The organism is Stenotrophomonas sp. B2 (assembly GCF_014947095.1).
Taxonomy (GTDB): domain Bacteria; phylum Pseudomonadota; class Gammaproteobacteria; order Xanthomonadales; family Xanthomonadaceae; genus Stenotrophomonas; species Stenotrophomonas maltophilia_P.
Map to the genome: position 1 here is coordinate 1 of NZ_JADCQA010000018.1, position 46,751 is coordinate 46,751.

Consider the following 46,751-nt stretch of genomic DNA (forward strand, 5'->3'; position numbering starts at 1 on the left):
CCGACAATTTCCGTGCGCGTCAGCCACGGAAGAGAAAGAAGACGATCAAAAGCAACAGCAACAGCCGCGCGCTGTGGGTTGGGGTCGGATCCGTTTTCCAGAGGAAACGGATCCGACCCCTTCGTGTTTTTCCGGCGCAGGCTGCCGAACACCCTCAATCCGAATCCTGCGCGCGCGCTGCTTCGGCCTGGGTTTCTTCCTGTGCCGCCATTTCGCGCGCGATCCACGCATCGATCATGTGCCGCTGGCGCTGTGCCTGCCGCCGCTCCCGCGTGTACTCCTGGTCCAGTACCCGGTACAGCGAGACCATCACCAGCACCATCAGCAGCGCGAATGGCAGTGCCGAGATCGTGATCATGCCCTGCAGCGCGTCGAGGCCGCCGGCCAGCAGCAACGCACCTGCGATCAGCGCGATGCCCACACCCCAGGCCAGCTTGCGCTTGGCGGGCGGGTCGCCTGCCTCGTCGGTGGACATGCTGGCCAGCACCAGCACCGCCGAGTCAGCCGAGGTCACGAAGAAGATCATCAGCAGAACCAGCGCGATGCACGACAGCAGCAATGGCAGCGGCATGCTGTCGAACAGGGTGAACAGTACGGTCTCATAGCCATTGCCCAGCGCCTGTACCAGGTCTGCATGGCCGAAGATCTGCGACCAGATCGCGGTGCCACCGAACACCGAGAACCAGAAGAAGCCCAGCAGCGTCGGCGCCAGTACCACGCCCACCACGAACTCGCGCACGCTGCGGCCACGCGAGATGCGCGCGATGAACGAACCCACGAACGGTGCCCAGGAAATCCACCAGGCCCAGTAGAAGATCGTCCAGTCGGCGACCCACGTACTGGAGGAGAACGGTGACATGCGCAGGCTCATCGTCACCAGCTGGTTCAGGTAGGACCCCAGCGTCGTGGTGAAGGTATTGAAGATCGCGCCGGTCGGCCCGAGCACCAGGACCAGTGCCAGCAGCAGGGCGGCCAGTGCCAGGTTGAAGTTCGACAGCCATTTCACGCCGCGCTCCACGCCGCTGAGGGTGGAGGCCATGTACAACACGAAGGCGACGGCGATGATGGTCAGCTGCAGCGGCACACCGGCATGCACGCCGAACACGCGCTGCATGCCGGCTGCGATCTGGATGGTGCCGAAGCCCAACGTGGTGGCCACACCGATTGCCGTGGCCACCACCGCGGCAATGTTGACAATCCGTCCGATCCAGCCCCGATGATGATGACCGATGATCGGCTGCAGCATGTCGCTGACCAGCCCGCGGCCGTTGCGGTTGAACTGGAACCATGCCATTGCCAGACCGATCAGCGCGTAGATCGCCCACGGATGCAGGCCCCAGTGGAAGAACGCATAGCGCATCGCTGCACGTGCGGCGTCCATGCTTTCCGGTGCCAGTCCTTCCGGCGGCTTGCTGAAGTGGGAGATCGGCTCGGCCGCCCCCCAGAACACCAGGCCGATGCCCATGCCGGCGGCGAACAGCATCGACATCCAGCTGGCCCGCGAGAATTCGGGTTCGGCGTCTTCGCCACCGATGCGCAGGTTGCCGAAGCGGCCGAACGCCAGGTACATCAGGAACACCAGCGCCAGGAACACCACCAGCAGGTACAGCCAGCCGATGCCGCGGATGAGTTCGCCGAGGATGCTCTGCACCACGGCGTTGAAGGGACCGGGTGCTACGCCGGCAAGCAGCACCAGCAACAGGACCAGTGCGATGGAAACACGAAACACCATGAAGGAGCTTCTCCGATCAAAGGGATTGAGGGAGCGAGCAAATGCTTGCAGCGAGGGGCCGGCGGCACTCGAGCGCTAGCCGGGCAGGGGCCGCGATGGCGGCGATGCGTCATCGGTCGCAGCGACACGATGCGCGTGCACGTTACTGAACGCGACGTCATGGTTGCGTTAATTCATCAATGTCGCGTGACGCGCAGCCGCCCCGTGGGCTCGCCCTGTTGCAGGACTTCTATGGTCTAATGCCGGCAAGAAGCGGGGGTACCGCGGCCATCGGCCACGGTTGAGACAGTCCCTTGGAACCTGATCCGGCTCATACCGGCGTAGGGAAGCTTTGCAATGCAACCGAACCCGGACGCGGCCCAAGGGCCGTCCGCGTGCGGGGGCAGTGCGCCGCCGCTTCGTCCCTGACCCTCCTGGACGATGCCCGATGAACGCACAGCTCTCCGCCCTGCAGCAACAGGCCCAGCAACTCTCCGAATCCGTGACCCGGCCGATTCCCGGCTCGCGCAAGATCCATGTCACCGGCTCGCGCCCGGACCTGCGCGTGCCGATGCGCGAGATCACACTGAGCCGCACGCCGACCCTGTTCGGCGGCGAAGAGAACGCGCCGGTCACGGTGTATGACACCTCCGGCCCCTACACCGATCCTGACGTGCGCATCGACCTGTCCGCGGGCTTGCCGGCCCTGCGCCGTGCCTGGGTCGAAGCGCGGGGTGACACCGAACAGCTTGATGGCCTGAGCTCTTCCTTCGGCCGCGATCGCGAGCACGACCCGAAGCTCGATGCGGTGCGCTTCCCGGCCCGCAGCCTGCCGCGCCGCGCCCGTGCGGGTGGCAATGTCACCCAGATGCACTATGCGCGCCGCGGCATCATCACGCCGGAGATGGAATTCGTCGCCATCCGCGAGAACCAGCGCCTGGACGCGATCCGCGATGCAGGCCTGCTGCAGCAGCATCCGGGCGAAGCCTTCGGCGCATCCATCCAGAAGATCATCACCCCGGAGTTCGTCCGCGACGAAATCGCCCGTGGCCGGGCGGTGCTGCCCAACAACATCAACCATCCGGAAAGCGAGCCGATGATCATCGGCCGCAACTTCCTGACCAAGATCAACGCCAACATCGGCAACAGCGCGGTGTCATCCGGCATTGCCGAGGAAGTGGAGAAGCTGGTGTGGGCGATCCGCTGGGGGGGCGATACGGTGATGGACCTGTCCACCGGCAAGCACATCCACGAGACCCGCGAGTGGATCATCCGCAACTCGCCGGTGGCGATCGGCACGGTGCCGATCTATCAGGCCCTGGAGAAGGTCGATGGCCGTGCCGAGGCACTGACCTGGGAGATCTTCCGCGACACGTTGATCGAACAGGCCGAACAGGGCGTGGACTACTTCACCATCCATGCCGGCGTGCTGCTGCGCTACGTGCCGCTGACCGCCAAGCGGGTGACCGGCATCGTCAGTCGCGGCGGCTCGATCATGGCCAAGTGGTGCCTGGCCCATCACAAGGAGAATTTCCTCTACACGCACTTCGAGGACATCTGCGAAATCATGAAGGCCTACGACGTGACCTTCTCGCTGGGCGATGGGCTGCGCCCGGGCTGCATCGCAGACGCCAACGACGCGGCGCAGTTCGGCGAGCTGGAAACGCTTGGCGAGCTGACGAAGATCGCATGGAAGCATGACGTGCAGACGATGATCGAAGGTCCCGGGCACGTGCCGATGCAGCTGATCAAGGAAAACATGGACAAGCAGCTGCGCGAATGTGGTGAGGCTCCGTTCTATACGCTTGGGCCGCTGACCACGGACATCGCGCCCGGCTATGACCACATCACCAGTGCCATCGGCGCAGCGATGATCGGTTGGTTCGGTACCGCGATGCTCTGCTACGTGACGCCGAAGGAACACCTTGGCCTGCCCAACCGCCAGGATGTGCGCGACGGCATCATGGCCTATCGCATCGCCGCACATGCGGCCGACCTGGCCAAGGGGCATCCGGGCGCGCAGGTCCGCGACAACGCATTGAGCAAGGCGCGCTTCGAGTTCCGTTGGGAAGACCAGTTCCACCTCGGGCTGGACCCGGAGAAGGCAAAGGAATTCCATGACGAGACGCTGCCCAAGGACGCGCACAAGCTGGCGCACTTCTGCTCGATGTGCGGGCCGCACTTCTGCTCGATGAAGATCACCCAGGACGTGCGCGAGTACGCCGAGGCCGGAATGAAGGAGAAGTCCGAGCAGTTCCGCGCTGCGGGCGCGGAGGTCTACCAGCAGGGCTGATCGGACTGGCGTCGCCGGGCGTGCCCCGGCGGCGCTGCATCGCGCGCCTCACGCGCATCCCGTTATCCTCCGCCCATCTTTCCGGGGAAGGGACGCCATGCCTGTTGCCGTGACCACCCGCTGGCTGGCCATCGCCCGCCGCCATCCGTCCGCGTGGCTGCTGGGCGCGCAGCTGCTGGCGGTGATGCTGTATCCCGCGCTGGACGACACGGCCGCCGGCCGCGCCGCATTGGGCATGTTTGGAATGGCGGTGCTGGGCCTGGCGTTGTGGGTGGTCCAGCGCAGCCCGTTGGGTACATGGCTGGCACTGCTGCTGGCGATTCCGGCGGTGGTGTTCTCCATCGCCGGCGCGCTGCTGGACCGCGCCGCGCTGGTGACCACCGCGCAGCTGCTGGAGAGCCTGCTCTACTTCTATACGGCCGGCGCCCTGATCGCCTACATGCTGCAGGACCACAAAGTCACCCGCGACGAACTGTTCGCGGCCGGCGCCACCTTCACCTTGCTCGCGTGGGCATTCGCCTTCGCATTTGGGGTGTGCCAACAGTGGTATCCGGGCAGCTTCCAGGGCAGCAGCGAGGGACCTCAGCGAAGCTGGATGGAGCTGCTTTATCTGAGCTTCAGCTTGCTGTCCGGGGTCGGCCTGAGCGATGTCGTGCCGCTGCATCCGGAGGCACGCGCACTGGTCATGCTGGAGCAGTTCTCAGGCGTGATGTACGTGGCTTTGGTGGTTTCGCGGCTGGTCGGATTGACCATGCTGCGGCGTTTCTGAAAATGAATGGAAGATAAAAATTTCGCGCCCGAAAGGGCGCGAATGATGGTGCGAAGTTATGTGAATGCGTCGGCGAGAGAGAGCCTGATGTCGACCACGCGATAGGCGAGGTAACCGGCATAGGCTAGTATTCGCGCGCTCCATTGTTTTTGCGGTATGCGCCGATGCTTTGTGCGGAGTCTGGCTTTTCGCTGTTCCCCGTTGGGGACGGTATCGAAGGCGAACACTGCCCGGAAACTGTCTCTACTGTTTAGCAAAAAATGAACCGCAGCGAAATCCAGCCCACCGAATCTGATCGGATCCGGATTGGCGAATGTGTCGTCACTTTGTCCTCGCGAGAGGTCGAAGTTGCCGGCGCGCGTCGCCCGCGCCGGCTGACGCCGAAGGCGCTGGGCGTGCTGCGTGTGCTGCTGCGGCAACCCGGGCGCGTGGTCACCCGCGAAGAACTGTTCGCCGAGGTGTGGCCCGATACGCTGCCCACCAACGATGTGCTGACGCAGGCGGTCACCCAGCTGCGCAAAGCCTTCGCCAACGACGATGACAACGGCCAGGCGTATATCGAGACGATCGCCAAGACAGGCTACCGCCTGCGCGTGCCGGTGCAGGCCATGCCCGAGCCCGAAGCGGAACTGGCGGTCGATGCCGAAGGCGCGGCTGGCGATTCCAACGCGGTCGTGGAAGTGCACACGCCAGCCCCGGAGGACATGCGACGCCGTCGCTGGCGCTACCTGCGACGTCGATTGTTGCTGGTGCTGGGCCTGTTGATGCTGGCCGCACTGCTGGTGATGACGGTCCTGCTGCTGCGCCGTGCGCCGGCCAGCTCTCCGGTGGAGGCGGCGGTGGAGAACGGCACGCGGGTGATCGGCAGCCCGCAGCGGCCCTATCGGCTGATCACCGCCACCGCAGGCTTCGAAACCTATCCCACGCTGTCGCCGGATGGTTCGCAGGTGGCCTACGAAGGTGCCAGCGAGGATGGCCTGGGCGGCGGTGCGATCAAGGTACAGACGTCCGGCAACGCGCCGGCGCGGCAGCTGCTTGTTCCTCCTGAGGGTGCGGTTGATCGCTTCCCGAACTGGTCGCCGGATGGACGCGACATCGCCTTTGCCCGCTTCTCCGCCGATGGGGGTTGTCAGGTGCTGATCGCCAGTGCGACCGGCGGCGCGTTGCGCCAGGCCACGCGCTGCGATGGCACCGAGCTGCTCAGCTTCGACTGGACACCCGACGGGCGCGGCCTGGTATTCGGCAGCATGGTGGGCCGCTATGCCCACCGCGGTATCCGAGTACTCGATCTGGCCAGCGGACAGTGGCAGCCGCTGCAGTACGCCGTCGATCAGGACGATTTCGATTACGCGCCGCGCTATTCGCCGGACGGCAAATGGCTGGTGTTCGTGCGCAACCCGCAGATGGGCGACCTGTGGCGGGTTCCTGCCGCGGGTGGCACGCCGGAGCAGCTGACCAGCGAGTCGGCCGAGCTGCGCGGATGGGCCTGGCTTGGCGACGGCCGCACCATCGTGTTCGGCCGCCGGGTCGACAGCGAGGTGCGGCTCTATTACCTCGACATCGAGCGGCGCACGCTGCGTGATGCCGGACTGGATGACGCGCAGTGGCCGGCGGTATCGCGGCATGGCGGCATGCTGGCCTTCGTCCATCGCCGTGCACAGTTCGGCGTGTTCAAGGTGCCGATGCAGGGCGGTGAACCGGAGCGCCTGTTTGCGTCCAGCGGCCGCGACGGTCAACCGATGGCAGCACCGGACGGTCGCCAGCTGGTATTCACCTCTGACCGCTCGGGCAGCTTCGCTCTCTGGTGGGCGGACATGCAACGCCCCGATTCGCTGCGGCCGATCGAGGGCCTGCGCCCGGAAGCACGGCAGGCCCCCGATTGGTCGGCCGACAGCCGGCAACTTCTGGTGGTTGGGCGCGATGCACACGGTCGCGCGGTGGTCTACGAGATCGCACCCCGCGACGAGCGTCTGCAACCGCTGCCGGTGCCCGCCGAACAGCCGCTGCAGGCGCTGTATGGCGCCACGCCCGAGCAGCTGCTGGTGGTCGAACGTGATGCCGACCAGCGTACGCGGCTCAGTCTGTTCGATCGCAGCACCCAACCCTGGCGGCGGCTGGCGAGCATCGACGGCGTCTCCCAGGTCCGCTTTGACCGCGCAGGCCGTCGGGTGCTGTTCACCCGCCTGGCGGCGGAGGGGTTGTGGGCGGCGGACGCGGCGCTGTCCCCGGACAGCGTGCGGCAGATCAGCGAGGACAAACCCAGCCGCTGGCGCTACCGCTCGTGGACGGTTGCCGGCCACGACAGCATCGGCTATCTCGGCAGTTCCACCCGCTGCAGCACCATCCTCGTCCGCATCGCCGCCGGGCAGGAGGATGCCGGGCGCTGTCTGGACGCGCAGCGCTTGAGCGCGAGCAACGGACTCAGCGCCAGCGCAGACGGGACGGCCCTGTTTGTCGCTCTGGCAGTCAGTGATGGCGCCGACATCGGCGTGATGCGGCTGCCCGAAAAGGCGCCAGCGCTGTTCCCGGCCTTCTCCAAGATGTTGATGTTCAAGGGAAATGGGCCTTCGTAATTTTTTCGTCGGGATCTCGCCGCGAATTCGTGGCGATCTCGTCGGTCTTTCCTGACGCGGTGCCGCCTGATTGGGCAAAACGGAGGCCTGTACTTGGCAAATCCGTGGTGCACCATGCGTCAACTCTCACTGGCCGATCGTGGCCAATCCGTCTCCCTGGACAAGGCACTCGATGACGTCGTGCCGACCTGCCTGGGCGTGGCCCGGCTCGGCAGCCTGCAGACCGCGGGCAGCAGCTTCACCGTGTGGATGCAGGTGCGCGGCAGCTCCTGGGTGGAGGCCAAGGAGGGGCGCTTCCGCCTGCGCCACGGCGAATGGATCGCGTTCGAGAAGGAATCGCGCCCGCTGGTGCAGGCAGGGCGCAACGGGCTGTGCATCGGCCTGAACCTGAACGTGGAAGCGCTGCGTGTGCTGGCGGAGATGGCCGACTGCGGCCTGTACGCGGGCCGCGGCCGGATGGGCCGCAGTGACGCTCGCGTCGCGCTGCGCCTGTGGCGTGATGCCTTGGCCAGTGGCCACCCGGCGCAGCACCTGCGCCCGCTGCTGCTGCATCTGGCCGGCCTGCAGCGTGGATTGGCCGACAACGTGCAGCGCTGCCCTGGCCGTTCGCGCAGCCGCAAGCGCCAGGTGTTCGGTCGCATGCAGCGCGCCCGCCTCTATCTGGAAGGCAACAGCCACCGCGTCGTACGCATCGGCGAACTGGCCGAGCTGACCAACTTCTCCAGCTGGTATCTCTCCAAGACGTTCCAGAGCCTGTATGAAGAAAGCCCGCAGTCGCTTTCGGCACGGCTGCGCCTGGAGCGCGCCGCCGACCTGCTGCGCGACACCGACATGATGGTGGGAGAGGTCGCCGCGGCCAGTGGTTTCGACAACTGCTGCAGCTTCGCCCGGGCGTTCCGCGCCCGCTACGGGCAGTCCGCTTCGCGCTTCAGGGAAAACGGCGGCTTGCTCCCGCCACAATCCGCAAAGTCTCTGGTTGGTTCGCGCAAATACAGCGCTGCAACGCAATCGTAACGTGCTGGGGTGTTTTAACACGCTGCTAACACGTACCTTGGAGAGATTGATGAACGTTCGTAACCCCGCAGTGCGGTTCGGCCTGCTGCCGGCCGGCATTGCGCTGGCGCTGGCGCCCGCCTTCGCTTCCGCACAGGAAGCACCGGAAGCAAAGGGCACCACCGACCTGGACCGCATTTCGGTCACCGGCTCGCGCATCCGCGGCGCTGCCGTTGAAACCCAGCAGCCGATCGTCACCCTGAGCCGTGAGAACCTGGAAAAGCAGGGCTACACCTCGGTTGCCGACGTCCTGCAGAACCTGACCTCGGCCGGCTCCCCGGCCATCTCCCGTTCGGAGTCGCTGGCTTCGGGCGAAAACGTCGGTGGCTACTACGTCGACATCCGCAACCTGGGCGCGCAGCGCACCCTGGTGCTGATGAACGGCAAGCGCCTGGGCGCGACCACCGCCGGCTACCAGGATCTGAGCCAGATCCCGATGGCCGCCATCGAGCGCATCGAGATCCTGAAGGACGGCGCCTCGGCCATCTACGGTTCGGACGCCATCGCGGCCGTGGTCAACGTGATCACCCGCAAGCGCTTCGACGGCGCTGAAGCCAGCGTCTATGTCGGTCAGTACGGCAAGGGCGACGGCGACACCGAAACCTATTCGTTCACCCTCGGCAGCATGGGCGAGCGCGGCGGTGTCACCATGTCCGCCGAGTACTCCAAGCAGGATCCGGTGTGGGCGAAGGACCGTTGGTTCAGCCGTGACGGCAACGCCGGCCCGAACTACCCGGGTTCGGGCGCCAGCCCGATCAACCAGAAGGGTGGCTTCTGCGACCCGTGCGTCACCCCGAACCTGAAGCAGGGCGAGCCGGGCTATGTCGGCCCGAGCGACCAGCGCTGGTACACCCTGCGTGATGGCGGCAACCCGGCCAACCGCGCCGACTACCGTCTGGAAACCTCCGCTGACGCCGTCAATGCCAACCAGCAGATGATGGTGCAGACCGGTATCGAGCGTAAGTCGCTGTACGTCAACGGCAACTACGACTTCACCGACGCGATCTCGTTCAACGCTGACGTGCTCTACAACGAGCGCAACACCACCCAGCAGATCGCAGGCTATCCGTACCAGTCGGCATCCTTCGACACCCCGCTGTCGGCCGACAGCGCGTTCAACCCGACCGGTGAAGACCTGACCTTCCGCCGCCGTCTGTGGGAAGTGCCGCGCACCACCGAAAGCCAGGTCAAGACCCTGCGCTTCGCCCCGAGCATCAGCGGCTTCTTCGACTTCGCCGGCAAGACCTTCGACTGGGACGTCGGCGCGCTGTGGAACCGCAACGAAACCACCAAGCGTGGTCACGGCGACATGAGCCTGATCGCATCGGAACAGGCGCTGGGCGCTTCGTTCATCGGTGCTGATGGCGTCGCCCGCTGCGGCACCAGCATGTCCGATCCGCTCGCCACCAGCGGCTGCCGTCCGTGGAACCCGCTGCTGCCGTTCGGCGTTGCCGGTGCCGGTTCGCTGGCCGACCAGGCCACCCAGGACTTCCTGTTCCCGTACTTCACCGATACCGGTCTGACCAAGACCACCAGCTTCACCGCCAACCTGTCGGGTTCGATCGTGACCCTGCCGGCCGGTGACCTGGGCTTCGCCGTGGGCGTCGAGCACCGCAAGGAAGAAGGCCGCTTCTCGCCGGATGCCTTCGCACAGTCGGGCCAGTCCACCGGCCTGGGCGCGCAGACCACCCAGGGTGAGTACTCGCTGGACGAGGTCTACCTGGAACTGAACGTGCCGGTCCTGGCGGACATGCCGTTTGCCAAGGAGCTGACCCTGAATGCTGCGACCCGTTACTCGGATTACAGCAACTTCGGCGACACCCTGAACTCGAAGTTCGGCTTCACCTGGCGTCCGCTGGACGAGCTGCTGGTTCGCGGTACCTGGGCTGAGGGCTTCCGTGCTCCGACCATCGACAACCTGTACGGTGGCCTGAGCAGCAGCTTCGAGTCGTACACCGATCCGTGCGGCATCACCGCGCCGGGTTCGGTCAACGGCAACGCGGCCTGTTCGGCGGCGGGCGTCCCGGTCGGTTACACCCAGCTGGGCCAGGGCCTGATTCCGTGCACCTCGACCCCGTGTGCGACGCCGGACCAGTTCATCTCGGGTGCCAACCCGAACCTGACCCCGGAAACCTCCAAGAGCACCACCGTCGGCCTGGTCTGGAGCCCGCGCTGGGTGCAGGGCCTGGACATCTCGCTGGACTGGTACAAGTACGAAATCAGCGACATGATCATCGCTGACAGCGTCGACCGCATCCTGCGTGACTGCTACGTGCTGGGCGATGCTTCGCGTTGCGCCGCGCACACCCGTGCAGGCGATGGCCACATCAACGGCATGACCTACGGCCTGGCCAACCTCGGCCAGATGGAAACCCAGGGCTACGACCTGGGCATCAAGTACCGCCTGCCGGAGCTGGCCATCGGCCAGTTCGCGATCGACTGGCAGACGAGCTACCTGGCCAAGTACGACGAGCAGGGCCAGAACGCTGACGGTGGCAACATCACCATCGGCCGTGTCGGTGAGCCGGGCCTGTTCCGCGTGCGTTCGAACCTGGGCCTGACCTGGTCGAAGGGTGACTTCGGCGTGGCGTACACCGCGCGTTACTACTCGGGCATGAACGAAGCCTGCGTGGCCAACCGTCCGTGCGACGACGCCGACCGCTACCAGAACGGTGAGAAGTCGCCGCTGCGCAAGACCGGCTCCAACACCTTCCACGACCTGCAGGTCAGCTGGAAGGCACCGTGGGATGCCACCATCGCGCTGGGCGCCAACAACGTGTTCGACCACAAGGGTCCGATCATGTTCACCCAGCCGAACTCGAGCTTCGCCTACTACGGCGGCTTCGACGTGGGTCGCTTCCTGTACATGAAGTACACCCAGCGCTTCTGATCCATCGAAGTGCGATAGCAGAACGAGGAGGGCGGACCGCAAGGTCCGCCCTTTTCGTTTCTGTAAGGGAATTCTGATCAGGTCGGGAAAGTGAGTGCGGTCACTGTCTGCTCTTGTCGCATTCAGCACAGTAGGCGCGTCCAATACCGGACACTGGGAGATGGATATGAAGCGCACGCTTTTCCGCCAGGTATCGGCCGCCGTCCTGATCTATGCAACGCTGGTGGGCTCGCTGTCCGCACAGAACATCATCGTCTGCGGCGGCGGTGTGTACTGCGAGCAACTCCGGCTGGAGTGCCTGGCCAAGGGCAACGCCCCGGCCCTGTGCGAGCGTCAATGGCGTCTGTGCGTGCTGGACGCCTGTCCGCAGCGCTGAGAGAGGAAAAAGGGCGCGTCCGTTGGACGCGCCCTCATCCGAGGTGACGGCAGTCGCCTGCGTGCTGCTCAGGCGTCAGTGGGTGTCAGCCCCATCAGTGCATTGGCATGCTCACGCCACTGCGGCAATCGATTGAGTACGCCTGCGCGCTGCAGGTAGTCCTCGTCAACGGGATCGCCGTTGACCAGCGCCAGCGCCACGTGCACCGCGCCGGTCACCCAGAAGCTGCGGGTCGTGGCGCGTTGCGGCTGCAGGTGGAACGCCACCGCTTCGATGATCGGCATCGGCAGGCCCCACAGCCCCAGCAGGTAGGCGCCGGCTTCGGCGTGCCCGGGACGGAGGTCGCCGGCCAGCGCAGGCTCGCTGCGCTCGTTGCGGACGCCCGGCAGCAGCAGGCCGATGTCAGCCAGCAGCGCCGCGGTGGCACCCAGTTCCGCACTGGAATCGGGCAGCAGGCGGGCGGCCAGGCGCGAGGCGAGCAGGGCGCGCTGCTGCAGCGAGTTGCGTTCGGCCGCAGACAGCGTCGGCGCCGAGAACACCTCGCTTGCCAGGACCAGGTCGCGCAGGGTGGACAGGCCCAGTCGGGTGACCGCCGTGCGCAGATCGGCGATGGTGCGGCCCTGGCTGAAGAAGGCCGAGTTCGACAGCTGCAGGACTTTCGCGGCGATGGCAGGATCGGCGGCGACCAGTTTGGCCACGTCGGCGCTGTCGGTATCGTCATCGTGTTCCAGGGCCTGGGTCAGGCTCAGGTACAGGTGTGGCGGCGAAGGCAGCTTCTCGATGCGGCCGATGGCATCACGCAGGCGCGGGCTGTCCAGCACCTCGCGCAGCTCTTCCAGGCTGGTCAAGGCCTCCAGCAGCACTTCCGGCGCCAGTGGCAGCGGCAGGAAGCGGTGGGCAACGCCGATCAGGCGCGCCGGTGGTGGCCGGTTGCCGTGCTGGGCATCGACCAGGGCGATACGGATGGTTTCCGGGCGCAGTGTCCGGATCTGCCCCAGCAAGGTGGTGGCATTGAGGTCCGGCAGCTGCGGGCAGACGATCACCGCGTCCACGCCCTGCGTCGCCACTGCCGTCATCGCGGTGTGGCCGTCGGCGGCGGTCAACGGCTGCCAGTCTTCCCCAAGATCGGCAATGAATTCGGTCAGCTCGGCCGGCAGGCTGGCTGCATCTCCAACAAGCAGAATACGCACGACACAATCCCCTGGCTGTCTCGACGCTGGATGTCGACGACGTGTGAAGTGACGCAATTTACCTAATACAGCACCCGGAGTGCTGTGCCGTGGTGTTGAAACGTGACCCGCATCGCTCCGGCAGGACACACCGGAGCGACGCGGTTCAGGATCAGGCCTTGCTGCCTTCCAGGTAGCGCGCGTGCGCTTCGACCAGGATCTGCTTGGCTTCCGCCGCGCCGCCCCAGCCGTCGAGCTTGACCCACTTGCCCTTTTCCAGGTCCTTGTAGTGCTCGAAGAAGTGGCCGATGCGCTCCAGCCAGTGGCTGGAGACCTGCTCGATGTCCTCCACGTGGGCATAGCCGCTGAAGATCTTGGCGACCGGCACGGCCAGGATCTTCTCGTCGCTGCCGGCCTCATCGCTCATCTTCAGCACGCCGACCGGGCGGCAGCGCACCACCGAGCCCGGCACCAGCGGCAGCGGCAGCACCACCAGCACGTCGGCCGGATCGCCGTCGCCGCACAGGGTGCTGGGCACGTAGCCGTAGTTGCACGGGTAGCGCATCGGGGTCGACAGGATGCGGTCGACGAAGATCGCGCCGGTTTCCTTGTCCACTTCGTACTTCACCGGCTCCGAGTCCTTCGGGATCTCGATGATGACGTTGATTTCTTCCGGCGGGTTCTTGCCGGGCGAGACGAGTTCCAGACCCATGGTCGTGCTCCAGGTGGGGATGTAGGCGGATAGCCCTCCATTTTATGCCTTTGCAGGCCGCTGTGCAGGTGGGGCGACCCCTACAGGCCGCTGCGCAGGCGGACGACCTGCGGCGCCCGCCTTGCCCGATGGGCCCGGAAGGCCGGCCGGCGCAGGCTGCTGGCTCGTTCCCTGGGAGATATCCGCCATGTCCTGGACAACCCGCTGCTGCGGCACGTTCCTGTTGTTCGCAACCCTGCCGGCGCTGGCACACGCCAGCCATGTCGACCTTGTCGACTACCCCTCGCCCCAAGCCAATCGGGACCGCTTCCACCGGTTGCAGGCGTCGCTGGTGCGCGAGTTCGACGGCATCTGCGCCGACACCTTCTGCGAAGGTGAGTACAGCAACTACCGGGTACTGACGTTCCGCTGCGCCGTTCAGGCCGACGCCGGTACCGTACGCCACTGCGCCTGGGGCATCGTGGCCAGCGAGCTGCAGGTCGAACCGGTCCGCGGCGAAGTGCAGGTGGACAATGCGCGCTGGATCTGCCCCGTCACCCTTGGGGAGGGGATTCCGGTGGAGGTGTTCCACGCGACGCTGGAGCAGGAGGAGGGCGCGTTCGAGCCCTTCCCGGGAACCGATGTGACGGTCTTCGACACACTGCCGACCTGCCTGGGGCGGCCGGGCAATGCCGGGAGGGCCGCCTGATGCGCGCGCTGAAGAGGGGTGTTCTTGCAGGCCTGATGGGGCTGGCCGGCGCGGCACACGCTGCGCCGGCCTATGTGGATGCACGCCTGTTCCCCAACCAGGCGGCTGGGTGGCAACGCTTCCTGGCGGTCGAACGGTCGCTGCGGCAGAGCTTTGACCACGTCTGCGGTGACACCTTCTGCGAAGGCGAATACAGCAATCTGCTGCCGATGCGGTTGCGCTGCTCGGTGCATGCGGCGAGCGGCGCCATCCAGAGCTGCATCTGGACCTTCGCCGGCAGCGCCACCGCGGTGGCTGATGATGGACGGATCGATGTCGACCTGCGCAGTTTCGCCTGTCCACTGCCCGTGGCGACGGGAACACGGCTTGAGGACTTCCTCCGTGCGCTGGAGCAGGCCGCGCCCGTCCGTGCGATCCATGTCACGCCGCCAGGCAGCCGCATTTCGATTCACGAGGGGCTGATCGGTTGCCTGTGATTCTCTCAAATGAGAACGTGACTGATTCGCATTGACGGTGTAGGATGCGCGGCGCCCTCCCGTCGTACCGGCTCCGCGCATGCCATCCAATGCCGCCACCCTCACCGAACTGCTGATCCGAGAGCGGCCGGCGCTGCTGCGCCGGGTGCAGCGCATCCTGGGGGGCGACCCGGGTGCGGAGGACGTGATCCAGGCTGTCTGGTTCAAGGCCCGCGGGGTGGGCAACGCCCCGTTGATCGACAATCCCAGGGCCTATCTGTACCGCCTGGCAGCCAACCTGGCGACCGATCATGGACGCGAGTCGACGCGCCGCAACCGCCTGTTGGCCGATCACTACCTGTGGGGACCGGACGAGGCTACGTCCACGTCCACCGAAGAGCAGGTGATGGCGCAGGATGAGCTGCAGCGTGTCCTCGATGCGGCCAGCCACCTGCCGGAGCCGACCCGCGCCATCTTCCGCCTCAATCGGCTGCAGGGCCTGACCCAGGCCGAGATCGCGCGTCGCCTTGGCGTGTCGGTCACCGCCGTGGAGAACCACATCCGCGCCGCGTTGCAGCGCCTGGCCTGGGCCCGCAGCGGCCGCTGAGCGGACGCGCTTGGGGATGGGCCTGGTTCAAACGTCTTGATGGCTGGACTGTACCTGCGGTCCAGTTCCCTCTCCCCGCGCGTGAGTATTCCTGTCCGCCAGCCAATGAGCCCGCCGAACACTTCTTCTCCCGCCGCCTGCGAAGACGTCGTGGCCGAACAGGCCATGCGCTGGATCGCGTGGCTGGCATCGGGCGACATCACCGATGCTGGCATGTGCGAATTCGAAGAGTGGCTGGCGCAACCGGGCCATCGCCACGCCTTCGAGCAGCAGCGCACGCTGTGGCGCAGCCTCGGCCCTCGACCGGCTGTCGCGTCTGCGGTGCGGCGCCGGCGTCAGCGGCTGCGCTGGATGACGGCTGCCGCTGCCGCCCTGGCGATGCTGATGGTCTGGCCCGAGGCGTCCCTGCGCCTGCAGGCGGACCACCGCAGCCGCCAGAGCGTCCAGCATGTGCAGTTGCCCGACGGCAGCCGTGCGGTGCTCGACGCGGACAGCGCGATCGCCGTGCACTTCGATGCGGGCACTCGGCGGGTCGATCTGCTGCGTGGCCGCGCCTGGTTCGAGGTGGTCGCCGATCCGCAGCGGCGCTTCAGCGTGGCCGCAGGCAACGGCGTAGTTGAAGACATCTCCACGGCATTCTCCGTGTCGCGGGTCGAGGAAGCGGTTGAAACCCAGGTCGGGCAGGGCAGGGTGCGCGTGGCCGCCCCGGCCGACATTGGCTGGACCTATCTGCAGGCGGGGCAGCGTGCGCAGTACGGTTCCGCGTCCGGCGTCGTCCGCCTGAGCGATGTCGCTGCCGACAGCGTGGGTGCGTGGCGCCAGGGCGAACTGCTGCTGGAGCAGGCCAATGTTGCCGATGCAGTGCATCTGCTTGGTCGTTATCGTGCCGGTCCGACCTTCGTGCAGGGCGACCTTTCGACCTTGCCGGCCGTGAGCGCCGCACTGCGTATCGATCGCCCCGAACAGGCCCTGGATGCACTCGCGGAGACGACGGGGCTGAGGATCACCCGCCTGCCGATGGGTGTGGTCATCGTTCACAGATGACGCCGTGTCACGCGTGGAGACGTGATCGGCAGTGATCCCCCTTGGGGCTGTGGCGCTGCCGTTCGTCTTACTCCACGAACGTACCCGCAGCCGCCACGTACGTCGCCGTGTCCACGCGTGCCGTGGATGACGCCGCGCCTGCGGCTCCGCTCTCCTGACAGGTTTCTCCATGTTCGATTCCCCACGTCCGGGCCGCACTCCGCGCCCGTCCCGCCTGTGTGTCGCACTGCTCGCCGCCGGTATTGCCGGCGCAGTACCGCCCGCGCTGGCCCAGGACACTGCCAACCCGCAGGCAGCCGCGCAGCGCTTCGACATTCCCGCGCAGCCGCTCGACAGCGCGTTGCGCAGCTACATGCGGCAGTCCGGCGTACAGGTGGTCTATCCGGCTGCGTTGGCCAGCGGCGTCACGTCGCAGGCTGTCAGCGGCCCGCTCACCGCAGACGAGGCGCTGGCGCGGCTGCTGCAGGGCAGTGGCATGGGCGTGCGCCGTGTCGGCGACGGTGCAGTGACACTGGCAGCGGCCGGCGCCCTGCAGGCGCAATCGCCGACCATCACCGGCCCGCTGCGTGTGGCCGGCGATCGCGTCGCTGAAGGCATCGGCAGCGACGAGGCGCGCCTGCTCGACAGCTATCGCAGCGTCGGCTCGACCACCACGCTGGATCGCACAACGCTGGAGCGCTTCCGTGGCACATCCAACGGCGACATCGTCAAGGGCGTGGCCGGGGTCACCGCCGGTGATCCGCGCGTGGGCAACGGTTTCGACGTGAACATCCGCGGCATCCAGGGCCAGAGCCGCGTGCCCGTCATCATCGATGGCGGGCAGTCCAGCATGGACACCTACCGGGGCTACGCCGGCCAGTCACAGCGCAGCTATCTTGATCCGGACCTGATCTCCCGCCTGACCATCACCAAGGGCCCCAGCCTGAAGGCCAACGCGTCCGGCGGCATCGGCGGCGTGGTGGAGATGGAGACGCTGAACGTGGGTGACATCCTGCGCGAGGGCCGCGACGTCGGCGTCCGCGTGCGCGCTGGGTTGGCCAACGCCAGCGCCAACAGCGTGCCGGCTTACAGCGCCGTGCCCCGGACGGACCGCAGCGCCACCGGAAGCCAGTTCTTCAACGTTGCCGCCGCTGGGCAGTGGGACCGCTTCGATCTGGTCGCGGCGTACGCCCACCGCGACAACGGCAACTACTTCTCCGGCAGGCACGGATACGATGACTTTCCGCAGACCCGGCGCACGCTGGCACCGTTGAATCCGCCGCGCACCGAAGTGTTCAACACCTCCTCGCGCTCGACGTCGGCCCTGCTCAAGGGCACCTGGCGCATCGACGATGCGCAGACCCTCGAAGCTGGCTATCGCCGCTATGAGGGCCGCGCCGGCGAGATCATGGCCTCGCAGATCATCCGCGTTGAGCGGGATCGCATCCCACAGTGGGATCCCGGCCACGTCGACATGGACAGCTACAGCCTGCGCTATCGCTTCGATCCAGACAGCGAACGGATCGATCTGCGCGTCAACGCCTGGTACACCGATGCTGACAGCGTGATGCACAACAGCCTGACCGGCATCACGCCGTGGTACTTCGACCGCCGTACCGAGTGGTACGACGCGCCGAGTTTCAGCGGCGATCCGGGCTACAAGGATGCCTACCGCAATCCGCTGCGACAGAAGCGCTTCGGCCTGGATGCCAGCAACACCTCGATCTTCGACACCCGTGCAGGCGTGTTCACCCTCGACTACGGCCTGTCCTACAGCGACGAGGACATCGCACCGGGCAGCTCCGCACCGATCAAGCAGGATGATCTGGTCAACAACCGTTTCCTGCGCAACGCTGAGCGCAAGGAATACAGTGCGGTGGCGTCGCTGAAGTGGCAGCCCGACGAACACTGGGAGTTGATGGCCGGTGGCCGCTGGAACCGGGTGGACGTGCATGACCGCAATCGTCTGGCCACACCCGATGCCTATGAAGTGCAGGGACAGTACCGCTACACCGAGCTGCTGGATGGCAACCCGGCACTGCCCTCCTGGCGCGCCAAGCGCATCGCGCTGCTGAACTGGTATCCGGACGCCGATGGTGCGTTCACCCAGGCCTCGCTGTTGGCCTCGCCGTACAAGAAAGGCACAGTGGCTGACATCGGTGGCTGGAACTTCTACGACGCTGACGCACCGGAAGACCTGGAGGTGCCGGTCAGCTGGACCTGGTCGCAGCCGATCCGTCGCCGCGACAGTGCCTTCTCACCCACCGCCAGCGTGGCCTATCGCTTCAGCGAGGACACGATGGTCTACGTGAAGTACGCCGAGGGCACCAAGCTTCCGAGCCTGTTCGAGACGACACTGGGCCTGTTCACCGCCGCCAAACCCGTCGGAGAGCTGAAGCCGGAGCGCGCGCGCAGTTGGGAAATCGGTGCCAGCACCGTCCACCATGACCTGTTCACCGCCGGCGATCGCCTGGCGCTGAAGCTGGCGTACTTCGATACGCGCATTGATGACCTGATCACGCGTGACTACCGCACGCTGTCGGCCGGCCTGATCCGCAACGTCGACCAGTTCAAGGTCTCAGGCATGGAGTTCCAGTCCAGCTATGACAGCGGCAAGGTATTTGCCGACCTGTCCGCGCATTACTACTTCAAGGCCAAGACCTGCGCCCCGGACATCGCCGCCGAGCGCCGGGCGTACGGTGCACAGCGCAACAACGATGAACTGGCCAGTACGCCCAACTGCGTGGACGGTGGCTTCGAGGGTTCCTACACCAATACGCAGAACCCGCCGCGCTACATGGTGAACCTGACGGCTGGATCGCGCCTGTTCGACGAGCGCCTGACCTTCGGCACCCGGGTGATCCACAACGCCGGCCCGATCAGCAGACTGGACAAGGACTGGAATGTCGGCCTTTCGGCGATCCAGCAGCTGTACCGGCCCACCACCCTGGTGGATCTGTTCGCCAGCTGGCGCTTCAGCGACCAGCTGTCGGTGGAGGCGAATGTGGACAACCTGACGGATCGTTACTATCTCGATCCGCTCGCCCTGGGCGTGATGCCCGCCCCGGGCCGCACCGCGCGCCTTGCATTCACCTGGAGGTACTGATTACCTGCGCAGAGCGCCTTCGGTGGGTGCGGACCTTGGTCCGCACCGCCTTGCCGCGACCGGGGCCTTACAGCCCGGTCGCTGCCTTCACCGCATCTTCGTGCAGCGACTCGTTCAGTTCATCGACCACCGTGCTCCAGGCCGCATCGGCCTGCAGCGATTCGGCCAGGAACTGCCGCTGGCCATCGTTCCAGTAGGGCGCGTCGGCCACCGCCACGCCGGTAGCCAGCTGGTGGTCGCGGATGAAGCGGGCGATGCCCTCGGCGCTGGCATCCAGGCCCAGCTGCAGGAACAGGTTGGTCATGCGCGGTTCGGTGGTGATCATCATCGGTTCCCGGCGGGAAAGAGGGAGGGGCATTATCGACGCAAGCGGGCTTGGGGAAAGCCCTGCGCCACACGTCTACAGCAGGACCTCTCTCCCAGGTACCCTCCATGAACGCACACATCGCTCCTGAAGACAGCCGCAGCCTGCGCCTCAAGGCCGCCACACGCGACAGCCACGGCGCACTGGACAAGCGCATCATGGCCGGTGACATCTTTGCCGATCTCGGCAGCTTCGCCCGCTTCCTGCGCGTGCAGTACCGCTTCCACCGCAGCATCGACCGGCTGTACGCCAGCCCGGCGCTGGACGCATTGCTGCCGGGGCTGGCCGGGCGTCGGCGTCTGCAGCAGGTGGCAGCTGATCTGCACGACCTGGGGCAGGATCTCCCTGGCGCGGACATGGCGCCGTTGGCAGGTGACCTGCCGTTGCCGGTGGCGCTGGGGTGGCTGTACGTGGCCGAAGGCTCCAACCTGGGGGGCACGGTGCTGTACAAGATGGCCGCGCGGCTTGGCCTGGACCAAGGGTTCGGTGCCCGCCACCTGGCTGCGCACCCGGATGGCGCGGCCCGCCACTGGCGGGAATTCACCGCCGCGTTGGATGCGGTGCCCCTGAGCGCCGCGCAGGAACAGCAGGTGATCGATGCCGCCGATGCCGCGTTCCGTAGCGTGCATGGCCACGTTGAAATCGAGTTCGGCTGATGCCCGGGCTCTGCCTGCGGGCGATGCGCTGATGCGCTGGCTGTGGTTCGCGCTGGGCTGGATGATGGTCGGGCTGGGGGTGATCGGCGCGTTGCTGCCGGTGATGCCCACCACCATCTTCCTGATCCTGGCGCTGGGCTGCTTCGCGCGCAGTTCGCCACGGTTCGAGCAACGGCTGCTGGCACATCCTCGCTACGGCCCGCCACTGCGACTGTGGCGGGAACAGGGCGCGGTGTCGCGCCGGGGCAAGGCATTGGCCAGCGCTGGCATGGCGGTGGGGTTCGCCTTGTTCTGCTGGGGCGCGCACCCTTCCTGGCGGCTGCTGCTGGGCGTGGGCCTGTTCTTCGCGGTCAGCGCCGGCTATGTGCTCAGCCGGCCGGCGCCACGGTTGGAGCCGCCCCAGAGTGTCGAACGTGGCGATGTCGGCGATCCGCGCCGCTGTGGGCGTCGCTGGAATCGCTGAGTCCGCGTGAGGGGGGGGGGAGCCGGGCCCACGCCCGGCTCCACCGATCCGCTACAGCAGCGGCACCAGCAGCAGCGCCACGATGTTGATGATCTTGATCAGCGGATTGATCGCCGGCCCGGCCGTGTCCTTGTACGGGTCGCCGACCGTGTCGCCGGTCACCGCGGCCTTGTGCGCTTCGCTGCCCTTGCCGCCGAAGTGGCCATCCTCGATGTACTTCTTGGCGTTGTCCCAGGCACCGCCGCCGGTCGTCATCGAAATCGCCACGAACAGGCCGGTGACGATCGTTCCGATCAGCAGGCCCCCCAGCGCGCGTGGGCCCAGCAGCAGGCCGACCACCACCGGCACCACCACCGGCAGCAGCGAGGGCAGGATCATCTCGCGGATCGCAGAACGGGTCAGCATGTCCACGGCCTTGTCGTACTGCGGCTTGCCGGTGCCCTGCATGATGCCGGGGATGTCGCGGAACTGCCGGCGCACTTCCTCCACCACCGCGCCGGCGGCCCGACCCACCGCCTCCATGGCCATCGCGCCGAACAGGTACGGAATCAGGCCGCCGATCAGCAGGCCGATGATCACCGTGTGGTCACTGAGGTCGAAGCGGAACTCCTGCCCGGGGTTCGCCGCCTGCAGGTTGTGCGTGTAGTCGGCGAACAGCACCAGCGCCGCCAGCGCCGCCGAGCCGATCGCATAGCCCTTGGTCACGGCCTTGGTGGTGTTGCCCACCGCGTCAAGCGGATCGGTGATGTCCCGGATCTCCGAGGGCAGTTCAGCCATCTCCGCGATGCCGCCCGCGTTGTCGGTGATCGGTCCGTAGGCATCGAGGGCCACGATCATGCCGGCCATCGACAGCATGGCAGTAGCGGCGATGGCGATGCCGTACAGGCCGCCCAGCGCGTAGGCGCCCCAGATCGCGGCACAGACCGCCACCACCGGCAGCGCGGTGGACTTCATCGAGATGCCGAGGCCGGCGATGATGTTGGTGCCATGTCCGGTGGTCGACGCCTGGGCGACGTGCTGCACCGGCTTGTACTGGGTACCGGTGTAGTACTCGGTGATCCAGACGATCAGGCCGGTCAGGACCAGGCCGATGAGGGCGCAGCCATACAGCGCCAATGGACCGTGCACGTTGTCGGACATCAGCCCCGTGGTGATCGGGTAGAAGGCGACCGCCGCCAGAACACCCGACACGATCACGCCCTTGTACAGGGCCCCCATGATCGAGCCACCGGGCTTCACCTTGACGAACAGTGCGCCGATGATCGATGCGATGATCGACACGCCTCCCAGCACCAGCGGATACAGCACGGCGTTGGCGCCGGCTTCGGCGAGCATCAGGCTGCCCAGCAGCATGGTTGCGATCACCGTGACTGCGTAGGTTTCGAACAGGTCGGCGGCCATGCCGGCGCAGTCACCGACGTTGTCGCCGACGTTGTCGGCGATCACCGCCGGGTTGCGCGGATCGTCTTCGGGAATGCCGGCTTCGACCTTGCCGACCAGGTCGGCGCCGACGTCGGCGCCCTTGGTGAAGATGCCGCCGCCCAGGCGCGCGAAGATCGAGATCAGGGAGGAGCCGAAGGCCAGGCCGACCAGCGCATGCAGCGCCTGGTCCATCTGCAGCCCGAGCCGCAGCAGCAGGGCGTAATAGCCGGCCACGCCCAGCAGGCCCAGGCCGACCACCAGCATGCCGGTGATCGCACCGCCACGGAACGCTACGTCCATCGCCGCGCTGATGCCGTTGCGTGCGGCTTCAGCGGTCCGCACGTTGGCGCGCACCGACACGTTCATGCCGATGTAGCCGGCAACGCCGGACAGCACCGCACCCACCGCGAAGCCGACAGCGGTGTACCAGCTCAGGAACACGCCTACGAGCACGAACAACACCGCGCCGGCGATGCCGATGGTCAGGTACTGGCGGTTCAGATAGGCGCGTGCGCCCTCCTGGATCGCGGTGGCGATCGCGACCATGCGCTCATTGCCGGTGGGTTGGCGCAGGATCCAGCGCGCCGAGACGATTCCGAACAGGATCGCGAGAATGGCGCAGCCCAGCGCCAATGACAGCCCGTGACGTTCCAGCATTAGACCCCTCCGCAGAATGGATGATGAGCATCCAGTGGCGATGAACTTCACCACGAGGGGGACGACGGGCTGCAGCCTGGAACCAACCCGTGCCGACCGTGGCGGTCGTCCGACGTATGGCGGTGTTCAGCATTCCCTGGTGGCCGCAGTATGCGTGCACATGCGCCCGGATGGTAGCGCCGTGCGTGGAAGGCGCAGCGCTTGCCCCTCCACCGACGCGCCTTTGCACCCTGTTAAGCCTTCCTCTGCAAGCCTGCGCTCAGTCCTGAAGGAGACCCTCCCATGCGTCTGTCCCTGTTGATGCTTGCCGCCCTTGTGCCGGCAATGCCTGCATCTGCCGCCGAGACCCCGGAACTGCAACGCGCGGTGGGTGCGCCGCAGGCGGTGGGAGCGGTACACACGCTGCGGCAGATTCCCGAAGCCTGTGCGCGGCTGGAGGGCGCCTTCACCGGCCAGGCTGCCGAGCCGTATCGATTCGCCGTGGTCCGTACCAGCGAGCAGTGCCAGCCGCGCGCTCGTTTTGTCGACTTCGCCAAGGCGCAGCCCGCTGTCGACAAGGGCTGGAAGCTCAATGACGTGATCCGCGTGCCCAGCGCGACGTGCCCGGCACAGCAGGCGGTGGTGCGGGTGTGGCGTCTGCCGGTCGACAACCGCCAGGCGCTGGACGGGCAGGGGCAGTCGCGCATCTATCTGGAAGAAGCAAAGAAGCAGGCCGCCGCCGGCAAGATTCCGCAGGTGACGATGTTCGCTGCGCAGCTGCAGGTGGAAGGCAAGGCCTGCAACTGACGCCGTCCGGCAGGGCGAAGCCACGCAGGGCGTGGATGTACTTCGGCGCGCACCGGTAGCGTCGGGCCATGCCCGGCGGAGAACCCGGTAGTGCCGGCCGCTGGCCGGCACCCCTGCCATCACTCGGCCAGCTTCGCACCGCGGGCCACCAGCAGGTCACGCAGTGCCGAACGATGGCAGTGCGCCTCATCCTCGCAGTAGCAGCCCACGCTGATGTCGGTGTGCTGCGACAGCGCGGCCAGCAGATCCAGCGCGTGGGCTGCGTCGGGCGCCTTCATCTCGGCACGGTAGCTGCGGAAGAAGGCATTCCAGTCGGCCGCGGTGGTCGCCCCGCGAGCCTGTTTCACCCGTTCCGCGCTGGGCGACAACGTCGGGAACCAGACGTCGTACCAGTCCTGGCGGGCGAACTCGCTGCGTGGCACGCCGCGCGGCGGGCGGCGTACGGTGCCGATGCGCAGGCCTTCGCCCGGAACGCGCGGAGAACCGAGGCGGACGATCCGCAGGGCCATGATCGCAGTCAGACCTCGAAGGCCGGCAGCGTCTTCTTCACTGCCACGTTCTTCAGCGTCACATACTTCGGCAGGCCATCGGCGCCGTACGGCAGTGGCGCTTCGCCCTTGATCAGCGGTGACAGATAGGCGCGCGCCCGGGCAGTGATGCCGAAGCCGTCGCGCCGGATGAAGCCGGCCGGCATCTTCTTCTCGTGGTTGGCGATCTTCGACAGCGGCGCGGACTCGATCTTCCAGCGGTACGGTGCGTCGCTGCTGCGCACGATCACCGGCATCACCCCGTTCTGGCCCTTCAATGCCAGTTGCACAGCCGCCTTGCCCACGGCCTGCGCCTGGTCCCAGTCGGTGCGGCTGGCGATGTGACGTGCCGAGCGCTGCAGGTAATCGGGCAGGGCCCAGTGCACCTTCAGCCCCAACTGGTCCTTGACCCGGCCAGCGAGGTGCGCGGCGACGCCGCCCAACTGCGAATGACCGAATGAATCCTTGCTGCCGCCGGCATCGGCGACGAAGCGGCCATCCGCCGTGGCGATGCCCTCGGAGGCCACGACCACGCAGTACCCGACGCGTTCGACCACCGCCTTGACCTTGGCCAGGAAGGCCGCCTCGTCATAGGCACGTTCGGGCAGCAGGATGATGTGCGGGGCCTCATCGTCGCCATTGCCGGCCAGGCCTGCGGCAGCGGCCAGCCACCCGGCATGGCGGCCCATCGCTTCGTAGATGAAGACGCGGGTGGAGGTCTCGGCCATCGCCGCGACATCCAGCGCCGCCTCGCGCACCGACACCGCGGTGTACTTGGCCGCCGAGCCGAAGCCGGGGCAGGTATCGGTAACAGCCAGGTCGTTGTCGATGGTCTTCGGCACGCCGATGCAGGTCAGGTCGTAGCCGGAGGCCTTGGCCAGCTGCGAGACCTTCAGCGCGGTATCGGCCGAGTCGTTGCCGCCGTTGTAGAGGAACCAGCGCACGTCGTGCGCGCGCAGGACCTGCAGCAGACGTTCGTAGCGCGCACGGTCGGCATCGAGCGACTTCAGCTTGAAGCGGCACGAACCGAAGGCACCGCCCGGTGTATGGGCGAGGGCGCGGATGGCCGCCGCACTCTCCCTGCTGGTATCGATCAGCTCTTCGCGCAGGGCGCCCAGGATGCCGTTGCGGGCCGCCAGGACCTTGATGCCCTTGGCCCGGGCCTGTTCGATCACCGCCGCAGCGGTGGCGTTGATGACCGCGGTGACACCACCGGACTGGGCATAGAGGAGGGTACCGTTGCGCATGCTTCTACCTGCTCAGGGGAGGGACATTGCAGGGACATTACCCGGATGCGGTAAAGTGGCGCTATTGCGGTGCAGCGATACCGGACCGTCCGGGACGCGAACCTTCTTTGTTTTCAACACGTTGGAGTCAGGTCAATGCGATTGGTTCTGTTGGGACCGCCCGGTTCGGGCAAGGGGACACAGGCGACGCGCCTGAAGGACAAGCTGGGCATCGCCCACATCTCGACCGGTGACATGCTGCGTGCGGAGATCGCTGCGGGCTCGGAGCTGGGCAAGCAGGCGAAAGCGGTGATGGATGCCGGCAACCTGGTATCGGACGAGATCCTGCTGGGCATGCTTGAGTCGCGGCTGGCCCAGGCGGATGTCGCCAAGGGCTTCATCCTGGATGGCTACCCGCGCAACGTGGCGCAGGCCAATGCGCTGGACGGCCTGCTGGCCAAGATCGGTCAGCCGCTGGATGCGGTGGTGCAGCTGGATGTGGCCACCGAGCTGCTGGTCGAACGCATCGCCGGCCGCGCCAAGGAGCAGGGCCGCGCCGACGACAATCCCGAATCGGTGCGCCAGCGCCTGCAGGTCTACAACGACCAGACCGCGCCGGTGGTGGATTTCTATGCAGGCCGGGGCACCCTGGCACGCGTCGATGGCGTCGGCGAGCTCGACGAGATCGAAGCCCGCATCCTGGCCGCGATCAAGGCCTGAACCAGGCGCGCGGCCGGCTGCGGTCGGCATGCAGAACACAGGCCTGGTCCTCACGGACCAGGCCTGTGTCGTTTTCATAGGTGCCAGCGGAGGGCTTGCTCAGGGCCCCGCAGCATGAGCTCCCTTGGGGATGGCCTCTTGGGGAGTAGGACCGGTTCGGGTACTGCGGCTGGCAATCCGAATTGTGTCCGGGTTCACAGAACATCGCTATCGGGAATTCCCTGACAGGTGGCTGGAGTTTTCTCACATCGGGTGTAGGACTTGTCTGACCCCATTACGGACATTGGCCCTATACAGCCGTGATCGGTCACAATCCTCGCTCATGAGCAGCGTACATATCCTTGCAATCGCCGGCACCTTCATGGGTGGCGTGGCCGCCCTGGCGCGGGAACTGGGCCATACGGTCAGCGGCAGTGACCAGGCCATCTATCCGCCGATGTCGACCCAGCTGGAGCAGCTGGGCATCACCCTGGACCAGGGCTACCGGGTCGACAGCGTGCCGGCGGGCACCGACCAGGTGGTGATCGGCAACGCGCTCTCGCGTGGCAACCCGGCCGTGGAGGCGGTGCTCGACGCCGGCCAGCGCTACAGCTCCGGCGCGCAGTGGCTGTCCGAGCAGGTGCTGCCGGGCCGCGACACGCTGGCTGTGGCCGGCACCCACGGCAAGACCACCACCACGACCATCCTCACCTGGCTGCTGGAGAATGCCGGTCGCGCACCGGGTTTCCTGATCGGCGGCGTGGCCGAGGATTTCGGCGTTTCCGCCCGCCTCGGTCAGGGCCGTGAGTTCGTGGTGGAAGCCGATGAGTACGACACCGCCTTCTTCGACAAGCGCAGCAAGTTCGTCCACTACCGGCCGCTGGTCGCCATCCTCAACAATCTCGAATACGACCACGCCGACATCTTCCCGGACGTGGCCGCGATCCAGCGCCAGTTCCACCATCTGGTGCGCACCGTGCCGGCGCGCGGCCGTCTGATCGTCAACGGCGAGGACGTGCACCTGGCCGAAGTGCTGGCGATGGGCTGCTGGACGCCGGTCGAGCGTTTCGGATTCGATCCGGCGCTGGAATGGCATGCCGAACTGCTGGCCGCCGATGGCAGCGCCTTCCGCGTGCACCATCACGGGCAAGCGCTGGGCGATGTGCAATGGTCGCTGCTGGGGCGGCACAACGTGCTCAATGGCCTGGCTGCGCTGGCCGCTGCCCATGCGGTGGGCGTGGCACCGGCCGAGGTGATCCCGGCGCTGGCGCGCTTCCGCAGCGTCAAGCGGCGCATGGAAGTGATCGGCAGCCACGACGGCATCACCGTCTACGACGACTTCGCGCACCATCCCACCGCGATCGCCACCACCCTCGAGGGCCTGCGCGCCAAGGTGGGCGATGCACGCATCGTGGTGGCGATGGAACCGCGCAGCAATTCGATGCGGCTGGGCGCACATGCACACGCGCTTGCGCCCTCGCTGGCGCTGGCCGACGAGGTGGTGTTCCTGCATCGTCCCGAGCTGGCCTGGGACGCAGCGTCGGTGATCGCAGCGGTGCGCGGCCACGCGCACGCGGTACCCGATACCGACGCATTGCTGGCACAGCTGCAGGAGCGCGTGCACCGCGGTGACCACGTGGTGTTCATGTCCAATGGTGGCTTCGACGGCGCGCCGCGCCGTTTCCTCGCAGCATTGCAGGCGCGATGAGCACGGACGCGTCACTGCCCCTGTTCCCGCTGCACGCCACCCTGCTGCCTGGCGCGGCGATCGGCCTGCGCGTGTTCGAGCGCCGCTATCTGGACCTGATCCGCGACAGCGGCCGCAGTGCGGAGGGATTCGGCGTCTGCCTGATCCTTGATGGCCAGGAGGTCGGTGCGCCGGCAACGCCGGCCGCCTACGGTGTGCAGGTACGCATCGAGGACTTCGATGTCGGCGCCGACGGCGTGCTGCAGCTGCGCCTGCGCGGTACCCGCCGCTTCCATGTCGAGCGCACCCGGGTGCGCGACAACGGCCTGGTGGTGGCCGACGTGCGCTGGTGCGAAGAAGACCCGGATGACGAGCTGCGTCCACAGCATGCGCTGCTGGCCACCGTGCTGGGTCACATCATCGAGCAGGCCGGCGAAGCCTACGCTCCGGCCAACCCTGCGTTGCTGGACCAGGCAAGCTGGGTCGGTTGGCGGCTGGCCGAGCTGCTGCCGTTGAGCGAACAGCAGCGCCTGCAACTGCTGCAGATGGACGATCCGCATCAGCGCCTGCAGCAGCTGCTGGGATGGATGCCGTAGAGAATCATCCCGCGCGGTAGCGCCGGGCCATGCCCGGCGGCATCCGGAACCCGCGCGGTAGCGCCGGGCCACGCCCGGCGGCTCCTCACGGTGCGATGGTCTTCAACCGCAGTACCGGCAACCCGGTTTCGCCGTGCACATCCTCGCGTTGCGGCAGGTCCTGCACGGCGTCCTTCACCGCGTTCAAGGCTGGATCCACGCCGCGCAGCGGATGCCACATGCCGATCCACTGGAAGTGGCGCTCGTAGCGCAGGGTCTGTGCGCTGCCCAGCCACAGTGGCGTGTCGCCCGGCTGCAGCTGCACGGCGGCCGGCCACAGGCGCAGCACGTAGCGCTCGTCCGGACGCGCCCCCTGGCGCACCATCAGCAATGCTTCCACGCGCGTGTCCAGCGTTGCCGGCAAGACCGGCAGCTGCTCCGCACCGGTGTCCTTGTCCAGCATCAGCAATGCTTCCTGCCAACCGGCCTGCTCCTGCAGCGTCCAGCCACGTGCCTCCAGCTGTGCCTGCAACGGGGCCAGGGGACCGGCGACCTGCACATCGAGCGGCCAGCGCTGGTCATCGTCGAACTCGTTGCGGCGCGCCGGCAGCGCGGACCAGTCGTGCTGCCACCACGCCTGCATATCCATCGCCTGCGCGGCGGGCAGGGACGGCTCGAAACGTTCCAGCTTCACCGCGATGTTGCGCGGCGCATACCACATCGCGGCAACGGCGAAGACGCCGTAGAAAAGCCAGGCGACCGGTTTGACCCAGAACGACCGGTTGAACCGGCGGCGGTAAGCAATGCCCAGCACCAGCAGCCAGAACGTGCCGAACAGCATGCCGCCGATCACATCGCTCAGCCAGTGTGCGCCCAGATACAGGCGCGAGAAGCCGATCAGGCTGACCACGATGCCCGATACGAGGTACGGCCAGACGCGGGTGCGGCCGGGCATCTCGCGCGCGATCAGGACCGCGAAGAAGCCGAAGGTGATGGTGGCCATGGTCACCGATACCGACGGGAAGCCGAAGCCGCTGCTGGCGTCGACCGGGCGGACCACATCCACGGTCGCGCCGAGCAGCAGCGTCAGGGCCAGGCCGAAGGCGAGCGCGGCCAGCCAGTGCGCCGCAGCCATCCAGCGCCGGCGCCAGATCAGGTAGCCCATCGCCGCGGCGGTGGCCGGCAGCAGTACCGGCCATGCGCCGAGCGAGGCCAGCGCCGCCATCGGGTAGTCGGCCAGCGGGTTGCGCAGCGCCAGCATGGCCTGGTGCACCAGCAGATCGACCGCAAGCGGTTCACCGTGCGCGACCACCAGGGTGAGCAGTGCGAACCAGCCCCAGCCGAGCAGCAGCAGCATCAGTGCCAGCATCGCCAACGGCACCGACTCGCGCCGCTTCGGGTCGAGCACGCCGACCGTGTAACGGCCCAGAGTCGGATGGCGGTTGGACCAGTCGAGCAGGCGCGACAGCCAATGATCCATGCGCGCGGCGGACCAGCGGTAGCCGTACAGCACGATCGCCCAGACCAGGCTGAGGATCACCGCGAGCAGGCCGACCACCACCACCAGGCGACCTGCCACGGCCGCGACCGCGTCATAGGCTTCGCCCAGGATCCAGCCTGGCGCCAGGAACAGCACGGCCCAGGAAATGCTGGCGATGCCGCTGGCCTGCATGTAGCGGCTGGCGGGCATGTTCATCATGCCGGCGATGGCGGGGACGAACGGCCGGATCGCGCCGACGTAGCGGGCCACCAGAATGCTCTTGAAGGCATTGCGGCGGAACAGGTTCTCGCCACGGTCCAGCAGTTGCGGGTAGCGGCTGAACGGCCACACGCCGCGCAGGCGATCGCCCCAGCGGCGGCCGATCCAGTAGCTGATGCCGTCGCCCGCGAACGCACCCAGCGCTGCCGCAGCGACCGCGTACGGCCCGGAGATCTGGCCAAGGCCGATGAACACGCCCACGGCGAACAGCAAGGGCAGTGCGGGCACGATGGCGCCGAGAATGATGACCGCATCGCAGAACGCGATCAGAAAAATGACCGCGCCCGCCAGCACGGGATGAGCGGCAATCCACGCGAGGGTGGCGTCGATCCATGAAGAGTCCATTGCCCGATTATAAAGGCGTGAAGGTGACTGGTTCCCAGCCGCTTGCCGACCGTTTGCCACCGTCGGCATCGCCTAGAATGGCGCCATGCCGCATTCGCCAGACGTCCCACCACATGCATTGAAGGCCGACAGCTTCGGCCGCATCCTTCGTATGGAGGGCCCCGACGGGCCGTTCGTGCGCCGCGATCTGGGGGCGACGCCGTTGTGGCTGCGCCTGCCGGCGTGGTGGCTGGCGCGGCGCGAAGCACGCGCGCTGCGCCATATCCACGGCATGGCCGATGTCCCGCAGCTGATCGATTGGGATGGCCGCCACCTGGATCGCAGTTTCATGGCCGGCGATGCCATGTACCAGCGCCCGCCGCGCGGCGACCTCGCCTGGTTCCGCGCCGCGCGGCGCCTGCTGCAGCAGTTGCACCGGCGCGGCGTCGCCCACAACGACCTGGCCAAGGAGGCCAACTGGCTGGTCACCGACGATGGTCGTCCGGCGCTGATCGACTTCCAGCTGGCGGTGATCGGCAATCCGCGCTCGCGCTGGATGCGCCTGCTGGCCCGCGAGGATCTGCGCCATCTGCTCAAGCACAAACGCATGTATTGCCGCGAGTCATTGACGCCGGTGGAGAAGCGCGTGCTCAAGCGCACGTCGTGGGTACGCGAACTGTGGTTCGCCACCGGCAAGCCGGTCTACCGCTTCGTCACACGGCGCATCCTGCACTGGGAAGACAACGAAGGGCAGGGGCCGAAGCCGTGAGACGGTGGAACGTAGTGACCACGCTGCCGAGCGCGGCCAGCGTCCTGCATCCGCAGCTGGCGGGTGCGGGTTTCGTGCATGCCTGCCGCGTCGCCACCCATCGACAGGGGCGCAGTGCACTGCAGGCCTATCGCGACATGGCAGCGACGGTCCCCACGTGGTTTGACGGGCTGATGGCGCTGCGCAACCAGGGCATGCGCCTGCTCGGGATGAAGGATCTGGGTTCGCTGCGTGCGGTGCAGGCTGCGCAGCATCCGAGTCCCGGGCAGCGGCTCGGCATTTTCACCCTGCAGTCGCTGCACGATGATGCCATCGTGCTGGAGGATGACGACCGGCACCTGCACGTGCAGCTGGCGCTGCAGTGGCAGGGTGACACGCTGGAAGTGGCGACGGTGGTGCATACGCACAACGCGTTCGGGCGCCTGTACATGCTGCCGGTGGACCCGATGCACCGGCTGATCGTGCCGCATCTGCTGCGCAGGCAGGTACGCGCGTACGGGTAGGCCGGGCCCGGCGGCACCCGGCGCCGCCGGAGCGCTAGGGCGTTGCCGGCACCAGCTGCTGGCCAATGAAGTTCCGCTTGGCATCGAAGTCATAGCCGATCTGCAGCTGCCCCACATCCGGGCAGGCATGGCAGTCGCGCAGCGGCGTGCGGTACAGCAGGCGGATGCCGCCGCCTTCCAGTGCTGTGGTGCCTGCGGCCTGCGCCGGCGCGAACGGCGTCGCCTGCGGGTTGGCCTTCAGCACTGCCTGCACAGTCGGGTCGGCGCGCAGCGCATCGTCCAGCTGCACCGCATCGACATCGATGCGCTTGCCGCCTGCATCCACCAGACGCGTGCCTTGGTTGGTGTTGGCGCGGAAGGGATATTCAACCGTGGCCACGCCCAGTCCGTCATGCTCATGCCACGCGCTGACATAGGCCAGTTCGCCGCCGGTGGAAAGCTGCTCGGCGGCCGTGATTGCATCCGAGCTGGCGCCGCCGCTGCGCATCGCATCGCGCAGGCAGTCGCGCGTCGCCGCATCGCCTCCCTGACGGCAGGCGTTGAGGTCGCCGTCCCACACCACCGCCTCGCTCCAGCGCATCCGGCCATCGGTCGCTGCCTTCTCCGCGCTGGGGGTGTCCGTGGCGACAGGTTCCTTGCCGGGCTCGGGCGAGCTGCCCTGGCAGGCGGTCATCAGGGCGAGTGCGAGGGCAGGCAGCAGCAGACGGGAACGGCGCATGGCGTGGACCTCGTGCGTTGACTGGAGGCCCGAGTATCGTCAAGACCGGGTGAACTCCGCGTCGGCGCGGCATACTAGCCGCTCATTGCATACGCTGGAGTCTGGAACGTGGGCAGTCTGCAGGGCAAGACCCTTTTCATCACCGGTGCCTCGCGTGGCATCGGCCTGGCGATCGCGCTGCGTGCCGCGCGCGATGGTGCCAACGTGGCCATCGCGGCCAAGTCGTCGGTGCCGAACCCGAAGTTGCCGGGCACCATCCACAGCGCTGCCGATGCGGTGAATGCGGCCGGCGGCCAGGGCCTGGCGTTGAAATGCGACATCCGCGAGGAAGAGCAGGTGCAGGCGGCCGTCGCCGCTACGGTCGATACCTTCGGTGGCATCGACATCCTGGTCAACAATGCCAGCGCGATCTGGCTGCGCGGCACGCTGGAGACACCGATGAAGCGCTTCGACCTGATGCAGCAGGTCAATGCGCGTGGCAGTTTCCTGTGCGCACAGGCCTGCCTGCCGTACCTGCGGCAGGCCCCGAATCCACACATCCTCACCCTGGCGCCGCCGCCGAGCCTGGAACCGAAGTGGTGGGGTGCGCATACCGGCTACACGCTGGCGAAGATGGGCATGAGCTTCGTCACCCTCGGTCTTGCCGCCGAGTTCGGGCCGCAGGGCGTGGCGGTCAATGCGCTGTGGCCGCGCACGGTGATCGCCACCGACGCCATCAACATGATCCCCGGCGTTGACGCGGCGGGATGCCGCACGCCGCAGATCATGGCCGATGCCGCGCATGCAGTGCTGGTACGCGAAGCCGCGGGTTTCCACGGCCAGTTCCTGATCGATGACGAGGTGCTGGCACAGGCTGGCATCACCGACCTGTCCGGCTATGCGGTGGATCCGTCGCGGCCGCTGCTGCCGGATCTGTTCCTCGACTGATCCGATGCGAGTGTCATGATCGGCCAACTGCGATAGAATTCGCGGCTGTAATCGTTTTCAACAAGGATGTGCGTAGATGCTCCGTCGTACCACTGCAGCGCTGCTCGCTGCGTCGTTGTCGCTTGCCCTGGTCGCCTGTGGTGGCAAGCCGCCCGCCTCGTCCGGCACGTCCGACAAGGCCGATGCCGCGCCTACGCAGGATGCCCAGCAGCAGCTGACCGCCAAGCTCAATGCCTATATCGGCTGCTTCAACGCGGTCGATTCCGAGGTGCATGGCAGCGCCCGCGCCTACACGGGCTGGATCAAGGATCTGGAGGCCGGTCCGAGCGGACGCGAGACCCGTGTGTACGGACCAAGCGAGATCGACGACTACGACATGAAGCAGTGCGACGCACCGATCACCGAGGCGATCGCGGCCCAGCCCGCGCTGCCGGAACTCGATGCGGCGGCTGGCCGCTACCTGCAGGCGCTGAAGGCACTGGTGCCGGTCAGCCATGAGGCACACGACTACTACGAGCGCCAGGATTACGAGGACGACCAGTTCGCCAAGGGCAAGCAGCTGCACGCGCCGCTGATGGCGGCGTTCAAGGCCTTCGCCGGCGCCAGCGAAACGTTCAACGTTGAACTGGAACGCCAGAACGATGCTGCCCAGCGCGAGCACCTCAAGGCGCTGGAACAGGCCGAGGGCCGCACCCGCGAGTACTACCGGCTGGCGATGATGCTGGAAGCGAAAGCGATCATGGACCTGATGGGCGACGACGATTTCGATCCGGCGCAGGCCGATGAACGGCTGCAGGCCTTCAATCGCATTTCCGACGAAGCACATGCCAAGGTGGCCGATCAGGAGCCGGGCAAGCTGGACTGGAACAGCTTCGAGCGCGAAGCCGAGAACTTCCGTCGCGAGGGCAAGGAGCGCCTGCAGCGGGTCAGCAGCAAGACCCCGTACAACGACTTCGAGCGGCGCATGCTGGATTCGCCGTCGATGGCCCCGCGGGGTTCGGCCGGGCGACTGCTGCATGTCTACAACGCGCTGGTGTTCCAGAGCAACCGGCAGTAGATCCGGGTGACAGTCCAGTGTGCCGACGCACTGGTCAGTGCCAGCAATCAGATGCGCTGAGGCGGGAGCGGCGGCAGGCTGCTCACCGCCCCGCGCAGGTACGGGTCAGCGGTTGAAGGCTTCCGGCAGCGCGTTGCCGCAGGCCCGGCAGTGGCGTGCATCCGGTTCGTGGCCTTCCAGCCCGCAGTGCGGGCAACCCCGGGCATCGCGGCGTGCCGCCAGCTCGGCCTCGCGCATGGTGCTGGCCAGTTCAGCGGTGTAGATGCCGGTGGGCACGGCAATGATGCTGTAGCCGATCAGGATCAGCACGGACGTGACGAAGCGGCCGAGCACGGTCTGCGGCACGATGTCGCCGAAGCCGACCGTGGCCATGGTCACCACCGCCCAGTACATGCTGGCAGGAATGTTGCTGAAGCCGTTTTCCGGTCCTTCGATCACGTACATCAGCGCGCCGGCGATGATGGTGATGGTGATCACCGTGAACAGGAACACCAGGATTTTCCGCCGGCTGCGCCACAGCGACTGCATCAGCACGCCGCTTTCCTCGATGTAGCGGGTCAGCTTGAGGATGCGGAACACGCGCAGGATGCGCAGTGCGCGCACCACCAGCAGGCTCTGCGCGCCGGGGATGAACATCGACAGGTACGCGGGCAGGATCGACAGCAGGTCGATGATGCCCCACACGCTCACGGCATAGCGCAGCGGGCGCTTGACCACCGCCAGCCGCAGCAGGTACTCGGCGGTGAAGATGAGGGTGAAGCCCCACTCGAGCACGTACAGGCTGGTGGACCACTCGGCGTGCAGGTGCTGCACGCTGTCGATCATCACCACCAGGATGCTGGCGATGATGGTCACCACCAGCAGCAGGTCGAAATTGCGCGAGGGCCGGGTATCGTGCCGGTAGATGATGTCGAACCACTGGCGGCGCCAGCCGGTTTCGGTGGCGGGGTTCAGCTGGGGGGCGGAGAACGGTCGCATGGGCGCATTGTGCCGCAGGGGTTCCGGCGCGAGAATGGGCATTCCTGAATCCTGCCGACTGCCATGACCGCCGCGACCGACCCGCTGATCTCCCTTTCGCACTACTACCTGCCGGTCTACAAGCCTCGCCAGGTGGTGCTGGAGCGTGGCCAAGGCGCCCGCGTGTGGGACAGCCAGGGCCGTGAGTTCATCGATCTGGCGGCCGGTATCGCCGTGTGCGGCCTGGGCCACAACGACCCGGATCTGGTGGCGGCACTGGTCGAGCAGGCCGGCAAGCTCTGGCACACCAGCAATGTGTTCTACAGCGCACCGCCGCTGCACCTGGCGGAAGAGCTGGTGAAGGCCAGCCGCTTCGCCGAGCGCGTGTTCCTGTGCAATTCCGGCGCCGAAGCCAATGAAGTGGCGATCAAGATGGTGCGCAAGTGGGCCTCCAGCCAGGGGCGGCCGGCTGACAAGCGGGTGATCATCACGTTCCGCGGCAGCTTCCACGGCCGCACCCTGGGCGCGGTGACCGCCACCGCCCAGCCGAAGTACCAGGAAGGCTATGAGCCGCTGCCCGGTGGCTTCCGCTACATCGACTTCAACGACGAAGTGCAGCTGGAAACGGCGATGGCCGCGGGCGACGTGGCGGCGGTGATGCTGGAGCCGGTGCAGGGCGAGGGTGGCGTGATGCCGGCCAAGTCCGGTTTCCTCAAGCGCGTGCGCGAGCTGTGCGACCAGCACGGCGCGCTGCTGGTGCTGGATGAGATCCAGGCGGGCATGGGCCGTACCGGCACGCTGTTCGCGCACTGGCAGGATGACGTGGTGCCGGACATGGTCACCCTGGCCAAGGCGCTGGGAGGCGGCTTCCCGATCGGCGCGATGCTGGCCGGCCCGAAGGTCGCCGAGACCATGCAGTTCGGTGCGCACGGCACCACCTTCGGTGGCAATCCGCTGGCTGCTGCCGTCGCCCGCGTAGCGCTGCGCAAACTGTCCTCGCCTGAGATCGCCGCCAATGTCAGCCGCCAGTCGAAGGCGCTGCGCGATGGTTTCGCCCGCATCAGCGAGGAATTCGGCGTGTTCAGTGGCGTACGCGGTCGCGGCCTGATGCTGGGCGCGGTCCTGGCCAAGGACTTCGCCGGGCAGGCCGGTGCCATCCTCGATCACGCGGCCGAACACGGCCTGCTGACCTTGCAGGCCGGTCCGGACGTGCTGCGCTTCGTGCCGTCGTTGAACATCACCGACGAAGAAGTGGCCGAAGGCCTGAAGCGCCTGCGTGCCGCTGTTGCGGCGTTCGTCGCCGCACGCTGAAGCCTCGGCGCTGACCCCGTTGCCGCGGAATCGCTGTAGAGCCGAGCCCATGCTCGGCTCATCTCCACGTCAGGCAACAGCAGCCGAGCATGGGCTCGGCTCTACAGCGGTCACGTGATCCGGTAGCGCTTCAACACCTTGCCCAGCCCACGGCCATCGTGCACCGTTTCCGCGTGCAGCCCAGCGGCGCGTGCGCCGCGCACGTTGGCGAACAGGTCATCGACGAACAGCGTGTGCGCAGGCGCTGCATCCAGCATCTCCAGCGTGCGCAGGAACACCTCCGGCGCCGGTTTGCGCAGGCCGAAATCGGCGCTGCAGAACACGCGACCCAGCAGGGCAGGGAACAGCTCCGGCAGCAGGGAAGGCAACGCCTGCTTCATCAGCGCGCCATTGTTGGTCAGCACCGCCATCGGCAGCTGCAGGGCCTGCAGCCGTTGCAGGACTGCGCGCTGCGGATGGCTCGCGGCTTGCCGCGCTGCGGTCCAGGTGTCCACGTCGATGGTCCTGTGCAGAAGCTCTCCCAATCGCGCCAGATAGGCAGGGCCGCCCAGCGAGCCATTGTCATGCGCGGCTTCCAGCCCGCTGTCGTACAACGCGGCCTGCACGGCCTGCGTCGGAACCCCCAGCGCCTTCGCCAGATGCAGCACGCGTTGCGCGCGCTGGTAATGCACCAGCACGCCGTCTACATCCAGCAGCAACAGGTCGATCCGCATCGGCCGAGCATGCCATTGCGGCAAGTGTGCGGGAAACGCTGGAGCGGGCATGCGACAGACGGTCGCAGACGCGGCCACGGGGGGCTGCCTAGAATGGCGCTTGAATCCGCAGGAGAGGCAACGATGAAGGCTTGGATGGTGGCAGTGGGACTGGGCGCGCTGATGCTGGCGCCGTCGGCGATGGCGCGTGTGTGTGCGGTGAGCATCGACAGCACCGACCAGATGAGCTTCAGCAGCCGCGAGATCAAGGTCGCCGCCGACTGCACCGCCGTGGATCTGACCCTGCGCCACACCGGCAAGTTGGCCGCCACTGCCATGGGCCACAACTGGGTGCTGACCCGCAGTGCCGATTACCAGCCGGTGGCGATGGCGGGCATGCGCATGACCCTGGCCGACAGCTACCTGCCGAAGGCCGACAAGCGCGTGTTGGCGCACACCAAGGTGATCGGCGGCGGCGAGACCACGCGCGTGCGCTTCTCTACCCAGGGCCTGCAGAAGGGCGGTGACTACACCTTCTTCTGCTCGTTCCCCGGCCACTTCGCGATGATGAAGGGCACGTTCGTCTTTGGTTGATGCCGTTTGCAGCGTCGCACCATGCTCGACTGCTCTTTTCCGCGCTGCGTACGATGAGCCGGGCATGGCTCGGCTCTACACGTTGCAGTAGATCCACGCCAGGTGTGGATACGGTGCAAGGCAGTGCCAACCAAGGTTGGCACCCGCCATGGGCAGGGCTCAGCCCTTGGCGGCCTTGAACGCCACGCGTGCAGCGGCCAGCGTCGCTTCGATCACCGCATCGTCGTGCGCACTGGACAGGAAGCCGGCCTCGTACGCCGACGGCGCCAGGAACACGCCCTGGTCCAGCATGGCGTGGAAGAAGCGGTTGAACGCCGGAATGTCACAGGCGGTGGCCTGCGCATAGGTCTCCACCTTCTCGCTGGTGAAGAACAGCCCGAACATCGCGCCGACCCGGGTCGTGGTCACGGCCACTCCGGCGTCTGCGGCCGCAGCTTCCAGGCCCTCGCACAGGCGTGCGGTGCGCTCGGCCAGGTCGGCGTGGAAGCCGGGCTGCTGGACCAGTTCCAGCATTGCCAGGCCGGCCGCCATCGCCACCGGATTGCCGCTGAGCGTGCCGGCCTGGTAGATCGGGCCGGCGGGGGCGATCTGCTGCATCAGGTCGCGGCGACCGCCATAGGCGCCCACCGGCATGCCGCCGCCGATGATCTTGCCGAAGGTGGTCAGGTCCGGCGTGATCCCGTAATGCGCCTGCGCGCCGCCGAGCGCCACGCGGAAGCCGGTCATCACTTCATCGAAGATCAGCAGTGCGCCGTGTTGCGTGCACAGCTCGCGCAGGTGCTGCAGGTAGCCGTCGCGTGGCGGGATGCAGTTGGCGTTGCCCACCACCGGTTCGATGATCAGGCCGGCGATCTCGCTGCCCTGTGCCTCGAACAGTGCGGTGGCGGCCTCGAAGTCGTTGTAGGGCAGGGTCAGGGTGAGTTCGCTCAGGCCTGCTGGAACGCCCGGCGAGGTGGGCACGCCAAGGGTCAGCATGCCGCTGCCGGCCTTCACCAGGAACGAGTCGCCATGGCCGTGGTAACACCCTTCGAACTTGACGATGCGGTTGCGACCGGTGGCACCGCGCGCCAGGCGGATCGCCGACAGGGTCGCTTCGGTGCCGGAGTTGACCATCCGCACCATCTCGCAGGACGGCACCAGGCGGGTGATGGTCTCGGCCATGGTCACTTCGGCGGCGCACGGCGCACCGAACGAGAGGCCCTGTTCGACGGCCTTCTTCACCGCCTGGCGTACGGCCGGATGATTGTGGCCGACGATCATCGGACCCCAGGAACCGACATAGTCGATGTAGCGGTTGCCGTCCACGTCGTACAGGTAGGCGCCATCGGCGCGCTCGACGAAGAAGGGCTCGCCGCCGACCGACTTGAACGCGCGGACCGGCGAATTGACGCCGCCCGGCAGCAAGTGCTGGGCACGGGAGAACAGGGCGTGGGACTGGTCGTGGTTCATCGGGTTTCCTGGGTGTTACCGGAACTGGGCGAGGTAGGCGCGCTGGGTGGCGACCGGGTCCGCTGCGGCGTAGATGCCGCTGACCACGGCCACCAGGTCGGCGCCGGCCTCGATGAGGGGACCGACATTGTCCGGCGTCAGGCCGCCGATCGCCACCCGCGGTACGCCCAGTGCGGCGCTCTGCCGCAGCAGATCGATGTGGGCACGGCTGGTGGTGATCTTGGTGGTGGTCGGAAAGAAGGCGCCGAAGGCCACATAGCTGGCGCCAGCGCCTGCGGCGGCCTCGGCGTTGGCCAGCTGGTCGTAGCAGGAGGCGCCGATGATGGCGTCGGCACCGAGCAGGGCGCGCGCGCTGGCGATGTCGCCATCGGTACCGCCCAGATGCACGCCGGCTGCGCCCACGGCCCGGGCCAGTACCGGGTCATCATTGACGATCAGCGGCACGCCGTGCTCTGCGCACAGCGCCTGTAGTGCGGTGGCCTGTTCCAGCCGCAGCGCGTCGCTGGCGGTCTTGTTGCGGTATTGCAGCCAGGTGGCGCCGGCGGCCAGCAAGGGCGCGGTGCGGGCCAGCAGGCGTGCGGTGTCGGGCTCATCCGGGGTGATGAGGTAGACGCCACGGGGCGCCGGGGAAGCAGAGGTCATCGATGGCTACCGGTGAGTGGACCGCGATGGGACAATGGCGGCCCGTGAATTCAACCCCGATTATCCGATGAGCGACGCCACCCCCACCACCCTGCGTACCTGGATGTGCGTGGTCTGCGGCTTCCTTTACCACGAGGCCGACGGCCTGCCGGAAGAGGGCATTGCGCCGGGCACGCGCTGGGAAGACATTCCGGACACCTGGACCTGCCCGGACTGCGGCGTTACCAAGGCCGATTTCGAGATGGTCGAGGTCGATTGACGGACGTGGGGCGGGCCGCAGATCCGAGCACCGGCCGCCTCAATGCAGCCGTGGCATCGGCCCGCCCAGATCGATCAGCTTCTCGCGCAGCCACTGCGCGTCGCTGGCCTCGGGATTGCGCTTGAGGTACTGCCCCAGATCGTGCCGGGCTCCCGTCAGGTACTCCAGCTGCAGGTAGGCCAGGCCCCGGTCGCGCAGGGCGTCGTCCTGCTCCGGCGCCAGCTTCAGCAGGCGGTCGGCACTGCGCGCGGCACGGTCCCATTCACCGGCCTCGGCATACACGCCGTGCAGGTTGCGCAGCATCCGCATCAGGATCGCGCGGGACGGTGCCGGATCGAGAATCTGCGCCAGCACCTGGTCGTCGGGCATCTGCCCGCCCAGATGTGACTTTGCGCGCTCGCGCAGTTCGTCCACATCCAGCGGCCGTCCGCCATTGAACGGGTCCATCACCAGGACACCGTCATCCACCGGCAGGCGCACCAGGAAGTGGCCGGGGAAGGACACGCCGTCCAGCGGAATGCCCAGCCGCCGCGCGACCTCCATCTGTACCAGCGCCAGCGAGATCGGATTGCCGAGCCTGCGCTCGAATACCTGGTTGAGATAGCTGTTGCGCGGATCGTAATACTCGTCGTGGTCGCCGCTGTAGCCCAGTTCGTCGAACAGGTGGCGATTGATCGCGGCCATTTTCAGCGGACTGCGCTCGATGCTGTCCACTTCGGCGCGAAGGTGGTCGACATGGCTCTGGATCAGCGCGTCGTAGGTGGACGGCTGCAGATCCGGATATTCATCGCGCGCGATCAGCAGCGCGGTCGGCAACAACGGCAGCGCCTCGTCTTCGAGGTCGGCCAGTGCATCCCAGTCGGGGAGTGTGATCCGGTCCGGCATGGTCACAGACTGGCGGCAATCGCAGACGGATTCAAGCGGTGTGGCGTGAAAAATCCAGGGGTCAGATCCCGTCCGCGTGCGAAAGGGATCCGACCCCGACCGGGGTGCCGGCCGGCCGCCGGGCCGCGTGGGCCTACTTCTCGATGCCCGGGCCGAAGGTCAGTTCGGTACCGTCTTTCAGCTTGAGCTTCTCGGCCTGGCCGGCGTTGAGTTCCAGCACGTACCGGGCCGGGCCGCCGCTGGGATAGGGCGGGCACATGTCGCCGGCCGAGCAGGGCGGCACGTCGCGCTGCTGGCTCACCAGCCGGCGCTGGCTGTCGAAGTACAGGATGTCCAGCGCGATCTTGGTGTTCTTCATCCAGTACGCCTGCATTTCCTCGCGGTCATGGATGAACAGCATGCCGTGGTCAATGGGCATCTGGTCGCGGAACATCAGCCCGCGTGCGCGGGTCTCATCATTGGTTGCCAGCTCCACGTGGTAGCGGGCGCCGTCCAGTTCGACCCAGTGGCGGGCCGCATCGGTGGCACAGCCGGCCAGGGCCAGCAAGGGAAGCATCAGCAGCGAACGCAGCAGCGACATCGTCAGGATCCTTCGCGTGAGGGTCAGAGCACGACCGGCGGTTCGCCGCCGATGATCACCACGTCGGCACGGCGACGGGCAAACAGGCCGACGCAGACCACGCCCGGCAGCTGGTTGAGTTCGCGCTCGAGCTTTTCCGGATCGGTGATCTGCAGGTTGTGGATGTCCAGGATCTGGTTGCCGTTGTCGGTGACCACGCCCTCGCGCCAGGTCGGCTGGCCCCCGGTCATGTCGCGGATCTGCCGGGCCACCAGGCTGCGTGCCATCGGAATCACTTCCACCGGCAGCGGGAACCTGCCCAGCACCGGGACCTGCTTGCTCGGGTCGACGATGCAGACGAAGCGCTCGCTGGCCTCGGCAATGATCTTCTCGCGGGTCAGTGCAGCGCCACCGCCCTTGATCAGGCACTTGCCGGGATCGCACTCGTCGGCGCCGTCGACGTACAGCGACAGGTTGCCGGTGTGGTTCAGCTCGATCACCTCGATCCCGTGCTGCTTCAGGCGCGCGGTGCTCTGTTCCGAGCTGGACACCGCACCCTTGATGCGATGCTGGATGCGCGCCAGCGCATCGATGAAATAGGCGACGGTGGAACCGGTGCCGACACCGACGATCATGCCGTCTTCGACGTACTCGATGGCTTTCTCGGCGGCCAGGCGCTTGGCTTCGGACATGGGAGGAACTCTCAGCAGGGAATCAGGATTTCTTTTCCAGCGACAGCAGCAGCTTCCACTGCGCGGCGGTCACCGGGAACACCGACAGCCGGTTGCCCTTGGCAACCAGCGGGAAGCCCTCGCCGAGCGCTTCGGCGTGCAGCTTGATCTCGTCCAGCGCGATCACCTGCCTGAGCTTGCGGTCGAAGGCCACGTCCACCAGCATCCAGCGCGGGTTCTCGCGCGTGCTTTTCGGGTCGTGGTAGTCGGATTTCGGGTCGAACTGGGTATCGTCCGGGTAGGCCGGGCTGGCGACCGTGGCCAGGCCGACGATGCCGGGGACCTTGGTATTGGAGTGGTAGAACAAGATGCCGTCGCCGACCTGCATGCCATCGCGCATGAAGTTGCGCGCCTGGTAGTTGCGCACCCCGTTCCAGGGCTCGACCTTGACCTTGGCCAGGTCATCGATGGAGAAGGCGTCCGGTTCGGACTTCATCAGCCAATAGCGCTTGCGGGCGGTCATGCGTTCACGGGGGCAGCGGAGGGGAACAGGGTGCCGGCTTCGGTGCAGATCGCATCCACCGGCACGTCCCACGACGCCACCGGCAAGGACTCGACCTGCTGCACCGCGAAGGCAGCACCGACCAGCCAGGGCGGCGCCGGCCGGTCGTGGCGGAAGGCGAAGCTGCGATCATACCAGCCGCCCCCCATGCCCAGCCGCCGGCACTGTGTGTCGAAACCCACCAGCGGGGTCACTACCAGCGCCATCTGCGCCGGTTCCAGCGTGTCTTCCACGGCCACGTCCGGTTCCGGAATGCCGTAGCGGTTGCCGGTCAGGGGCTGACCGGGCCGCCAGGGCGCGAAGCGCAGCGTGTCGCCGGCCAGCACCGGCAGGCAGTAGGAGAGTCCATCGGGCAGCTGCAGCTGCCAGCGATGCAGCGCGATCTCACCGTCCAGCGCCCAATAGCCGGCAACGTGGCCGTGAAGCGGCGCAAACGGCAACGCCAGCAGCCCATCGGCAAGGACATCGGCGGCGGCGATGCGCTCGCTGGCGGAAAGGTCGCGGCGGCGTTGCCGCAGGTCGTGGCGCAGGGCCTGGCGCGGGTCGGTCATGGCAGCGTGCGGCAAGGAACAGCCGTCATTGTGCCGGAAAGAACAAGGGCGACGCCCGAAGACGCCGCCCTTGCTGGAATATTGCATTCTCCGCAATGTCGATGCATGCGAAACGACCTTGAACCCGGGGGCTCAAGTGGGAACGCTGGAGAACCATCGGGCTTCCCGCTACAAGGCGGACCTGCACTCCCGGCGCTGTCGCGCTCCCGGTGTCGTTCTTAAGGGACAAGGCGAATGTTTGCACATGCCGTCGAGTACCGCAGAGAACGCAGCGCCATTATAGCGGCCGGTCCTGATCTGGATAGGCCGTTCGTCGGCAACAGTCCGTGCCAATTCAGAAATGAGAAGACGCGTGTCGCGCGATCTGTCAGGGATTGCCGTCGATGGCGCGGTCCAGCCGCCGGTTCAGGTCGGCCAGCGTCTGCTGCAGGGCCACGGCCTGGCGGGCGTTCTCGTCACGCAGCAGCTGCAGTTCATGGGCCAGATTCAGTGCCGCCAGGACCGCGATGCGGTCGACCGCCGCCATGCGGTTGCTGCCACGGATCTCGCGCATCCGTGCGTCGAGCAGGCGCGCGGCCGCCATCAGGCTGTCGCGTTCATCGGCACCCACGCCGACGGTGTACTCGCGGTCGAGGATGCGGACGCTGACCGGTTCGGCGCTCATGTGTGCTGCTCCAGGGATTTGAGCCGGCTGATCATCGCTTCCACCCGCGAGCGCGCCTGTTCGTTCTTGGCCAGCAGCGTCGAGCGCTCGGCCACCAGCTGTTCCTGCTGGTGGCGCAGGCTGCGGTTCTCTTCGGCCAAGCGCTGGTTGCGTTCAAGCAACGCTTCCACGCGGGCGGCGAAGTCCTGCAGCTGGGCAAGGGGATCGGCGGGTTCCATGCAGGCACGATAGGCAAGCCGGGTCTGGGCGGTCAAGCGCTGTCGCAGCAGGCCCCGATGGCCACGGGGAGGTCGCTATCGGGTTGCTACACTACAGGGCTCACGGGCGCGCGCGTGCGCGCTCGGGGTTTCCTTCTCCGAACGAGCCGCACGATGACCGAACTTCCCTCCGTCGACGACGTTTCCCGCGCCAGCCAGGACCTGGGCCTGGGCGCCACCGCTGCCGAGCTGCATGGCGGCCTGTGCGGCTGGCTGGCCGCCGGTGGAGCTCCCGGCAACGACTGGCCGGCGCGTGTGCTGGCCGACGACAGCCTGCCGCCGGTGGCGGCCGACAGCGCCCTCGGGCAGTTGTTGCAGGCCACCATCAAGCAGCTGGAGGACCGCGATTTCGCGTTCGAGCTGCTGCTGAGCGACAGCGAGGACGTGGCTGCGCAGGCCGACGCCATGTTCAGCTGGACCCGCGCCTTCCTGGGTGGATTCGGACTGGGCAGTGGCGGCCGTCGTCCGGCCCTGTCCGAAGAGGGCGAAGAGGCGCTGACCGACATGGCCAGCCTGGCGCGTGCTTCCAGCGAGGATTTCGAGGCGGGTGGCGAGGACGACGATGAGGCGCTGTCGGAGATCGAGGAATTCATCCGCGTGGCGGTGCTGCTGCTGCACGGCGATGTGGTGCTGGCCGCGCGCCACCGGCAGCGCCTGAACTGATGGACATCAAGCAGCGCACCGGCATCGCGGCCGGCGAGTACAAGCGTCGTCGCCGGCAGCTGATGGACATGGCCGGCGAAGACGCCATCCTGGTGCTGCCCGCCGCGTCCGAGAAGGTGCGCAGCCTGGATACCCATTACCCGTACCGGCAGGATTCGGACTTCCAGTACCTGAGCGGCTTCCCGGAGCCGGAAGCCGTGCTGGTGCTGATTCCCGGGCGTCGTCACGGCGAGGCGATCCTGTTCTGCCGCGAACACGATGCCGAGCGCGAGGCCTGGGACGGCAGCCGCGCCGGCCAGGAAGGCGCCGTGGCGCAGTTCGGCATGGACGATGCCTATCCGATCGACGATCTGGACGACATCCTTCCGGGCCTGCTGGAGGGACGCTCGCGCGTCTACTACCACTTCGGCCGTGACGCGGACTTCGACCTGAAGCTGATCGGCTGGGTCAACCGTGTCCGCTCCCAGGTGCGCCACGGTGCGCAGCCGCCGCACGAGTTCCTGGAGCTGGGCCACCTGCTGCATGAGCAGCGCCTGTTCAAGTCCGGCGCGGAGGTGGCGCTGATGCAGCACGCCGCGCAGATCAGCGTGCGTGCGCACCTGGCAGCGATGAAGGCGGCGAAGGCGGGCATCCATGAGTACGAACTGCAGGCCGAACTGGAGCGCGTTTTCCGTGCCAGCGATGCGGTGCCGGCGTACTGCAGCATCGTCGGCGCCGGCCGCAACGGGTGCATCCTGCACTATCGCGACAACAACGGGCGTGCGCGCGACGGCGAGCTGGTGCTGATCGATGCGGGTGCCGAGTACCGTGGCTACGCCAGCGACATCACCCGTACCTTCCCGGTGAACGGGCGCTTCAGCGCCGAGCAGCGTGCGCTGCATGATCTGGTCGGCCAGGCCCAGGCGGCGGCGCTGGCCCAGGCCCGGCCCGGCATACCCTACGAAGCCGGCCACCTGGCGGCGGTGCAGACGCTGACCGAGGGCCTGCTGCGGCTCGGCCTGCTGAAGGGCACGCTGGAGAAGAATCTTTCCGAAGGCCTGTACCAGCGCTTCTACCGGCACAAGACCGGCCACTGGATCGGGCTGGATGTGCACGACGTGGGCGACTACCGCCTGGCCGGCGACTCGCGGCTGCTGGAGCCGGGCATGGCGTTCACCATCGAGCCGGGCCTGTACATCGGCGTGGACGATACGACGGTGGAGCCGCGCTGGCGTGGCATCGGCATCCGCACCGAGGACGATGTGCTGATCACCGACGATGGCCATCGCGTGCTGACCGAAGGGCTGGCGCGGAGTGCGGACGAGATCGAAGCGGTGATGGCGGGTTGAGGGTTGCCGGCAGGGCTTGCAGCCCTGCACCTGCGGAGGCAACAGCAAGAACGGCATTACGTAGGATGGCGGGGCGGTGTGGCTGGGCAGGACACGCCGTAAACCCATCCATGGGGGCTCGATGGCGCCATCCATGGCGCCAACGGTCCTGCCCAGCCACACC

At 67.0% G+C, this 46,751-nt stretch carries 46 protein-coding genes, 1 other RNA gene and 1 riboswitch; of the genes, 26 read left to right on the forward strand and 21 right to left on the reverse strand.

The window, feature by feature from the left end; genetic code table 11:
- Positions 1 to 154: 154 nt before the first annotated feature.
- Positions 155 to 1,732, reverse strand: a complete 1,578-nt coding sequence (locus IMX13_RS17505) for a BCCT family transporter (RefSeq protein ID WP_053519166.1) — start codon at positions 1,730 to 1,732, stop codon at positions 155 to 157.
- 244 nt (positions 1,733 to 1,976) lie between these two features.
- Positions 1,977 to 2,077, forward strand: a riboswitch (TPP riboswitch).
- An 82-nt stretch (positions 2,078 to 2,159) separates the two neighbouring features.
- Between IMX13_RS17505 and thiC the strand changes: the two genes are divergently transcribed.
- The 6 genes from thiC to IMX13_RS17535 all read left to right on the forward strand — a co-directional run bounded on the left by thiC (position 2,160) and on the right by IMX13_RS17535 (position 11,665).
- Complete coding sequence (gene thiC / locus IMX13_RS17510) at positions 2,160 to 4,004, forward strand: phosphomethylpyrimidine synthase ThiC (protein WP_065175099.1); 1,845 nt, start codon at positions 2,160 to 2,162, stop codon at positions 4,002 to 4,004.
- Between the two features lie 97 nt (positions 4,005 to 4,101).
- Positions 4,102 to 4,773, forward strand: a complete 672-nt coding sequence (locus IMX13_RS17515) for an ion channel (protein WP_193396833.1) — start codon at positions 4,102 to 4,104, stop codon at positions 4,771 to 4,773.
- Between the two features lie 260 nt (positions 4,774 to 5,033).
- Complete coding sequence (locus IMX13_RS17520) at positions 5,034 to 7,346, forward strand: winged helix-turn-helix domain-containing protein (protein WP_111186802.1); 2,313 nt, start codon at positions 5,034 to 5,036, stop codon at positions 7,344 to 7,346.
- 114 nt (positions 7,347 to 7,460) lie between these two features.
- Positions 7,461 to 8,360 (forward strand): helix-turn-helix transcriptional regulator, encoded by a 900-nt coding sequence (locus IMX13_RS17525; protein ID WP_053519175.1) that lies wholly within the window; start codon positions 7,461 to 7,463, stop codon positions 8,358 to 8,360.
- Positions 8,361 to 8,409: 49 nt separating this feature from the next.
- Positions 8,410 to 11,289, forward strand: a complete 2,880-nt coding sequence (locus IMX13_RS17530) for a TonB-dependent receptor (RefSeq protein WP_193396834.1) — start codon at positions 8,410 to 8,412, stop codon at positions 11,287 to 11,289.
- 166 nt (positions 11,290 to 11,455) lie between these two features.
- Positions 11,456 to 11,665, forward strand: a complete 210-nt coding sequence (locus IMX13_RS17535; RefSeq protein WP_053519179.1) for a hypothetical protein — start codon at positions 11,456 to 11,458, stop codon at positions 11,663 to 11,665.
- Between the two features lie 68 nt (positions 11,666 to 11,733).
- Here IMX13_RS17535 and IMX13_RS17540 read toward each other — a convergent pair whose 3' ends face one another.
- Together IMX13_RS17540 and ppa are read right to left on the reverse strand one after the other, a co-directional pair.
- Positions 11,734 to 12,855: an HDOD domain-containing protein gene (locus IMX13_RS17540; RefSeq protein ID WP_053519181.1), complete on the reverse strand. Its 1,122-nt coding sequence runs from the start codon at positions 12,853 to 12,855 to the stop codon at positions 11,734 to 11,736.
- A 151-nt stretch (positions 12,856 to 13,006) separates the two neighbouring features.
- Positions 13,007 to 13,546 carry an inorganic diphosphatase gene (ppa, locus tag IMX13_RS17545; protein ID WP_053519183.1) on the reverse strand — a complete coding sequence of 180 codons (540 nt, stop codon included), beginning with the start codon at positions 13,544 to 13,546 and terminating at the stop codon, positions 13,007 to 13,009.
- 187 nt (positions 13,547 to 13,733) lie between these two features.
- Here ppa and IMX13_RS17550 point away from each other — a divergent pair, with 187 nt between their 5' ends.
- The 5 genes from IMX13_RS17550 to IMX13_RS17570 all read left to right on the forward strand — a co-directional run bounded on the left by IMX13_RS17550 (position 13,734) and on the right by IMX13_RS17570 (position 19,425).
- A complete protein-coding gene (locus tag IMX13_RS17550; protein WP_193396835.1) occupies positions 13,734 to 14,234 on the forward strand; it encodes a hypothetical protein in 501 nt (166 codons plus the stop codon).
- Positions 14,234 to 14,710: a hypothetical protein gene (locus IMX13_RS17555; protein ID WP_111186799.1), complete on the forward strand. Its 477-nt coding sequence runs from the start codon at positions 14,234 to 14,236 to the stop codon at positions 14,708 to 14,710. The genes IMX13_RS17550 and IMX13_RS17555 overlap by 1 nt, the downstream gene beginning before the upstream one ends.
- A gap of 79 nt (positions 14,711 to 14,789) precedes the next feature.
- Positions 14,790 to 15,296: an RNA polymerase sigma factor gene (locus tag IMX13_RS17560; protein ID WP_193396836.1), complete on the forward strand. Its 507-nt coding sequence runs from the start codon at positions 14,790 to 14,792 to the stop codon at positions 15,294 to 15,296.
- Between the two features lie 105 nt (positions 15,297 to 15,401).
- A complete protein-coding gene (locus IMX13_RS17565) occupies positions 15,402 to 16,340 on the forward strand; it encodes a FecR domain-containing protein (RefSeq protein ID WP_193396837.1) in 939 nt (312 codons plus the stop codon).
- 169 nt (positions 16,341 to 16,509) lie between these two features.
- The gene (locus tag IMX13_RS17570; protein WP_193396838.1) at positions 16,510 to 19,425 is read left to right on the forward strand and encodes a TonB-dependent receptor; all 2,916 of its coding nucleotides are present in this window, start codon (positions 16,510 to 16,512) and stop codon (positions 19,423 to 19,425) included.
- A 67-nt stretch (positions 19,426 to 19,492) separates the two neighbouring features.
- Here the strand turns inward: IMX13_RS17570 and IMX13_RS17575 are convergent, their stop codons facing one another.
- The gene (locus IMX13_RS17575; RefSeq protein WP_053519195.1) at positions 19,493 to 19,750 is read right to left on the reverse strand and encodes a DUF2789 domain-containing protein; all 258 of its coding nucleotides are present in this window, start codon (positions 19,748 to 19,750) and stop codon (positions 19,493 to 19,495) included.
- 107 nt (positions 19,751 to 19,857) lie between these two features.
- On the opposite strand from IMX13_RS17575, the gene IMX13_RS17580 reads away from it, so the two are divergent.
- Together IMX13_RS17580 and IMX13_RS17585 are read left to right on the forward strand one after the other, a co-directional pair.
- Positions 19,858 to 20,445, forward strand: a complete 588-nt coding sequence (locus IMX13_RS17580) for a biliverdin-producing heme oxygenase (RefSeq protein WP_065175093.1) — start codon at positions 19,858 to 19,860, stop codon at positions 20,443 to 20,445.
- A 31-nt stretch (positions 20,446 to 20,476) separates the two neighbouring features.
- Complete coding sequence (locus IMX13_RS17585) at positions 20,477 to 20,908, forward strand: YbaN family protein (RefSeq protein ID WP_065181703.1); 432 nt, start codon at positions 20,477 to 20,479, stop codon at positions 20,906 to 20,908.
- A gap of 51 nt (positions 20,909 to 20,959) precedes the next feature.
- Here IMX13_RS17585 and IMX13_RS17590 read toward each other — a convergent pair whose 3' ends face one another.
- Complete coding sequence (locus tag IMX13_RS17590; RefSeq protein ID WP_053519201.1) at positions 20,960 to 22,987, reverse strand: sodium-translocating pyrophosphatase; 2,028 nt, start codon at positions 22,985 to 22,987, stop codon at positions 20,960 to 20,962.
- A gap of 282 nt (positions 22,988 to 23,269) precedes the next feature.
- Here IMX13_RS17590 and IMX13_RS17595 point away from each other — a divergent pair, with 282 nt between their 5' ends.
- A complete protein-coding gene (locus IMX13_RS17595; protein ID WP_065175090.1) occupies positions 23,270 to 23,773 on the forward strand; it encodes a hypothetical protein in 504 nt (167 codons plus the stop codon).
- 119 nt (positions 23,774 to 23,892) lie between these two features.
- On the opposite strand, the gene IMX13_RS17600 is transcribed toward IMX13_RS17595, so the two are convergent.
- Together IMX13_RS17600 and IMX13_RS17605 are read right to left on the reverse strand one after the other, a co-directional pair.
- A complete protein-coding gene (locus IMX13_RS17600; RefSeq protein ID WP_053519206.1) occupies positions 23,893 to 24,282 on the reverse strand; it encodes a DUF488 family protein in 390 nt (129 codons plus the stop codon).
- A gap of 8 nt (positions 24,283 to 24,290) precedes the next feature.
- Complete coding sequence (locus IMX13_RS17605) at positions 24,291 to 25,547, reverse strand: 6-phosphofructokinase (protein ID WP_053519209.1); 1,257 nt, start codon at positions 25,545 to 25,547, stop codon at positions 24,291 to 24,293.
- Between the two features lie 135 nt (positions 25,548 to 25,682).
- Between IMX13_RS17605 and IMX13_RS17610 the strand changes: the two genes are divergently transcribed.
- The 3 genes from IMX13_RS17610 to IMX13_RS17620 all read left to right on the forward strand — a co-directional run bounded on the left by IMX13_RS17610 (position 25,683) and on the right by IMX13_RS17620 (position 28,508).
- A complete protein-coding gene (locus tag IMX13_RS17610; protein ID WP_053519211.1) occupies positions 25,683 to 26,246 on the forward strand; it encodes an adenylate kinase in 564 nt (187 codons plus the stop codon).
- Between the two features lie 322 nt (positions 26,247 to 26,568).
- Positions 26,569 to 27,933 (forward strand): UDP-N-acetylmuramate:L-alanyl-gamma-D-glutamyl-meso-diaminopimelate ligase, encoded by a 1,365-nt coding sequence (gene mpl, locus IMX13_RS17615; protein ID WP_065181702.1) that lies wholly within the window; start codon positions 26,569 to 26,571, stop codon positions 27,931 to 27,933.
- A complete protein-coding gene (locus tag IMX13_RS17620; RefSeq protein WP_065175087.1) occupies positions 27,930 to 28,508 on the forward strand; it encodes an LON peptidase substrate-binding domain-containing protein in 579 nt (192 codons plus the stop codon). Before mpl ends, IMX13_RS17620 begins: the two co-directional genes overlap by 4 nt.
- Before the next feature lie 85 nt (positions 28,509 to 28,593).
- On the opposite strand, the gene IMX13_RS17625 is transcribed toward IMX13_RS17620, so the two are convergent.
- The gene (locus IMX13_RS17625; protein WP_065175086.1) at positions 28,594 to 30,591 is read right to left on the reverse strand and encodes a bifunctional DedA family/phosphatase PAP2 family protein; all 1,998 of its coding nucleotides are present in this window, start codon (positions 30,589 to 30,591) and stop codon (positions 28,594 to 28,596) included.
- Positions 30,592 to 30,676: 85 nt separating this feature from the next.
- On the opposite strand from IMX13_RS17625, the gene IMX13_RS17630 reads away from it, so the two are divergent.
- Together IMX13_RS17630 and IMX13_RS17635 are read left to right on the forward strand one after the other, a co-directional pair.
- The gene (locus IMX13_RS17630) at positions 30,677 to 31,339 is read left to right on the forward strand and encodes a serine/threonine-protein kinase (protein WP_111186793.1); all 663 of its coding nucleotides are present in this window, start codon (positions 30,677 to 30,679) and stop codon (positions 31,337 to 31,339) included.
- Positions 31,336 to 31,842 carry a DUF2867 domain-containing protein gene (locus IMX13_RS17635; RefSeq protein ID WP_193396839.1) on the forward strand — a complete coding sequence of 169 codons (507 nt, stop codon included), beginning with the start codon at positions 31,336 to 31,338 and terminating at the stop codon, positions 31,840 to 31,842. The genes IMX13_RS17630 and IMX13_RS17635 overlap by 4 nt, the downstream gene beginning before the upstream one ends.
- 34 nt (positions 31,843 to 31,876) lie before the next feature.
- On the opposite strand, the gene IMX13_RS17640 is transcribed toward IMX13_RS17635, so the two are convergent.
- Complete coding sequence (locus tag IMX13_RS17640) at positions 31,877 to 32,560, reverse strand: hypothetical protein (RefSeq protein WP_193396840.1); 684 nt, start codon at positions 32,558 to 32,560, stop codon at positions 31,877 to 31,879.
- Positions 32,561 to 32,668: 108 nt separating this feature from the next.
- Between IMX13_RS17640 and IMX13_RS17645 the strand changes: the two genes are divergently transcribed.
- Together IMX13_RS17645 and IMX13_RS17650 are read left to right on the forward strand one after the other, a co-directional pair.
- The gene (locus tag IMX13_RS17645) at positions 32,669 to 33,487 is read left to right on the forward strand and encodes an NAD(P)-dependent oxidoreductase (RefSeq protein WP_053519841.1); all 819 of its coding nucleotides are present in this window, start codon (positions 32,669 to 32,671) and stop codon (positions 33,485 to 33,487) included.
- A 76-nt stretch (positions 33,488 to 33,563) separates the two neighbouring features.
- Positions 33,564 to 34,544, forward strand: a complete 981-nt coding sequence (locus tag IMX13_RS17650) for a YiiG family protein (RefSeq protein WP_193396841.1) — start codon at positions 33,564 to 33,566, stop codon at positions 34,542 to 34,544.
- A gap of 105 nt (positions 34,545 to 34,649) precedes the next feature.
- Here IMX13_RS17650 and IMX13_RS17655 read toward each other — a convergent pair whose 3' ends face one another.
- The gene (locus IMX13_RS17655) at positions 34,650 to 35,522 is read right to left on the reverse strand and encodes an ion transporter (protein ID WP_053519846.1); all 873 of its coding nucleotides are present in this window, start codon (positions 35,520 to 35,522) and stop codon (positions 34,650 to 34,652) included.
- A gap of 63 nt (positions 35,523 to 35,585) precedes the next feature.
- Between IMX13_RS17655 and IMX13_RS17660 the strand changes: the two genes are divergently transcribed.
- Positions 35,586 to 36,812, forward strand: a complete 1,227-nt coding sequence (locus tag IMX13_RS17660) for an acetylornithine transaminase (protein WP_193396842.1) — start codon at positions 35,586 to 35,588, stop codon at positions 36,810 to 36,812.
- 110 nt (positions 36,813 to 36,922) lie between these two features.
- Here the strand turns inward: IMX13_RS17660 and IMX13_RS17665 are convergent, their stop codons facing one another.
- Positions 36,923 to 37,525 carry an HAD-IA family hydrolase gene (locus IMX13_RS17665; RefSeq protein ID WP_193396843.1) on the reverse strand — a complete coding sequence of 201 codons (603 nt, stop codon included), beginning with the start codon at positions 37,523 to 37,525 and terminating at the stop codon, positions 36,923 to 36,925.
- Between the two features lie 123 nt (positions 37,526 to 37,648).
- On the opposite strand from IMX13_RS17665, the gene azu reads away from it, so the two are divergent.
- On the forward strand, positions 37,649 to 38,098 hold the full coding sequence (azu, locus tag IMX13_RS17670; RefSeq protein WP_050509801.1) for an azurin: 450 nt from the start codon (positions 37,649 to 37,651) through the stop codon (positions 38,096 to 38,098).
- A 159-nt stretch (positions 38,099 to 38,257) separates the two neighbouring features.
- On the opposite strand, the gene hemL is transcribed toward azu, so the two are convergent.
- Positions 38,258 to 39,547 (reverse strand): glutamate-1-semialdehyde 2,1-aminomutase, encoded by a 1,290-nt coding sequence (gene hemL, locus IMX13_RS17675; RefSeq protein WP_065175080.1) that lies wholly within the window; start codon positions 39,545 to 39,547, stop codon positions 38,258 to 38,260.
- Positions 39,548 to 39,562: 15 nt separating this feature from the next.
- Positions 39,563 to 40,189: a thiamine phosphate synthase gene (gene thiE / locus IMX13_RS17680; RefSeq protein WP_193396844.1), complete on the reverse strand. Its 627-nt coding sequence runs from the start codon at positions 40,187 to 40,189 to the stop codon at positions 39,563 to 39,565.
- A gap of 34 nt (positions 40,190 to 40,223) precedes the next feature.
- Between thiE and IMX13_RS17685 the strand changes: the two genes are divergently transcribed.
- Positions 40,224 to 40,448 (forward strand): rubredoxin, encoded by a 225-nt coding sequence (locus tag IMX13_RS17685; protein WP_053519835.1) that lies wholly within the window; start codon positions 40,224 to 40,226, stop codon positions 40,446 to 40,448.
- Between the two features lie 39 nt (positions 40,449 to 40,487).
- Here the strand turns inward: IMX13_RS17685 and IMX13_RS17690 are convergent, their stop codons facing one another.
- From IMX13_RS17690 to IMX13_RS17725, 8 genes are all read right to left on the reverse strand, one after another.
- Complete coding sequence (locus IMX13_RS17690; protein ID WP_053519834.1) at positions 40,488 to 41,333, reverse strand: SirB1 family protein; 846 nt, start codon at positions 41,331 to 41,333, stop codon at positions 40,488 to 40,490.
- A gap of 133 nt (positions 41,334 to 41,466) precedes the next feature.
- Complete coding sequence (locus tag IMX13_RS17695) at positions 41,467 to 41,913, reverse strand: DUF192 domain-containing protein (protein WP_193396845.1); 447 nt, start codon at positions 41,911 to 41,913, stop codon at positions 41,467 to 41,469.
- Between the two features lie 23 nt (positions 41,914 to 41,936).
- Positions 41,937 to 42,584, reverse strand: a complete 648-nt coding sequence (gene rpiA, locus IMX13_RS17700) for a ribose-5-phosphate isomerase RpiA (protein ID WP_065175077.1) — start codon at positions 42,582 to 42,584, stop codon at positions 41,937 to 41,939.
- A gap of 22 nt (positions 42,585 to 42,606) precedes the next feature.
- Complete coding sequence (locus IMX13_RS17705) at positions 42,607 to 43,086, reverse strand: EVE domain-containing protein (protein ID WP_193396846.1); 480 nt, start codon at positions 43,084 to 43,086, stop codon at positions 42,607 to 42,609.
- Entirely contained in the window at positions 43,083 to 43,676 is a 594-nt protein-coding gene (locus IMX13_RS17710; protein ID WP_193396847.1) for a 5-formyltetrahydrofolate cyclo-ligase, read from the reverse strand. Before IMX13_RS17710 ends, IMX13_RS17705 begins: the two co-directional genes overlap by 4 nt.
- An 83-nt stretch (positions 43,677 to 43,759) precedes the next feature.
- Positions 43,760 to 43,945: non-coding RNA, 6S RNA (gene ssrS, locus IMX13_RS17715), on the reverse strand.
- A 98-nt stretch (positions 43,946 to 44,043) separates the two neighbouring features.
- Positions 44,044 to 44,340 (reverse strand): cell division protein ZapA, encoded by a 297-nt coding sequence (locus tag IMX13_RS17720; RefSeq protein ID WP_053519829.1) that lies wholly within the window; start codon positions 44,338 to 44,340, stop codon positions 44,044 to 44,046.
- Complete coding sequence (locus tag IMX13_RS17725) at positions 44,337 to 44,558, reverse strand: TIGR02449 family protein (RefSeq protein ID WP_005410898.1); 222 nt, start codon at positions 44,556 to 44,558, stop codon at positions 44,337 to 44,339. Before IMX13_RS17725 ends, IMX13_RS17720 begins: the two co-directional genes overlap by 4 nt.
- A gap of 153 nt (positions 44,559 to 44,711) precedes the next feature.
- On the opposite strand from IMX13_RS17725, the gene IMX13_RS17730 reads away from it, so the two are divergent.
- Positions 44,712 to 45,260 carry a UPF0149 family protein gene (locus tag IMX13_RS17730; RefSeq protein ID WP_053519828.1) on the forward strand — a complete coding sequence of 183 codons (549 nt, stop codon included), beginning with the start codon at positions 44,712 to 44,714 and terminating at the stop codon, positions 45,258 to 45,260.
- A gap of 5 nt (positions 45,261 to 45,265) precedes the next feature.
- Positions 45,266 to 46,588 (forward strand): aminopeptidase P N-terminal domain-containing protein, encoded by a 1,323-nt coding sequence (locus IMX13_RS17735; RefSeq protein WP_193396848.1) that lies wholly within the window; start codon positions 45,266 to 45,268, stop codon positions 46,586 to 46,588.
- The last annotated feature ends 163 nt before the right edge of the window (positions 46,589 to 46,751 follow it).

What these genes read in the sequence shown, in the direction of transcription:
- thiE (WP_193396844.1), bottom strand. Translation starts at nt 40,189, where the DNA reads ATGACCTCTGCTTCCCCGGCGCCCCGTGGCGTCTACCTCATCACCCCG.
- IMX13_RS17730 (WP_053519828.1), top strand. Translation starts at nt 44,712, where the DNA reads ATGACCGAACTTCCCTCCGTCGACGACGTTTCCCGCGCCAGCCAGGAC.
- IMX13_RS17630 (WP_111186793.1), top strand. Translation starts at nt 30,677, where the DNA reads ATGCCGCATTCGCCAGACGTCCCACCACATGCATTGAAGGCCGACAGC.
- IMX13_RS17625 (WP_065175086.1), bottom strand. Translation starts at nt 30,591, where the DNA reads ATGGACTCTTCATGGATCGACGCCACCCTCGCGTGGATTGCCGCTCAT.
- azu (WP_050509801.1), top strand. Translation starts at nt 37,649, where the DNA reads ATGAAGGCTTGGATGGTGGCAGTGGGACTGGGCGCGCTGATGCTGGCG.
- IMX13_RS17555 (WP_111186799.1), top strand. Translation starts at nt 14,234, where the DNA reads ATGCGCGCGCTGAAGAGGGGTGTTCTTGCAGGCCTGATGGGGCTGGCC.
- IMX13_RS17560 (WP_193396836.1), top strand. Translation starts at nt 14,790, where the DNA reads ATGCCATCCAATGCCGCCACCCTCACCGAACTGCTGATCCGAGAGCGG.
- IMX13_RS17525 (WP_053519175.1), top strand. Translation starts at nt 7,461, where the DNA reads ATGCGTCAACTCTCACTGGCCGATCGTGGCCAATCCGTCTCCCTGGAC.
- IMX13_RS17695 (WP_193396845.1), bottom strand. Translation starts at nt 41,913, where the DNA reads ATGTCGCTGCTGCGTTCGCTGCTGATGCTTCCCTTGCTGGCCCTGGCC.
- rpiA (WP_065175077.1), bottom strand. Translation starts at nt 42,584, where the DNA reads ATGTCCGAAGCCAAGCGCCTGGCCGCCGAGAAAGCCATCGAGTACGTC.
- IMX13_RS17605 (WP_053519209.1), bottom strand. Translation starts at nt 25,547, where the DNA reads ATGCGCAACGGTACCCTCCTCTATGCCCAGTCCGGTGGTGTCACCGCG.
- IMX13_RS17705 (WP_193396846.1), bottom strand. Translation starts at nt 43,086, where the DNA reads ATGACCGCCCGCAAGCGCTATTGGCTGATGAAGTCCGAACCGGACGCC.
- IMX13_RS17530 (WP_193396834.1), top strand. Translation starts at nt 8,410, where the DNA reads ATGAACGTTCGTAACCCCGCAGTGCGGTTCGGCCTGCTGCCGGCCGGC.
- IMX13_RS17535 (WP_053519179.1), top strand. Translation starts at nt 11,456, where the DNA reads ATGAAGCGCACGCTTTTCCGCCAGGTATCGGCCGCCGTCCTGATCTAT.
- IMX13_RS17600 (WP_053519206.1), bottom strand. Translation starts at nt 24,282, where the DNA reads ATGGCCCTGCGGATCGTCCGCCTCGGTTCTCCGCGCGTTCCGGGCGAA.
- ppa (WP_053519183.1), bottom strand. Translation starts at nt 13,546, where the DNA reads ATGGGTCTGGAACTCGTCTCGCCCGGCAAGAACCCGCCGGAAGAAATC.
- IMX13_RS17620 (WP_065175087.1), top strand. Translation starts at nt 27,930, where the DNA reads ATGAGCACGGACGCGTCACTGCCCCTGTTCCCGCTGCACGCCACCCTG.
- mpl (WP_065181702.1), top strand. Translation starts at nt 26,569, where the DNA reads ATGAGCAGCGTACATATCCTTGCAATCGCCGGCACCTTCATGGGTGGC.
- IMX13_RS17665 (WP_193396843.1), bottom strand. Translation starts at nt 37,525, where the DNA reads ATGCGGATCGACCTGTTGCTGCTGGATGTAGACGGCGTGCTGGTGCAT.
- IMX13_RS17520 (WP_111186802.1), top strand. Translation starts at nt 5,034, where the DNA reads ATGAACCGCAGCGAAATCCAGCCCACCGAATCTGATCGGATCCGGATT.
- IMX13_RS17565 (WP_193396837.1), top strand. Translation starts at nt 15,402, where the DNA reads ATGAGCCCGCCGAACACTTCTTCTCCCGCCGCCTGCGAAGACGTCGTG.
- thiC (WP_065175099.1), top strand. Translation starts at nt 2,160, where the DNA reads ATGAACGCACAGCTCTCCGCCCTGCAGCAACAGGCCCAGCAACTCTCC.
- IMX13_RS17690 (WP_053519834.1), bottom strand. Translation starts at nt 41,333, where the DNA reads ATGCCGGACCGGATCACACTCCCCGACTGGGATGCACTGGCCGACCTC.
- IMX13_RS17570 (WP_193396838.1), top strand. Translation starts at nt 16,510, where the DNA reads ATGTTCGATTCCCCACGTCCGGGCCGCACTCCGCGCCCGTCCCGCCTG.
- IMX13_RS17685 (WP_053519835.1), top strand. Translation starts at nt 40,224, where the DNA reads ATGGCGGCCCGTGAATTCAACCCCGATTATCCGATGAGCGACGCCACC.
- IMX13_RS17640 (WP_193396840.1), bottom strand. Translation starts at nt 32,560, where the DNA reads ATGCGCCGTTCCCGTCTGCTGCTGCCTGCCCTCGCACTCGCCCTGATG.
- IMX13_RS17585 (WP_065181703.1), top strand. Translation starts at nt 20,477, where the DNA reads ATGCGCTGGCTGTGGTTCGCGCTGGGCTGGATGATGGTCGGGCTGGGG.
- IMX13_RS17610 (WP_053519211.1), top strand. Translation starts at nt 25,683, where the DNA reads ATGCGATTGGTTCTGTTGGGACCGCCCGGTTCGGGCAAGGGGACACAG.
- IMX13_RS17655 (WP_053519846.1), bottom strand. Translation starts at nt 35,522, where the DNA reads ATGCGACCGTTCTCCGCCCCCCAGCTGAACCCCGCCACCGAAACCGGC.
- IMX13_RS17505 (WP_053519166.1), bottom strand. Translation starts at nt 1,732, where the DNA reads ATGGTGTTTCGTGTTTCCATCGCACTGGTCCTGTTGCTGGTGCTGCTT.
- IMX13_RS17590 (WP_053519201.1), bottom strand. Translation starts at nt 22,987, where the DNA reads ATGCTGGAACGTCACGGGCTGTCATTGGCGCTGGGCTGCGCCATTCTC.
- hemL (WP_065175080.1), bottom strand. Translation starts at nt 39,547, where the DNA reads ATGAACCACGACCAGTCCCACGCCCTGTTCTCCCGTGCCCAGCACTTG.
- IMX13_RS17515 (WP_193396833.1), top strand. Translation starts at nt 4,102, where the DNA reads ATGCCTGTTGCCGTGACCACCCGCTGGCTGGCCATCGCCCGCCGCCAT.
- IMX13_RS17660 (WP_193396842.1), top strand. Translation starts at nt 35,586, where the DNA reads ATGACCGCCGCGACCGACCCGCTGATCTCCCTTTCGCACTACTACCTG.
- IMX13_RS17710 (WP_193396847.1), bottom strand. Translation starts at nt 43,676, where the DNA reads ATGACCGACCCGCGCCAGGCCCTGCGCCACGACCTGCGGCAACGCCGC.
- IMX13_RS17580 (WP_065175093.1), top strand. Translation starts at nt 19,858, where the DNA reads ATGAACGCACACATCGCTCCTGAAGACAGCCGCAGCCTGCGCCTCAAG.
- IMX13_RS17550 (WP_193396835.1), top strand. Translation starts at nt 13,734, where the DNA reads ATGTCCTGGACAACCCGCTGCTGCGGCACGTTCCTGTTGTTCGCAACC.
- IMX13_RS17575 (WP_053519195.1), bottom strand. Translation starts at nt 19,750, where the DNA reads ATGATCACCACCGAACCGCGCATGACCAACCTGTTCCTGCAGCTGGGC.
- IMX13_RS17650 (WP_193396841.1), top strand. Translation starts at nt 33,564, where the DNA reads ATGCTCCGTCGTACCACTGCAGCGCTGCTCGCTGCGTCGTTGTCGCTT.
- IMX13_RS17725 (WP_005410898.1), bottom strand. Translation starts at nt 44,558, where the DNA reads ATGGAACCCGCCGATCCCCTTGCCCAGCTGCAGGACTTCGCCGCCCGC.
- IMX13_RS17720 (WP_053519829.1), bottom strand. Translation starts at nt 44,340, where the DNA reads ATGAGCGCCGAACCGGTCAGCGTCCGCATCCTCGACCGCGAGTACACC.
- IMX13_RS17595 (WP_065175090.1), top strand. Translation starts at nt 23,270, where the DNA reads ATGCGTCTGTCCCTGTTGATGCTTGCCGCCCTTGTGCCGGCAATGCCT.